The organism is Bacteroidota bacterium (assembly GCA_016713925.1).
In the GTDB taxonomy this organism is placed as follows: Bacteria; Bacteroidota; Bacteroidia; order AKYH767-A; family OLB10; genus JAJTFW01.
Genome location: JADJOH010000008.1, coordinates 1 through 57671 on the forward strand (window position 1 = coordinate 1; position 57671 = coordinate 57671).

A 57671-nucleotide genomic window follows, 5' to 3' on the forward strand; every position below is an offset into this window, starting at 1 on the left:
CGTTTTGAAAGTGAGGACTATTCTAGTGTACTCTAAGCTTCCGGTAGAGGGTTGTGGGGCAATGTTCAAAGTTCAGCCGCCTTGGTTTTATTGCCGTTGGTATAATTCAATACTTTTGAATGTGAATTTTTTTCGGCACTGGCTAAGTCGAAAGCTGAAAGTACTTACCATTCCCGGAAGAGGGACTACTTATTTTAAGTTCAAAGGGGCCCAGACTCTCGGTTTTAACTCTGCAACAACGGTTGTAACATTCCTCTGCGCTCACAATACACTTTTCAGTTCACGGATATTCCCTTTCAGGGATGATGTTTTAAGGCTTCAATAAATTTCCGGCGCAATACACGACACCTTTTTTTGTTTTAAGGGCAAAGTATGCATAAAGTGAATGGCCAGGGGTTCAATGTCCAACTATCCTATCACGCAGTGGTGGTAAATGAATTTGTGGAGATGCGGTAGAACAGATCTTTTTCTCTGGGAAGGTTGATCTGGAAATGTCTCGCTGACTCCATTTTCTTTTTGTAAATCTCTGTTGGTGCGCAATGATACGAACATTCACACGGGTAGATTACTATCTCCTACCCGAATAATTCACCTGTTTCAATAACACGTAATAATTTCCTTTTGTAGTCCGCAGCCATTTCTCCGATTTCATCAGGAAGATTGTTCCGTGGATGGCTTCTTCAAAGAGGCCTTTCTGGTCCCTGGTTGCCCCTGTAAATGCACTCCGGCTTTATCTCCGAACATTTCCCTCTCGAGTAATTCTTTGCTGAATGCAGAACAATTGATCGCCACAAAAATTATTTTTACTTCTCGTACTTTCCTGATGGAATAGCCTATGCGAAGACTCCTTTCCGGTACCGGTTTCTCCCCGTCAATAAAACAGTGGTAGCTGTTGGTGCTACCTCAGCCAGATCAATGGCTTTCTGTAAGTTTAGATTTAACTGTTATTTTATCAAAGGAGTGTTCCACCCAACTGCTTTTTCCGGGAATTGCTGCACCCGCCTTACAATTTACTTTTCCAATGGCGCGATGTAGGGAAAGGATGATTATTGTTATCATCTCCTTTTGTAATATAATCAAAAGTCCGTTCTTATGGCTTGACCCATCAGGATATTAACATAAGCATCGTAAAATAATTTCCAGCATTGGATAGGTTTCCTTCATCTTTTTGAGAGATGTCATTGCCATTGATTACCGGTATTCATCGCAAAAGGACCACATCAATGTTACCCTGTTCCAGTTTCTTCCAGAGCGTTTTGCGGTCAAAGCCTTGCACAACTGTATATCCTTCCAGACTAACAATTTTTACAGTAAGGTTCTTAATTTCCTCTTCGTCATCAATGATAAAATAGTTCTCACTTTTCGCTGGCTGTCCATTGGGGTACAACTTTGTATTATTAATGGGGAGAGATGGGGAGTACTTTAAGAGATGTGCGGAAGTCATGATCGGAAAGGCCCGAAACATTCCTATCCAGGACTATTCTGATCATTAAAAGGTAGAAAATTATGGCGAAGGGGACAGTAGGTTTAATTCATTTTTAATGAAAGAGTATTCTTACTTTCAAAGAAAACCATCTTCCCCTTTCACGGAGAAACTATTGAACAACTATCTTTTACAATGCTGTTCACCCCATTGCTAATTTTCACAAAAATACATTCCTTTCGGTTGTGAGGTGATATTATCGACTGTTAATGTACCAGGAGAAGAGCTTGTGAAAAAACAATTTTTGCCTTTTACATCCGTCACTCAATAAAGCTAAAGATGCCGCACTCATGTCGGTGGAGGAAACAGAATATTCCCAAAGAGGGATTGAAGAAATCGATGGTTTCTGCACTATTCTCTGCCATTCTGTTGGAGTAGAAATGGGTTGGTAGCGGGAACTTGAGGTTCCGGTTCCATCTACTGTGTAACCTGAAATAAGAAGCGGTTGTTGAATGGAATCTAAGCAATAGACATAATCATCTTCTATCAGATAATCGATAATGGGTATGCCGATCAGATAGACCTTAATATGAAAATTCTCTACTACACGCACACGCAATACATTTGTAAATTACCGGTGGGAAGGATTATTGGGTACCCTGCATATCCGCATTGATAGTAACGTTGCCCGATTCAATTTTTACGGAATCTTCACCCACATTAAGGGAGAATAGCGACCGGTAGCGGTAGAATTAAAAGTTTGTCCGGAGGTGATGGAAACTGAAACTCTTTAGCAACAGTGCCATTCTCATAAATCCCGAAATTAGTAGCACTGCTAAACAGCCCAAACGATTGACTTCAGTAGGCGTATTTTGATAATAAAAATAGCCGGGAGCACCACTTTCTCCACGCGATAGACGCAGCAGGGAATGAATCCTTTCCGGGGTTAGCCGGAATTGTTGCGGATCGACATAGCCAAAATCATAGGATGTTCCGGTGAGAATAACCCTCCGATTGATCCCATAGTTTATTCGTCACCGGACCGGTGCCGTTGGGATCAAAGCCAAAGAATTGCATTCCATAATGAACGGTATCACCGATTGCAGGCAGTTGGTTTCGTTTCAGGAAATTGTAATCAGCTGCGCGCTGGTAGTCGATGCCAAGAGAAGAGAGAGAAGCAGGGTAAACAATCGGTTCATAGAGGGGGGTTTTTGTTGGATAAGGATGTTCCATTGGAGCAGAGATTGTTATTGCAATATACACTAATTTCACATACAATATTAAAGATATTTTCAATGAAGAGATGAAATGGGTATAAATAAATGTTTTTAATTGATTAAATTCGTTGGTCCGTTATGGATACTGAAATCAGCTCCTCCTGCACTACAGGAAAAGTAACTACCGTTAGTGGTTAGAAGCAAAGGATAGGTCCATTCATTAACCAAAATAATAATTTCAATTACGTCTATGGGAAACAAAAAAGCAAATATCCCCTTCAACAAGAAACGAGCTTTTTTGAAAAATTGAAAGTTCGTTTTGAGAAAAACCTCATCGACATAAAGGAATAGAATGGGCTAAAAGTACAAACCGCGCTGGAAGCATCGGGCTCCAAACTTTGGTCATTGCAGGAGATGGAAAGAACAGGGGCGAGCCGGATGTAGTCGGCTTCGATAAGAAGACCGGGGAGTATCTCTTTTTGATTGCTCCTCTGAAAGTCCGGCAGGCCGCAGAAGTACTGCTTCGACCGGGAAGGGTTGGAGTCGAGGAGGGAGCATCCCCCACAAAACACGGCGATGGATATGGCTGCTGAAATGGGCATCGAACTATTATCAGAAGAACAATACCGGACCTTGCAACAACTTGGACCTTTTGATAGGAAAACGTCGAGCTGGATTCAAACACCTGCAGCTATCAGAAAACTCGGCGGAGCACTCTTCGCGGATTACCGTTATGGCCATGTCTTCGTGTATCACAATGGTGCACAATCTTATTATGCGGCGAGAGGGTTTAGGGGATTGGTGAGGGTGTGATTAATGATGAAGGGCCTGATGGCCTCTTGTGTAAATTTCTTAAATTTGAATTGAAAATATCATACCACTCAACCTTCAAGATACATCTTTGTTCATAGATTGTTATTGTAAAAAGCAATTACTAAAGATCCAAAACCATGAAAGAATACAAATTATGTCAAAGCTGTGGTTTTCCCTTAAAGAAGGATAAAAAAGGAGGTGGCACTGAAAAAGACGGATCAGTTAGTAAGAAGTATTGTTCCATGTGCTTTGAAAACGGAAAATTTCTGACTCCACCTGAAATAGACACTCCTGAAAAAATGCAGAAGTTTTGTATACAGGAAATGGAAAAAGTGGAATCAACGGTTTTCTTTGCTGGTTGGGAACGCGGCCTATTCCCAATCTTGAAAGATGGAAAAAATAGCCTTTACAAAAAAGTAATTTACGGAAATAAATGGTGCCAAATGCACCTTTAATGATGATATGAACACTGACCCCATCCTTGACTGGTTGCTCGAAGGTGACGTCTCTATTCAATATCAGGTCTGGAGGGATTTGCTGGGCTTTGATAATAAGAAACTACAGACCAAAATTGCGGTGGAAGGATGGGGAAAGGAGTTTTATCCCGACGAAATGCAAATAGTCATTGGGGCTATAGTTTTTATCAGCCCAAATGGATATCTACACATTATACATTGCTTGACCTTCGCAATTTGAATCTGCGTGCCGATAATAAAATAGTACATGAGACGATTGAATTGGTTTTAAAAACCAGTAGGGCCGGTGACGGCGGAATAAGATTGGGCCCATCCACTTCTTTCTACAGTGATGTGTGTGTAAACGGGATGTTTTTAAATTATGCTTCCTATTTCAAAACACATGAAAAGAAATTACATACCGTTGTGGATAGTATTTTAAATGAAAGAATGCCGGATGGAGGTTTCAACTGCAGATCAACGAGGAGTGGGCGTGCACAGCTCCCTGCATAGTTCACTGTCCGTACTGGAGGGATTTACGACATTTCAAAAAGCAGGGAACAGATATCAGTCAGTTCACATCCAACAAGCAATAAATAGTGCAATTGAATTTATCCTGCAGCACAGGCTGTTTTTGTCTGACCGCACGGGGAAAATTATTAGTAATGACTTTTTGAAGTTCACCTATCCCTGCAGGTGGAAGTACGATATTCTGCGGGCATTGGATTATTTTCAATTTGCAGGAGTTAAATGGGACAGCCGAATGGAACCCGCCATCAATGTGCTCTTAAGTAAGCGAAATAAACGGGGTACCTGGAATATGCAGGCGGCTCATGCGGGTCAGGTTCATTTCAAAATGGAAGAGGCAGGTAAACCAAGCAGATGGAATACTTTGAGAGCATTAAGAATACTCAGGCATTTTAAGATGGATTAATTTACGTCTGCCGTAGCTAATAAGAGAATGTGCGATTTGCACATGATCTAATTTTATTTTAGTTTTACTTCATCAAAACTAAATCATATGAAGTACAAACGATTTTTAACTATTTACTTCCTTTTACTATTCTCCTCCATCGCTCCTGCCCAAATCCCTGAACTCTGGGGCACATTGTCTGTGGGTGGAAGCTTTGGCATCGGTGGTATTATTAAAATTAATGGAGATGGCACCGGCTTTGCCAATGAGTACGTTTGCATGGGAGGTGCTGCAGGCGGGAGTATGCAAAGTAATTTATTGCCGGTAAGCAGTACCTTAATCTATGGCAATTCGGTTTCCGGTGGGCTGAATGCACTGGGAGATATTTTCAGTTATAATCCTGCAACCAATGTGTATACGATGTTATACAGCATGGATTCCTTATCCGGGTATTACCCGCGTGGAACGGTGATCAAGGCGACCAACAATAAGCTGTATGGATTAACCAATAACGGCGGGACATTTAACAAAGGTGTTCTCTATAGCTTTGATCTCTCCACAAGTCAATACACCAAGTTGCATGAGTTTGACGGTCCCACAGGCCAACTTCCAAATGGAACGGTCATGCAAGCCGCCAATGGTAAATTATACGGAATGACCACTACCGGCGGACAAGGAGGAGCCGGAGTGATTTTTAGCTATGATATTTCTACAAGTACTTATGCCATCGTTCACGATTTCAATTTTACCACCGGGTTTAGCCCTTTTGGAAATCTTATGCAGGGTGCGAATGGTTTGCTATACGGAATGGCTTTTGGAGGCGGCACTACGGGTAATGGAGTCCTGTTCAGTTTTAATACTGCTACTAATGGGCATAGTGTGCTCCATAATTTTGATGGAGTCAACGGTTCAGCACCCATGGGAACAGTGATGGAGAATGCGGGAGTTTTTTATGGAAATACTTCGCAGGGCGGAACAAATAACAAAGGAGTAATATTTAGTTTTAACCCATCGTCCGGTACTTTTATAAAGTTACATGATTTCGCAGTAGCAACAGGATGTACTCCCTTCGGTAATGTGATGATGGCCAGCGACGGTAAACTCTATGGCATGACCTTGAATGGCGGAGTAAATAATTTAGGAGCGATATTTTCTTATACCCTTTCCTCCGGTGTCTATACAAAAATTTACGATGGAAGTTTTCCTACAGGTGGTTTGCCCTATGGGGATCTGATAGAGTATTCAGGTCTGACAGCGATAAACAATCCGGAGGAAGAAAATAAAATGATCAATTTTACCCAAATCCTTCCAACGGAAATGTTACGATTGACATTGCTGACTTCAAAGAGAGTACTCTCCTAACAATTATAAATCCGATCGGTCAGAAATGTCTGGAAGTACAACTCACTGCCGCTTCAACAAAGTTACAGTTGGATTTACCTACGGGTGTTTATTTTTATGCGGTTACTAAAAGTAGTGGTTTGCTCACCGGGAAAATATTAATCGATTAAATTTTCCTTATATCGTTTTTATAAACTTAAAAGATAAAATTCATTGGAACAAGTATCTCTAAAAAATATACAGGATGAATCCTATTCTTAAAAATGTTCTGGCTGTCCTGGCCGGACTTATCGGTGGTAGTATTGTGAATATGTCTATCATTATGATCAGCGGCTCTGTCATTCCTCCGCCCGCTGGAGCGGATGTCACTACTGAAGAAGGATTAAAAGCTTCCATGCATTTATTTGAAGCGAAGCATTTCATTATGCCTTTTCTGGCGCATGCTCTTGGAACGCTAGCCGGGGCCTTTCTCGCAGCCCTCATCGCGGCAACGCATAAAGCGAAGTTTGCACTGGCGATAGGTTTTGTTTTTCTCGCGGGAGGTATTGCGAATGTAATGATGCTCCCGTCTCCGCTCTGGTTTACTGTTGTAGATCTCGGTTTTGCCTATCTGCCCATGGCATTTATAGGGGGAAGGTTGGGAATGCGGAAAATAAATTGTCCTTCCATTGGGAGGTGGAATTTCAAACAGCCGGTTGATATTTACAAGTTAATTATTAAGGAAATTTATTTTAATCAAATTGATATGAATAAAGAAATACTTAAAATCAATAAAAACGGAGAGACGCTAATCATCACAGGATCATCGATTGAATCTAAGGGCACAATTACTACTTTTGAAGGCATGGAGGAGCCGGGTATTGGTCCACCCATGCATGTTCATTTTAAGCAGGAAGAGATGGTGAAAGTCATCAAGGGAAAGATGCGTATTAAGACGTTGACGAAAGAGTTTTCACTTCTACCGGGTGAGGAATACATTTTTTTACCGGGTGAGGCACATCAGTTTTGGAATGAGGGTGATGACTTGCTTCATTATGCCGGACATGTAAAACCTTCTCATAATTATGAATATTTTATACGTCAACTCTACCGTTCATGCAATGAGGCTAATGATGATAAGCCCAATCCATTTGATGGAGCATTCTTATTAACGGTATAAAGCAGAAATGGATATGCTTACTATTCCCAAGCCGGTGAAGAAATTTGTTTTCCCACTATTGTTGGTTATTGGTAAGCTGATCGGTAAGTTTAAAAAATTTGCCGACGCTCCTCCTCCTGTGAAATAATAGCTCGTTGGGGAGACGGGTAATTTTAGGATGTGCTTGTGCGTTAGAGAATAATCATACGAATGTAGTATACTATTTTAAATGTAATCGCTTTCACAAAAGAGGAAGCCTATATTGCAATGTTGTTTCAATTGTATCTGTTGTGGCTTCATATAGTTTGGCAGCATTTTGTATTTTTCCTTAGTTGCAGGGCTTAAGTTGGAGCCGGATGGATAATACTGTAACTTTACAGCATGGATGATCAGGACCCAAAACGTGTTCGCCGCGAGCGTTACAAGGGCACGCACCCCAAATCCTTTAAGGAGAAGTACAAGGAGTTACAGCCGGAGCAGTATGCGGAAGATGTAGCGAAAGTCTTACAGCAAGGTCGTACACCTGCAGGAACTCACCGTTCAATTTGTGTAGACGAGATTTTGGAAGTACTGCAAATTACTCCCGGCCAAATTGGCCTCGATGCCACACTGGGTTATGGCGGGCATAGTTTAGAGATGTTGAAATGTCTCCTGCCCGGCGGACGTCTGTATGCGATGGATGTTGATCCGATAGAATTACCAAAGACACGTGACCGTTTGGCGGCATTGGGCTTTGGCCCCGATGTGATTGTAATTAAGAAAATGAATTTTTCAGGGATTGATCAGTTGACAGCGGAATCAGGTCTACTAAATTTTATATTGGCGGATTTGGGTGTCTCCTCTATGCAGATTGATAATCCGGACAGAGGTTTTTCATTCAAAGTAGATGGACCACTGGATCTGAGATTGAATCCGAAGAGTGGAAAATCAGCAGCAACACTTTTAAAAACTATTTCTGTAGATGAATTGGAAGCCATCTTTCAGGAAAATGCTGATGAACCCCATGCAACGCCAATCGCTCACGCTATCGTGACATTCCGCTCGAAAGGAGGAATCATCTCCACCACTTTTAAGTTAAAAGAAGTGATAGAGAAAGCACTTTCGTTTCTTCCCGAAGCAGATCGAAAAGAGGTAGTGAAGAAATCTTGTCAGCGCTGTTTTCAGGCATTACGCATTGCAGTGAATGATGAATTTGGCGTGTTGGAGAAATTCCTGGAAAAGATTCCTTTTGCCCTCGCTCCCGGTGGCAGAGTCGCCCTGCTTACCTTTCATTCAGGAGAAGACCGCCGCGTAAAGAAGTCCTTTCAGCATTTCCTCCGTGAAGGGATCTACAGTGAAATTACCGCGGAACCTATACGACCCTCTGCAGCCGAATGTCATAGCAATCCCAGAGCGAAATCGGCGAAATTGCGATGGGCAGTCAGGAGTGATCTTGGATAAACTTTGTATGTTTTGCAATCATAAGGTGTTTCCGATTTAAATTAATCCCGTACTTCTCAATGGAATTGAAGTGTTTAAACTTCTTTAGCTAAAGTTTGAATAGGTGTTTCAATTTTGTCTATCTTTCGCATTCAACCTATTCAAACAATACTAAACCTATGATGAAAATGAAATTTAATCTCACCACCCTCTTCGGAGCACTTGCCCTTCTCTTTACTTCTTGTTCACAGCCTGCAGAAGCACCAAAAGAGGCTGCATTGGACATGGATAAACTCAAAGTTGAAATCCAGGCCATGGAAGATGCGTACGCAGCCGCAGAGAAGGCGAAGGATGCCGATGGAGTTGTAGCCTACTACAGCGATGATGCCAACAGTTATGGTCGCAACAATGAACCGACGATGGGTAAAGCAGCTATCAGAGATAGTACAAAAGCACGCATGGAAAAAGACACCACCAATAGCGTGAATGTTTATAAAGTGGTTGACCTGTTTGCCGCGGGTAACATGGCTGTGGAAATTGGTTCATGGACAGAGCTCAATGCGGCAGGTGATGCCACTAGCAAAGGGTATTACATGTCTTATTTCGAAAAGCGCGATGGAAAGTATCTTTGTGTGAGAGATATGAATGTGACCACTAAGTCAAAGAAAGACGATAATTAATAGCATACGTTTCTCTTTTCAAGAGGAATTTAAAGTGGAGTCGGTGTAGATCGGCTCCACTTTTTATTTGATAAAAGATGAAGGAGATGAATCTCTATTTTCATTTCATTCTTATTATTTATATTGTTCGAGTCTGTATGTACGATATTCGTCTTTTGTTAAAATTGCATTTTACCATTTTGGTTTTTGTTTCGATCTACATTGTATTTTTCATTTTAATCAACTCAAAGCGGATTTTGTTCTAAATGGTGTGAATAATGTAACACATACTTTTAATTGTATAATGATTTTCATTTTGAATCCATCCACCTTTAGCTTCGCTTGAAGCGCATGAAATATACCCAATGGGTAACGATATCATGTCGTGTCAATTTTAGAGGCTTCTAATAGCTATAGAAGGCTATTGGGATTTTCAGCGAAATAATTTACCAATCCAAACCACAACAATCAAAACACATTAGCATGAAACACACATTTACCACAAGCTCATCGCGGACCAAATCACCCGATCGAGCCCATCTTGGAAATCGAAATATGAATTTCCCTTCCTTGTTATTATTTAGCTGCATATTTTTCCTGTCACTATCAGACTTCCGGGCTAATGCACAAACCTATCCTTCGGGATTTACAGAAGTACAAGTCGCTACAGGACTTTCAAATCCAACCGTGATGACCGCTGCACCTGATGGACGTATTTTTATTGCCAGACAAAACGGTACCTTACGCATATTTAAGAACGGAAGTATGCTAAGCCAATCCTTCGTTACATTAAGTGTAAATTCTTCGGGCGAGAGAGGTTTACTGGGCATTGCATTCGATCCTGCATTTGCCACCAATCAATACATCTATCTTTACTATACTGTTTCTTCGGGAGCCAATAATCGCATTAGTCGTTTTACGGCAAATGGAGATGTAGCCGTTGCCGGGAGTGAAGTAGTACTCTTAAATCTTGATCCGTTAACCAGTGCAACCAATCACAACGGAGGAACGATGCAGTTTGGTCCGGATGGAAAGTTGTATGTGGGAATTGGTGAGAATGCAAATTCTGCCAATGCACAGAATCTCGATACCTATCACGGAAAAATACTGCGATTGAATACAGATGGTACCCCTGCTGCAGGAAACCCTTACAGTACAGGTTCTGTTCAGCGTAGAAGTGTATGGTCTTATGGATTACGAAATCCTTACACCTTGACTTTTCAACCCGGAACAGGTAAATTATTTGTGAATGATGTCGGACAAAACACCTGGGAGGAAATTAACAATGCTACATCAGGAGGATTGAATTTCGGATGGCCTGCAGCAGAAGGTACGAGTTCAAATAGTGCGTATGCAAATCCGGTGTATAGTTATGCACATGGATCCGGAGGAGGTCAGGGTTGTGCGATTACAGGAGGTGCGTTCTTTAATCCTTCTGCTACCAATTATCCTGCTACGTATACCGGAAATTATTTTTATATTGATTATTGCAGCAATTGGATCGACAGGCTATCTATTTCAGGGAATACTGCCACACGTTCAAATTTTGCAAGCAATATCGGAGGAAATCCTGTAGGATTGATAACAGGTACGGACGGAAATCTGTATTTTCTATCACGGTCAAGTAGCAGTCTGAATAAGATTGTATATGCTTCCGGCACTTCTCCGGTCATCACGACTCAACCTCAATCCACTACTGTTGCTCAGGGCAATTCCGCTTCATTTTCGGTGGCTGTTTCCGGATCAAGTCCATTTACCTTTCAATGGAGGAAGAATGGAACAAGCATTAATGGCGCGACAGGGTCTACCTATACCATTGCTACTGCTTCTACCGCTGATGGCGGAACGTATACAGTAGTGATCACAAATAGTGCAGGAACAACTACCAGTAACGGAGCATCGTTAACAGTGTCGGCGGTCAATCAATTTCCGACAGCTACGATTCAAACACCCACCTCAGGCACTACCTACACTGCAGGAACATCTATCAGTTTCAGCGGGAGCGGGAATGATCCGGAAAATGGAGTGCTGGGAGCAAGTGCCTTTGAATGGTATGTGATCTTTCATCACGATATTCATACACATCCCGGACCTACGGCCACTGATGGAGTTACAAGCGGATCTTTTGCTATTCCTGATATCGGCGAAACAGCAGCGAACGTTTACTATAGATTGTATTTAGTGGTGACCGACCTGCAAGGTGCAAAAGATACCACCTACACCGACATCCTCCCCAACACCTCTACCATGACATTTAATACTACTCCCCAAGGTTTGGAAATTACATTGGATGGACAACCGTTCGTTACACCTTTTACAGTGACAGGCGTAGAGGGCGTCTTGAGAACCATCGGAACATCATCACCTCAGGTATTGAATTCGGTAAATTATGTTTTCAGCAACTGGTCGCAGGGAGGAGCTCAATCGCAATCTATAACCACACCTGTGAATAATACTTCTTATAAGGCTACATTTACTACTACTTTGCGTTCTCCTGAGAATCCTGCAGGAACAGTCAATGGATTGAACTATGCGTATTATCACGGGACATGGAGTACATTACCCGCATTTGCTGCATTGACTCCTGTTTCAACGGGTATTGTTTCGAATCTTGATTTAACTCCGCGCACACAGAATGATAATTTCGGATTTAGTTTTAATGGTTATATTGAAATTCCTGCTGATGGAATCTATACCTTTTATACTTCATCGGATGATGGCAGTAAAATGTATATTGGATCAACATTGGTAGTGAGCAATGATGGCTTGCATGCGAACACAGAAGCTTCCGGACAGATCGGTTTGTTAGCAGGTAAGCATGCCATTACTGTTGACTTTTTTGAACGCAGTGGACAGGAGATTCTTACTTTAAATTATGAGGGGCCCGGCATTTCCAAAAAACCTGTTCCATCTGCAGCTTTCTTTATACAACAGCCTTCAACCATGGTGAACCCGATTGCCGACAGTTATGTGCGTGGGGGTAGCTATTCGAATTCCAATTATGGAACATTACCACAACTTTACTCCAGAAAAGGAATGAACAACGGCTCCTTCGAATCCTATTTGCGATTTGATATTTCCGGTTTTGCGACTAATGTTTCATCAGCAACGGTCAGATTATACGGACGAGTGAACAATACAAATGTCGCTTCCATTCCTGTTGAGATCTACTTTGTAACAGATAATTCGTGGCTGGAAACTGCAATTACCTATACTAATAAACCTGTTGTATCGGGAAGCCCAATAGCTACAGTAACCATCACCGGTACTTCCAACCAGTATTATGAATGGGATATTACGCAACAACTGAATGCACTAAAAGCCTCCGGCATAACGGTAATTTCTTTGTTGGTACGAGAAGCAATTGTGACAAATAACAGCCGTTTTGTTTTCAGATCAAGAGAGTCCACCACAAATAAACCCGAGCTCACCATCAATGCTTCTGTAGCTAAACCAATGGTTATGGATGAAGCGGAAACACCCATTTCACTCCGCAAATTGGATGACATTGGGTTCAAAATTTATCCACAGCCTGCAAAGGATTTGATTACATTAGAACTGCCGGAGCAATTTATGAATGCTACATTGAATATCATCAGCATGAACGGACAAAATGTTTACTCAGCTAAACTCAATGGAAATACTATTCAAAGGATTCCCGTAAATCAATTGGAGACCGGACTGTATATCATCACTATTCATAACGGGGAAGAAATGATGAAGAAAAGATTGCTTATTCAGAAATAGCATTTCAATACCAAGAAGCCATCAGCAGGGAATAGAATTTTCACCTGTTGATGGCTTTTTTGCTTAAGAAATCACTTCACGTTTCTCCATTCTATTTGCAACCCGATAAAGCGAAATCACATTTTTCCTATCAAATTTCATTTTTAACCCCACCTACGCTAACTGTGTGCGCCAAAGCTTTAGCGACGGAGTAAGCTTCGGTCGGCAGGCACAGAGGCACACGGGGCACAGAGGTTCACAGAGGATTTTTCTGTAATCATTAAACCTTTACTCAAAATAGTTTTCATCATTTCGATTCAACTGTATTTTAATAAATCATAACAAATCTCTCCTTCGCTAACTGTGTGCGCCAAAGCTTAAGCGACGGCGTAAGCTACGGAGGACAAGTCTGCGGCCCATCAAATTATTATTGTGACTGATCATAAATTTGTGGTTTCATACAATAAATAGCAGGCTAAAATATTTTATGAGAATCAAATTTCATGGGTGTCGCGCGGAGTCGCTGAGGCGCAGAGAAAAAGAGATATGGAGTATGATATTTTCAGACTCCTAAATATATTTTAGTTCGAAAGAAAAATTATTTGATCTGCTATATGCATAGAATTGTTTTTTCTGACGTCGAAGCTTTAGCGAAGAAGTCTTTGCGTCTCCTCTGCGACTCCGCGACTCTGCGAGAACCCCCTTAAGTTGCTTTACGGTATAGATAATCAATGTATCCTAACAAATCCTAATAATCTTAATAGATCTGCGGCCTATCAAATTAGTATTGTGAGTATGGTTTAAATGCCCGGCAATCAGCAGGAACTATTAAGAGCGATTAAACTTATTCAGAATTTGTTTGTTTATTGTGATTGATCGTAAATTTGTAGCTTCATACAACAATTAGCAGACTAAAACATCTATGAAATTTAATAGCAAGTTGTTGAATATTCTTCCTTTGACGGTAATTTTATTTTATGCGATGCTATATTCCGTTTCAGCACAACCCTCCGGGCCGGGTACCTGGCTCATTTATTTTGGAAACCAGTCGCTCAGTAAAAAATGGAACTGGCACAATGAAGTGCAATACAGAAGTTATGATTTCAAAGGGGATCTCCAGCAATTGCTAATAAGAACCGGACTTGGATATAACCTTAGTGAAAGCAATAACAATCTTTTGGCGGGATATGGTTTTATACGTACCGAGAATTATATCCCCGGAACAGAGAGTAAAACCGGTATTGACGAGCATAGAATCTTTCAGCAATTTATCACCCGTCAGCAATTTGGTCGGGTATTTCTTCAGCACCGCTACAGGGTAGAAGAGCGTATTTTTAAAGATGATTTTCGCATGCGTTTCCGGTATTTTCTTGCCGTGAATATACCTCTCAATCGCAACACCATGTCAGCAGGTACTTTATATTTGTCGGGCTATAATGAAGGCTTTTTGAACGCGGAATCTCCCATCTTCGACAGAAATCGCTTGTACGGGGCATTGGGTTATGTGATCAATAAAAATATTAAGCTGGAAGCTGGTTTTATGAATCAATCACAGGAAAACGTATCGGTCAATCAATTTCAAATAGTATTATTTAATAATTTGCCGTTTTATAAAGATTGATTTTACGATAGGAAATTGTAAAAGCTACATTATTTTCAATGATCTGTTACTTGATTTTACAAAAAGGTATATGTGACAATTGGGCAGCTGTATGACGAATATCATCAGGGGGTTTCTGGACATATAGTATTTTTAGAAATAATTTCAGAACATTCCAATAAAAAGATTTAACATGAATATTAAACAAATGCACACCAATGATAAGGCGGTTTCAGCGGTCTCTATTTTAAAAAGTGAAACGGGTAATGCCACAGCTATCCAAATTTTAGCCAACGAAAAACTCAAAGAGCATGTGACCAAAGTTCCGGCACTATTGATTTGCATAGCGGGGAATGCTGTTTTCGAAAACGAGAAAGGCGTTCGGGAAACCCTGTTAAGCGGAGACTATGTATTGATAGAACCGGAAGTGAAGCATTGGGTAGAGGGAATCGTGGATAGTCAGTTGCTATTAGTTAAATAGTTTTTAGATCTCATTTAATTAATTCTTCTTAAGTTGCCTCCGGATCATTGCGCTATAAATTAAATATTCATTCCGATGAAGAACAAAAATATCCAAACTGAAATCGACGCTTCGTATCTCTATCAGAAATTGGCCGAAAAGGAATCTGATGAAACGATTGCCAACGTGTTTCGTCAAATGAGTGCCATTGAAAGGAGTCATGCGGAGGCATTTGCCCGAAAGGAGAAGCTGAGTTTAACGGACCTGATGATTCCTTCATGGAGAGCGAAAACGTTGAATACAATTGGAAAAATATTCGGGTATGATTATGTGTTAGGGGCATTGATGGATACCGAGAAAAGTATTTCCACTGCTATTATCAGTCAGAAGCAAAAGAGCAATCAATCTTTAACGGGTACTGAAACGACGCATGTGAAAATACTTCGGTCGATTCTGGAGAAAGAGAAGAAGGTAACCGGCATTCAACTATCAAAATTTGAGAGCAGGCATCGTTCTGTCGGAGGCAATGCGATCAGAGCTGCCGTATTGGGTGGCAATGATGGACTGGTTTCTAATTTTAGTTTGGTGATGGGTATTGCCGGAGCCACTGCGGCGCAAGAAGGCGTTTTACTAGCAGGCCTTGCCGGTTTGCTTGCGGGTTCTTTGTCCATGTCGCTCGGAGAGTGGATTTCTGTAAAGAGTTCACAGGAATTATACGAAAATCAAATGCAGATAGAAATGGAAGAGCTGGAAACGAATCCCGAAGGAGAAATGAAGGAACTGGCTTTGATTTATATCGCAAAAGGTATTCCTGAAGAACAGGCGAACCAAATGGCAAAAGATATCATGAGTGACAAGAGTCTCGCGCATGAAATTTTAGTAAAAGAAGAACTGGGAATAAATGCAGAGGAGTTGAAAGGCTCAGCCGTGGAAGCTGCTGTCTATTCTTTCATTTTATTTGCCATTGGCGCTGTAATACCTGTGCTTCCTTTCATGTTTACTGACGGAATGAAAGCCGTTTTGTTCAGTGTATCCCTCAGTGCAGTAGGCCTGTTCCTGATTGGTGCAGCCATTACGCTCTTTACGGGAAGAAATGTTTGGTTTTCCGGTTTCCGTCAAGTCCTGTTTGGATTGGCTGCTGCAGCCATCACTTTTGGAATTGGTAAGCTGATAGGTGTTTCTGTAAGTTAAAGTGGAATAGGAGCAATGAAAAAGGAGGTGGCCACTGTATAGCGACGACCTCTTTTTATTATTATCTATATAGCTTTGAAATGAAAACTATTCTTTCCTGTTCTCGTCGAAGGGACACCCGAAAATCATATATAAATATGGCATTTGTACCATAACCATAGTGCTGAAATAAATCATCAAGAAAAGTGTCGAAAACAGGAAAGATGTCTCACCGCTTATAAAATTCTTTAGTCAAATGAATTGATGTCCCGAAGCCTCGGGATAAAGAATGTATATAAGTTATATCTTTTCTTTTTTTATGAAAGGTCCTCCGTGATTCCTTAGTGATCTTTGTGCCGTGGTAAAAATTGACAATAATTTTGAAGACGAGATCTTTATTTACCCAAAATTTCAACAATATTTTTTCCATTAGCTGATTATTTCAAATAGAAAACCACATATAAAGTTTCTCGCAGCCTACTTCGCTAATGCTACTGAGCTCAATGGAAGGAGTCGCGGAGTCGCAGATTAGTTTTCGGAAAGCGCAGTAAATTGAATTTAATCTTTCAATTTTAAATCCTTTCCTGTTTTCGTTGCTGAGACACCCAATAATCATCTATAAATATTACATTTATTTCATAACCATGGTGTTGAAAAATATCATAAAGAAAAGTGTCGAAAACAGGAGGTCGTCACTATATAGCGACGACCTCTTTTTATTATTATCTATATAGCTTTGAAATGAAAACTATTCTTTCACCAATTGCTTTGTATCTGCCACTATTCCATCTACTTTTAAGCTGAGCGTATAAATACCCGCGGCCAGACCCGCAATCGGAATTTCGATTTTATGGGATTTCATATTTATAACTTGTGTAGAAAGAAGAATTTTTCCTTTCATATCAGTAATCGTAATTTCTGCCTGCGAAAACGCTCTTTCACCTTGTAACTCTACTACCGCCATATCGGAGGCAGGATTGGGATAAATCTGCGCAATGGTAAATTTATCCTGGTTCTGTGCGGGGCTCAAACTCTTTTGTCCGGATTGATGTTCCAGAGTACTGAGCCGCTGCTGTAGCGCATTATTTTCGCTCTTTAAATCTTCAATCATCTTTTGTTGCTCCTGCACCGCTTTGATGAGAGGCATCATCAACTCCGTATAACGGATAGCATAAGTTTCTTTATCATTGGCCGGAATATCAATTCCCGTGAACGCATAGCCACTCTCGTTCATCGCTTTCTCCACATCCTGAGCGATGAGTCCGGTGTAGCGTACCTGTTCCGTTTCGCTATGGTTGATGCGATTAACCAGAGAGTCCGGTGTGCCCCATATTTTATGAAGTTCCAGAGGGCGGACGTTGTATGAAACCGGTTTTAATCGCGTAATGAAATCCAGCCCTTTCACATCTTCTTTCACATTGGTCTTATATCGGGCATCGGAGTAAGCCGTTATCCCTGTTACCTGAGCGCGAATTTGTTGAAGTGAAGTATTTCCAAGAAGCAACTGATTGTTACCGGTTGCCTGCGCATTTACTATAGCCGATCCGATTAAAGTAACATTCGTTCTTGATGTGGTAAGGTAAGAGGTGGAACCAAGAAAATTGCATAACGAGAAATTGATACCGGTAGCTCCAAATCCGGCGTATCTTCCAAGAGCAACATTATCTGTGCCTGTCTGATTATGATAAAGACTATAGGGCCCCATGCCCACATTAAAAAAGCCGGTTGTATTACTATAAAGCGATCTATAGCCAACCGATGTGTTTTCATCGCCCAGTGTATTGGTATATTGGGCTTCATAACCAATTGCGGTATTTAATTGCGAATGAAAACTAGCGGATTGACCTGTTCCATTGTTTCGCAGCGCATTATATCCAATGGCTACATTCCCTAATTTGGTGGTATTAGCACTTAGTGCATAGGCCCCTATAGCAACAGTACCGGAATTAAGATTGGATCCTAATGCGGCAAAACCAATCGCTACATTTTCGTTACCGGTTACATTAGAAGTTAATGTTCCTGCACCAAGAGCTGTGTTTCCGGTACCATTGTCATTGGCAAGCAATGCCTGATCTCCTACTGCTATATTATACGCACCAAACGAATTACTGAAGCCGGCTCCCCGACCGATAAAGGTGTTAAATTTTCCCTCTGAAGTAAGTGTGGAAGCATTATTGGATTGGCCCGCTCCCGAGCCAAAGAAACTATTGGTAGGATGATCACTATGAATGGATAAATAGTTCGTGCCGTCATTACCGCGAAGTAAAATCAACGGATTGGCATTGGTTTGTCCTGCTGCAGCGTCAACGATCAATTGTGATTCATTGTTCTTCCCCTTGATGTGAAACCAACCGGAAGGTGTGGCAGAGCCGGTTCCAAAGCCGAGTTTACCCGAATTCGTAATGGATAACCGCACACTGTTATTGGTCCGAAAGCGCAAAGCCTTGGCATCGGTAGTTCCAATAAATTGTGTGGTGGGATTGGTACCCGCATTACCGGATAAATTCCAGGATTGCGAATGCGCAGTTACCGAAAGCAGCAACAGGCAAATGGTGGTGGTAATTTTGTTCTTCATTCTATAGTATTTGAATGTTTATTAAGAGTGATTTAATTGCTTAGGATAGGATTAAATTGCAGCAATAAATTTAGGGAATCTAAAAGTACCCCGCAAGAAAAAAGTGTTATAATCAGATTACATGCAGGAAGTTGCATTTATAGGGCAGCATTACCGTCTGGAAAGCAATAAATAGGCGGGTAAAATGCTTAAATTTGTGAATTCTATTCTACTACACGCTTTAAAATTATATCCATTGAAAATGTTGAATTGTACATATTTCTTTCTGCTCCTCTCCTTCCTTCCCATATCCGGCAAAGCGCAATGGATTCCCCAGGCAAGTGGTTCTTCAGCGATGTTGCAATCCGTATTTTTTACAGATCCTATGACAGGATATTGTTCGGGTAACGGTGGCGTGATTCTAAAAACTACCAACGGTGGGGCGAATTGGATTTCTCAAAATTCCGGGACTACTAACGATCTTTTCGAAGTGTATTTCCCTGCCCCGGATACCGGTTATGCGGTGGGTTATCTGGGCACAATCATCAAGACAACGAATGGAGGGCAAAACTGGGATACGCTTTCATCCGGAACCACACTCCAGTTCAATTGTTTGTTTTTTACTGATGTCAATACAGGTTATGCGGTGGGGGGGTCAGGGTCACAGAGTATAGAACTTATTCTGAAAACGACGGATGGCGGGCAAAACTGGTCACAACAAACCAATGGCAATTACAAGCAGTTGTCGGGGGTACATTTCCCGGCCATGGATACAGGGTATGCCGTAGGAAATACAGGTACTATTCTCAAGACGGTAGATGGTGGTAATGTATGGTCTCCTCAAACAAGCGGGACAACAAGCCTCCTTCGCTCTGTACAGTTTATTGATACAGACACCGGGTATACCGTAGGTGCTTCCGGAAAAATTTTGAAAACCATCAATGGCGGTCAGACATGGTCTTCACAAATCAGTGGAACCTTTAACACGCTTTTCTCTGTTTATTTCATCGATGCACAAAACGGAATTATCGTTGGGGACAATGGAACAATTCTTCAAACAACAAATGGTGGTGGCAATTGGATTCCTCAAACCAGTGGAACAGGAAACTTATTACTCTATGTCCATTTCATAGGGAATACCGGATTTGCTGTCGGGGAAAGTGGTACAATTTTAAAAACGATGCTTTCGGTAGATCTCCCCGAACTTTCTCAAACTACATTCTCGCTTTACCCTAATCCCACATCGAATGGATTCACCCTACAATCGGATCAGAAACTCATAAGTAACGCGGTGCTTTATATTTATAGCAGGGATGGTAAGCAAATACAGGAAGAACATTTTTCATCGGAAAGCCCATACACGGACATCCGCAACCTGGAGAATGGTCTCTATCTGGTGGAACTGAGGTGGGAGAATGGAAGTATACGTCAACGTTTAATTGTAAACAGATAAACAGAATCCGGTTGGGTTGAAATTAATGCTATATTTGTAATGAATGCTAAGAAAAGTACAACATCAACGACTATGACTGACGAAACTACCTCCAGACGAAATTTCCTGCAGAACTTAGGTTTAACAGCAGGCTCAGTGCTATTGGCTACATCAGGTCTGGCAAAATCTATAGATCCTGAAAGCATAAAAAAATTAAATCCCGAGCAGCAGGCTTTTATGAATCGCTACGGACTTTGGATGGATGACTTCATTGAAGTGATTCGCATCCAGAAGACGGATAGAAATAATGAAGAGAACAATAAGAAAATGATTATCCTGACCGAAGAAGCCGAGAAATTCAAACCAGAACTGGCTGTACACATGAAAGATGAAACATTTTCATTGATTTATATTGCCTCTGTACAACGAATGAGCAACGAGATTTGAAGAGTGTAATTCATCTTTTGTGTTTTTTAATCATTTTCTAAGGTTTGTCAATCTGATAAAATTGGTTGCTTAGTATAGTATTGTTTGTAACTTTACCGGGGAAGATCACGGACATTAGGGTGCAAATGTTTTTTTATTCATGCTAAGAAGCTATGAATGTTGTAACATTTTTCCAAAATTATGTAAGAAGAACTCCGTTTTTACTTGTCATTTTTGCAGGTCAATACTTTTGTTAAAACCATACCTGGAAAATGTATAAAAATCATAGCGATAGTAGCTACCGAAAAGTTGAAGATAAATCAGATCCGAAAACAAACGAAGATTTTAATAGAAAGAAACCACATCCGTCAGATCCTAATCAAAAGGATCAGGACCCGGAGGAGGGCGATGCGGAGATCAATAAAAAGGAGATAGATGAGCGAATTGCTGAAAGGGCTATACGAGAACCTCTCCTTGACACTGACCCCGGAATCTCCGGCAAAAAAACAGATAAGGAAGTTGATCCTGACGGTATCGAGGATACAGTAGCATTTTAAGTATTTGCGATTGATTGCATGGATCACCACTTTTTTACTTGCCACTTAAAGTCAGGGGAAATTTTCAAAACTCATTTTCATTGGATAGGCAGTAGTTTATTCGATTGACGAGGATTGAAGAAGATAAAATCAAATCATGAATTTATTTAAGGAGTTGAAAAAAGCATGAATTAGAAGTACGTTAAAAGTGAAAATTAAAAATATACTTAACCTGTTTAAACTCGCATTGAAGGAATGGTGGGCGAAAGATCCTTTTAAAGAAAGTGCCGTTATCGCCTATTATGCAATTTTTTCATTGCCGGGATTGTTGATGGTTATATTAACGATTGCCGGATATTTTTTTGGACAAGATGCAGTGAGTGGAAGAATTGCATCGCAAATCACATCCACGTTGGGTGCGGATACGGCGCACCAGGTGGAGGATATAATTGCCAACGGATTCAAATCCAGAAATTCGATGTTTGCAACAATCATCGGAATCCTTACGATTTTAATAGGTGCCACCGGTGTATTTGTAGAGTTTCAGAAATCCCTGAACAGCATTTGGGGAGTGAAGCACGATGTCACGAAGGCCGGTTTTCTACGTTTAGTGAAGGAGCGGGTTTTTTCTTTCGGACTCATCATTTCTGTAGCTTTTATTTTGATTGTTTCCCTTGTCATATCGGCCACCATCGCCGCATTGAGCAGCTGGGTGGTGAGTAATTTTTCAGAAACCGTGCTCACTATTTTACAATTTGTTAATGCCGTTTTATCCTTGTGTATTCTGGCCGGATTGTTTGCGCTCATGTTCAAAATAATTCCCGATGCCAAGATAAAATGGAGTCATGTAGGAATAGGGTCCATTGTTACGGCATTGTTATTCGAGCTGGGTAAGTTTACATTAGGTATATATTTCAGCAGTGCAGATCCCGGTTCCGGTTATGGCGCTGCAGGATCGGTCATCTTAATTTTGCTATGGGTTTCCTATTCATCTATGATCGTTTTTTATGGAGCAGAATTTACTTATGCTTATGCATTGTGGAAAGAAGGTAAAATAGTGCCGGCCGCATATGCTGAAAAGGTACCCGCTAAGTTGAACACTTAAGACCATTTTAATGCAACTTTCAAATCCATTTGCCCTTCGAAATTATGTGTGAATTGTATAAGTAATTTTTTGAATTGTGTAATGCATAATTAGGAGATGTTTCGACCTTTGTACTTCAATATTTAACAAAATAATTAAAACTATAAACACATGAGCACAGGAAAAATAGTATTAGGCATATTGGCCGGCGCTGCTGCAGGAGCAACAATCGCTATATTATTTGCACCCGATAAAGGTTCAAATACACGAAAGAAAATTGCATCAAAGACAACAGATCTGAAAGATGAATTGGTTGATAAGTTCAACGGTTATGTTCAGGGGATGACCAATCATGTAGAGTCCGCTGCAAATGGTGTTAATAAAATCGTGGAAAAAGGAAAAACTACGATGGAAGAAGCTGACAGAAAGTTTACGGGTTATACGAAGTAATTTCTGTATGGTAAACAGAGCGCCGGAGTGAGTCCAGCGTTCTGCTTTTTTTATTTAAAAAGAGCACTTGGAATTGGTTTTTTCAGAAAAAGTATAAATACATTTAGAATCATAAACTTTCAATGAACAACATATTTAAAGGACTCATTGCAGGATACGGAGCTACGAAGTTAGGGGGTGGTTGCTTGGGCACCATAGTGGTTTTCGTTATTATCTGGCTTTTGCTCGGACAGTGTAATTAATAATTATAATGTGAGTGAGCGGAAGAACAGATTTCTTTGTATAGGTTGATAACGGGTTCTTCTTCATATCATTTGAAGAAGGGCCTGTTTTTTGCTATTTAAAAGACATTGGGCGGAAGTAAGTTGTCCCGGGTTCATGCTTCTGAAATATCATCGTCTGAACGTATTATTACTTTTCAGACATCACGGATCGATTGCACCTTCCATTATTTTCAGAAAAACAGATAAATTTAACATCTGGTGTATATTATTTGCAAATGACCTGCTAATTTCGAAAAATAATGCTTATCTTTTCAAGATATCGGTAAGTACATTAGAAAAACGGAAGAAGTATTTAGCTTCGGCAGTGAAAACTTCAAAATTATCCTTATTTTTATACTAACTTATGATGAATGCAAAATCAAGCCTATTCAATGCGAAAAGGCATTGATTTAGCGAGGCGGTTTAAGATGAAATGGATCGTTCCATTTCTTTATGAGTTTTACTGAAATATTAAAACAGAAGAAATGCAGACCGGAATGGAAAAAAATTTTCACTTTTTAAAACTATGGGATTTTAAAGTGATCAGTATTAAAAATAGCTGAGTAACAGTAATTGTTAAAATGTGCAGGGTAAATAATGAAAGCTAAATCAACGAGTACTAAAAGAAAAACTCCTGCAAAAAATGAGAGCAACGGCTCTGTTTTTCCTGTTGTTGCGATAGGGGCCTCTGCCGGTGGACTCGAAGCAGTAACTGAACTCCTTAGGAATCTATCTTCTAAAACCGGAATGGCTTTCATCTATGTGCAACATCTGAGCCCGGACCATAAAAGTATGCTAACCTCATTGCTGGCGAAGGTAACGGCAATGAAAGTGCAGGAAGTGGTGAATAAAGTTGAAATGGAGCCCGATAATTTATATATTATTCCTCCGGATAAGGAAATCAATGTCACCAATGGCCATATTAAATTATCACCTCGTCCGGATAGCCCACGAATTAATCTGCCCATTAATATTTTATTTTCATCACTGGCAGAAACGCATAAAGCAAATACTATAGGCGTCATTTTAAGCGGTAGTGCAAATGATGGCACTATTGGAATGAAGTCCATCAAGCAGGAAGGAGGTATAACATTTGCTCAGGATGACTCTGCAAAATTTAAAAGTATGCCGCTTTCAGCCATTGCTGCAGGAGTGGTTGATTTTATTTTATCTCCAAAGGAAATTGCAAAGGAATTGACCCGGCTGAGTACTCACGCCAGTTCCGTGAAGACCGGATGGATTCAAAGACCGGAAGACAGTATCGATAATAACGATGCGGATCTGAAGAGTATTCTTGTCCATTTACAGCAAACAACAACTGTAGACTTTAGTGCCTATAAAATGAAGACGATTAAGCGACGTATCCTGCGCCGTATGCTGATGCATAAAATGAAGACACTGAAGAACTATGCTTTGTATTTAAATGAACATTCAGAGGAATTGGACATATTGCACCAGGATTTGTTGATCAATGTAACCTCATTTTTTAGAGATACTGAAGTGCATAAATATTTAAAAACTTCTTTATTGACTAAACTGCTTAAAGAGAAGAAAGCGGGTGAAGCCTTACGCATTTGGGTACCTGCCTGCTCTACCGGAGAAGAGGCCTATTCTATTGCCATGATGTTGTTGGAAATATCCGATACGCTTAATTCTCAAACCAAAATTCAGATTTTTGCAACCGACCTGAGTAATGCAGCTATTAAAAAGGCCCGTATTGGATCCTATTCCAAAGAGGAATTGGAAACAGTTACTCCAAAACGTATTCAACGTTTCTTTACGCGAAGTGAGGGTGGCTTTCGTATTGCTAAGATGGTGCGCGATATTTGCGTATTTGCTCAACATAATATCTTACAGGATCCTCCTTTTTCGCGACTTGATTTTATCAGTTGCCGTAATTTATTTATTTATCTAGATACTCCTGCTCAGAGGAGAGCTACAACCACTTTCCATTATGCCTTGAAGGAAAAGGGATATTTGATGCTTGGAAAATCAGAAGCCATTACATCGTCCACCCAATTATTTGCGCCCTACAATTCGAAGTTTAAAGTGTTCTTACGTAAAAATAGTGTTGGTGAATATTCACTACCTTTTATTTCAGGAAACCCGGCAACGGCGCTGTTGAAGGAAGAACCGGGTTCAAATGGGACCATAGGGGTGAAGGGTGCTTCCAAAAAAGGAATACAGGTTTCCAATCATGATTTGGATAAAGCAATAGATGAAGTGCTGGTTGCTGATTTTATGCCTGCCAGTGTGGTGATTAATCATCAAATGGAAATACTTCAATTTCGTGGTTCAACAGATTTATACCTTACACATGCGCCGGGAAAAGCTACTTTTAGTATTCTGAAGATGGCACGATTGGGGATTAATTTCGCTCTTCGTCATGCCATTGCAAAAGTGATTAAAACCAATCATAATGTAAAGGATAAAACAAGGGTAGTGAGTTTTGAAGTGGTTCCCCTCAAAATTACCTGGGAAGAGCCCTTGTTATTGATCATTTTTTCGGAGCAGGAACAAGTCGCTGCTGTGAGTATATCCGGAAATTCAAGTAAAAGAAGTGCTTTGTTAAAGGATAAAAGAATAAAGAAATTGGAAGAAGAACTTACTATAGCACACGCTGATGCCCTGGCCTTTTCACAGGAGCAGGAGGCTTTTATTGAGGAATTGCAAAGTGCAAATGAAGAAATTGTTTCCAGCAACGAAGAATTGCAAACAGTAAATGAAGAACTTGAAACCTCTAAGGAAGAGATTGAATCTACCAATGAAGAACTGACTACATCCAATCAGGAGCTGCAAACACGTAATGATCTTTTGAATGAGTCTTATGAATATTCTAAGGCCATCATTTCCACCTTGCACGAGCCGATGATTGTTATGGACAGGAACCTGCGGGTAAAAACTGCTAACAAATCTTTTTATAAGGCATTCGGCGTGAAGGAAGAGGAAACAGAGGGTATACTGTTGTATGATTTAGGAAACGGGCAATGGAATATTCCGCGCCTGAGAGAACTGATGGAAGATATTGTTCCAAAAAATAACTTCTTTTATGATTTTGAAGTCAGACATGTGTTTCCTGTGATCGGTGAAAAAGTATTGCAACTCAATGCAAATAAAGTATTTCAAAAAAGTATTGGTGAAGAATTGATTTTATTGTCAATTAATGATATTACAGATTTGGTGATGTTACAGGAAAAAGATAAGGAGGTATTAAAGAAAGATATTCAGGAAAGTAAAAAGAGTAATAGAGCTCTTGAGAAGGCAGTAAAGGAGCGAACAATGGAATTGAGGTTAGCAAATAGTGTGCTGGCCGAAAAAAACATAGAGCTGGAGAAAATGAATAATGAATTGCAGGCGTTTACTTTTGTATCAAGTCATGATTTGCAAGAGCCATTACGTAAAATTCAAACTTTCGCCGACAGAATACTTGAAACAGAGAATAAGAATTTGACCGACAGCGGGAAGAATTATTTTCGTTATTTGCAGACTTCAGCTGAGCGGATGCAAGCGCTTATTTTAGATTTACTCACCTTTTCCCGTATCAATTCCACTGATCGTAAATTTAAAAATACACAGTTGAGTAAACTAGTGGATGAAGTAGTTGCTGATCTGCAGGAGCAAATAGAAGAGCACAAGGCTGTAATAGAAGTAAATGAAAACTGCGAAGTGTATATTATTCCTTTTTTATTCCGTCAGGTTTTACATAACCTTTTAACTAACGCTTTGAAATTTTCAAAAGAAGAATGTACCTCAACATATCGTAATAAAATGCCAGAAGGTACACTCCGGTGAAGTGGTAGAATTGCATTCATTATCACAAGGCAATTATAGTCATATCAGTATTACAGATAATGGTATAGGCTTTAAAAATGAATTCAGGGAAAAGATATTTGAAGTGTTTCAGAAGCTTCATAGTAAGGACGAGTACGCGGGGACAGGCATTGGTCTCGCTATCGTAAAAAAGATTGTAGAAAATCACAATGGTGTTATTTTCGCCAGAGGTGAAATCAATAAAGGATCAACATTTGATATTTATATACCGGTAAAATGATGAGCAACGAACCCCTCCGTATTCTGTTAGCTGATGATGATGAAGCTGACCGCCTTCTCTTTAAGGAAGCCATTAGTGAATTAAAAATTAAAACGGTTGTGCATTCTGTCAATGATGGGGTAGACCTTATGGAAGCTCTGGCTGTGGAGAACCAGCCATTACCCCAGCTTCTCTTTCTTGACCTGAACATGCCCCGAAAGGATGGGATGGAATGTTTGAAGGAGATTAGGGCCAACGATAAGTACAATGACATTTCAATCGCTATCTTTTCCACCTCGGGAGCAGATGATGACATGGAAGAAACCTTCCTGAACGGGGCTAATGTGTATATTCATAAACCCAATGATTTTGGATCATTAAAGAAATTATTGGAAAGGGCGGTGCAGGTGACCTATATTTATCAGGAACCTCCATTTAGTAAGGAAAACTTTTTGATGAAAGTAGAATAGAATTTTTAGTGTAAGACTTGTACTAAGTACTTTATCCTTAAAATGAGATTATTTATCTCGTTATTGGGATGAATATAGTTTTTTGATGTTTTTTTAAATTCTTCAACTTTATCACCAAATACTGATTATTTATGGTGATTATCCGTGAATGATGTAACTTTTTCTACTAGTTGTGTAATCATTTTGGGAATTAAGTTATCCATCTTTGAAGGGTATGAATTTAATCAATCATAAAGTGAAAGAAGCCAAATCATTTGATCGCAATTACAATATAAGTAGAAAAGGGACCATGCATACTAGTGTGAAGGTCATAGATGAGTTGGTAGAAAAATCTATAGCTCATATCGTTGCCGAGATCATTGAGTATGTACCCCACTCCGTGGTGAGTAGAACAATTGTATCGAGAACCACAGGCAATATAACGCTTCTCGCTTTTGATCAGGGAGAGGAATCAGCGGAACGCATTTCTCCCTTTGATATTTATATTCAAATTATTGACGGCACCGCGGCTTTTCTGATTAATGGGGATCCTCATGAACTTCACACAGGGGCAGGAATCATTATCCCTGCACATGCACGTCATTGTTTTATTGCCCATGAGCCCTTTAAAATGATTTCCACGGTCATAAAAAGTGGTTATGAGGATTAACCGGTTTATCTGGCCCTATTTGATATCAAAATTTGCACTGTTATTAATAAGTACTCTTCTTCAACAGTTATTTTCTAAAGTATGTGAATTATATAAATCTTTCAGAAGTTATGTAATGTTTTTGAATGGGCTACTTCTAACCTTTGCAGCATAAAAGTTAACCATAATCAACGAGAAAGATGTTAAACGAGCAGAATGAATACCACGATCAAAAAACGACTCATGGTGAGAACGATGATAAGAATACATTGGAACTCGTTAATGAGGAATACTATTTAATAAATACTATCGGTGATGATAATACAAAACCCGATACATTGAGTATTTATCTCAAATCAAAGGATGATAGCATTCGTCCCGTAAGGTGGAATATGGAGGATGAATTCTTTCCTATAAATATTGACGCTATACCCGATTTGATTTCGGGACTGACACGAATAGCCAATCTCGATAAGAATTATTTGAATTATAAATAGTAGAGTCTTTTTTTCCTGATAGAAACTATACTTACTATTAATGGGAATAAACTGAATTATGGAAAAGACAATAATGACTATTGAAGCGCTGGCTAAAAAAGTCAGGGAGATGAGATATAAGGCAGAAATGGAAATGATTCTTCCCTTAGACCATGAGGAGGTTGAACCCGGAAAGGATCAGGGTTTGGTTTTGTCAAATTATTTTCAATAGGTGGGAATAGCGTCCTAGCTCCAACATTGGAAGGTGAAGTGTCTGATCTACTTACCATTTTTCTATAATTCTTATAATGGGATTATATTGCAGTAAAAACCGCAACCTATAAAGAGGACGTTATACTATGAAGGTTAAATCCAAAGTTACTTTCAGAGAATACGTAAATTTACTCTTCGGTTTAACTTACCAACGACCTATAATGAGGTTTCTTGCAGGAGTGGCCGCTCTTCTCTTGCTTTGGATATTTTTCTATTTTTTAAAAATATTCAGCCTGCCGGAACCAACTATTTATCAATATATCACTTTGGCTTTAATGGTTATAGTGCAACCTATAGTCATTTACACTACTATTCGAAGGGTGTATTATTCCGGTAACCATATATGCGAGGATTTAGAAATAGAAATATTGCCGGAAGAAATCAGGATTCAAGGTAAATCTTTTTACATGGAAGTTACATGGCAAAAAATGTTTAAGATCGTGGAAAAACCCGGGTGGTTTCTGATCTATCATAATAGTCTATCAGCTATAATTATTCCTAATGTGGATCTGCGTCCGGATGAAGTAAATTATTTCAGGAAAATTTTGAGGGACATAAGGAATGTACCGGTGAATTTGCAAGAATAGAACATTTTAAAATTGAAACGCTGTAGATAACTATTCAAATGAGTGAAAGTTGTAACTTTTTATAATAGTCATGTAATGTTTCGGCTCCACAAGCCTCCCATCTTTGTGCAGGATAGTATGTTGATTATCGTATAAGCACCAAACTTGAACTATCCACGTTATATGTTGTAGATGCATAGTAGTGGAGAGGGTTGAATAAATTAGAAAGTAGAAGATAATTATAAATAGAGTTTAATTTAAAAACAAAATCGTATGAAAAAGACAGTATTGATATTAATTGCCGTTATGAGTTCCCTGTTTGTACAAGCTCAAACAGATTCCTCAAGACGAACAACGAGTCCTTCGGACATCATTATCCATGCGGATAGTGTAAAAAGTGCTAATGATGAGTTTAACAAGTCACAGGAGCGAATGGAAAACTATCCGGATTCAACGCGGAAAAATAATCAATTAAATACTGCCTCAAGGGATGGTGTTTTTATGAAAGATGGTAAGTTGATGATGATTCATGACGGAAAAGTGGAGATGATGAATCATACCATGACGATGAGTAATGGAACAAAAGTCATGATAGATGGCTCTATGATCAGTAAGGCTGGATCAAAGTCAAAGATCACGGAAGGCCAGCATATTGATAGTGCCGGTAAGTTGACTACTTTGAAGAAATCGGATGAATTGATGTATGTAAAATGAGTTAGGCTATGCTCTAATAAAGACAGAGCGTATAAATAATTGCATAACATCATGACAACATTGGCGGGGAAACAGGGGATGTAAATCATTAAAGTATCTGGGCTGAACTAAAAATTCATGCATCAACGAAATTTGATTTATATCCCTTTCTCTCCATTTATAGAGGCAAGAGTGAAAGTTAAGTTTAACTTATAAAATTTATAACGGGTCACCCGTATAATCCGATCCTTAAACTTTAAAACTACAGAACAATTAATTAGCCCTGATACTAACAACCATGCAGGTAATGGAACTTATGAAAAGCAAAGCAACCAGAATTTCTTCGTTGTACAGCGTTCAGCAACAGGCAGCACAATTAGCGCTACACGCCAAATCGGATGCCGCACAAGGGTTGCACGATTTATTATTGGATGAATTGAAGGACATGTTTTGTGCGGAGAAAGCACTCATAAAAGCGCTGCCTAAAATGATTAAAAATGCTACGGCCGGTGAGTTGATTGAAGCATTAACACTTCACCTCCATATGTCGAAAGAGCATCTTACCCGGATCGAATATGCCTTTATTTTGATTGGTGAAAAGGCGGTAGCCGTCCGATGTGAAGCGATGGAAGGATTGATTCTGGATGCGGAAGAAATTGTTTCCCGAACCGAACAAGGTATGGTGAGAGATGCAGCCATCATTGCTGCCGCCAGAAAGGTGCTCAATTTTCAACTTGCAGGATACGACTCCCTTTGCTCATTTTCCAAAACACTGGGCGAACCGGAAGCTGCTAAGGTCTTTCAACATTCTATCAATGAAAAGGTGGAGCTGGAAATGAAGATGAAGATGGAGAGTATTGGAAAAGCTATTAATCTTGAAACCGTGATGTTAATCATGGAGCGATAACAGCTTTTTTCAAAAGCGTTACTTTAAAATAACCAATTTTTATTTGATGAGTATTTTTGTAAGGGAAGCCTGCTTTTCGTAGGAGGGATTCGTTTCATTTATTATTTTTGAACTTCCCATAATTCGTTAGTCAAAATTAGAAACGTATATGAAAATTTATCAGGTCATTAATTTTACCCTGTCAATTGTATTGATGGGAATTGTTTCATGCACAGAGCCCGCAACAACAGTACAGAAGGAGGACAATATTTATTTTTTGAATCCCGATACCGGTGTGCAGACAGGAGGCGTTCGAATGGTTTCTATTGAAACACCAAAAGGAAAATATAATATCTGGACCAGGAGAATAGGCAATCACCCCACTATCAAACTTCTCCTTTTAAATGGTGGCCCCGGAGCTACTCACGAGTATTTCGAGTGCATGGAAAGTTTTTGCCTGCTAACAATATCGAGTTTATCTATTATGATCAGTTGGGTTGTGGTAATTCTGACAATCCTAATGATACTTCGCTGTGGGATTTACCCCGTTATGTGGAGGAAGTAGAACAAGTTCGAATAGCATTAAATCTTTCAAAGGATAATTTCTTTTTACTTGGTCATTCCTGGGGTGGTATTCTTGCAATGGAATATGCACTAAAGTATCAGCAAAATTTGAAAGGATTAATTATTTCGAATATGATGAGCAGTGGTCCGGAGTATGGAAAATATGCTGCTGATGTCCTCGCCAAACAGATGAATCCCGATGTTCTGGCGGAAATACGAAATTTGGAAGCGAAGAAGGATTTTGCTAACCCGCGATACATGGAGTTGTTGTACGAGCATTTTTATACTGCACATATTCTCCGCTTTCCCCTGTCGCAATGGCCGGAGCCGGTAAACCGTTCTTTTTCGAAGATGAATCAGTCGTTGTATGTTACTATGCAAGGACCCAGTGAATTTGGAATCTCCGGTAAACTGGAAAAATGGGATGTAAAAAATCTTTTGAAGAACATTTCAGTGCCTACCTTGGTTATAGGAGCTAAATATGATACCATGGATCCTGAACATATGAAATGGATGTCGAAGGAAGTGCAAAACGGTTCCTTTTTGTTTTGTGCGAACGGGAGCCATATGTGTATGTACGATGATCAAAAAACATATATGGACGGATTGATCAGATTTTTGAAACGGTCATCATCGTAGTGACAGGTCGCGACCTGTCACCCATCCCCTCCGCCATCGTAATGACAGGTCGCGACCTGTCACCCATCCCCTCCGCCATCGTAATGACAGGTCGCGACCTGTCATTACACACCGACCTGTCACTACTGCTTTATTAGTTTTTTTGTAGCTAGATACTCTTTATTTCTTGCCTCAATCATGTACACTCCCGCAGGAATTTCGCTCAAATCCAGGCTGTGACTTTTTTGGAAGGAAGGAATATCCAATATTTTTTCGCCGAGTGCATTGTAGAGTTGAATAGATATCATTTCTTTATTACTGCTAATGGTCACCGCATCCTGCGCCGGATTTGGATAGACAAAAATCTCATTTTCCATCGCCGCATTTTCTTCAATGGATAGTGGTTGCTGACTAAGTTTTAGAACAAATACATCAGTGAAGCCTGCAGAAATTAAATTGTAGACTCCTGTCTCCGGATTAAAATCAGCAGTGTCGTTGAAGTTACCCGATAAATAAATGTTCCCGGACACATCCACAGCAAGACCCTTACAGCCGTCTGCTCCGGTTCCTCCAAATTGTTTTGCCCAAACAAAATTACCTGCCGGATCCATCTTGGCGATAAAGGCATCTGCATTTCCAAAAGAAGTCAGACTGATATTGCCGTAGGAAGATGTTCCTGCAAATCCACCGGCGATGTAAATAAATCCAAGATCATCTAACACAATCTCCGACGAAGTATCATTCCCTGTTCCGCCTGCCCGTCGAGCCCAGACAAAATTACCTCCTGCATCTAATTTTGAAACGAAAACATCTCTCGCTCCTGCAGAGGTAAGAAAGAAAGTATCGCTGGCTCCAAAACCCGGATTGAAATCAACGGTGCTATTGAAAAATCCGAATGTATACACATTCCCCGAGTCATCTACGGCAAGGCTGTTTCCAAAATCCTGATTAGGTCCTCCCATAGTTTTTGCCCAAAGCAAATTACCATCTGTGTCATATTTAATAATAAAAATATCGGTGTTCCCCTGATTGGGAAATAAATTTAATCCCCAATGGTATCCGGTTATATACACATTTCCTGCTGCATCGGTAGTAACTGCATAGCCGGGATTTATAAATTGAGTGGCAGCATATCTTCTTGTCCACAGGGTATCGCCCAGGTTATTGGTTTTATAAAGAAAGAGATCGTTGAACCATGTACCCACGGCATAGCAATTTCCCGCCTGATCTACTGTGGCATCATAACAACCCTGACTACCTCCATCACCCACTTGTTTGGCCCAAACAAAATTACCGGCAGCATCTGATTTTGTAAGAAAGAAATCAGCGCTTCCCGCAGAAGTAAGATTAAATGTGTTGCCCGGCGAAGGATCAAAATCTGCTGTAGCATGAAAATATCCTCCTGTATATACATTGTTTTGTGGATCAGTGGCGATGCCATAACCTATATCCTGAGCGCCCATTCCGCCGAACCAATACGCATTACCGAAGTTTCCCGCGGCCGTTATTTTGGCAACAAAACAATCACCATAGTTCGTGTCGGGTGAGATGACATTGTAAATTCCCGGACCCGGATCAAAATCGACGGTATCAATAAAGGATCCGGTAGTATAGACATCACCGTTAGTATTTACAGCCAGACTTGTACCGACCGATGATCCTGATCCTTTAAAAGATACTGCCCACTGCAAGTATAAAGCCTGTGCAGCGCAATTCGTTTTTGAAAGGATTGAAGCCATTAAAATTAAATAGATAAATTTTGTTTTCATGATCATATATGTTTGTGTAAATTTTTAATTGATAGGCATCGTTATCATTTCAAATGGCTGGGCCGGCTTATTAACGATCAGCGTCCTAATTGAAGTCCGTTGAATAGTTAAAATACAGTCCTGTGAAATCAGGAACAACTATTGATTTCAATAACAAATGTATATGAAATTTACTCAACAGGCAAAGGATGTTGCTGCGGATGGTTACCCAAAATGTAGTTTGGTAGAATTTAAAGCAGTTAAAAGCAGATCGAACTGATCGGACTTCTATGTAAATGTATTCATCAGCTGTGCTCTATAGCAGGGAGCTGTAGTTGAAATTCGTAAATGGTGTCTGTAATTGGTTTCCTCAGCGGGTGTATGTAGCCGCGTTACATGTAACGCGGCTACATACACCCGGTACAGTATCCGCATATACACTACACTCAATCATTATCAATATGCGTCCATATAACATCCTGCCAGATCCCGGAAATAGAGTAGAAATCTATCGGCTGAAGTTTATCTTCTGTCAGGAAATAGGGTTTATAGCCACAACCTGTCAGTAATGTAGCCATCTCCATGTTCATGTTTTTATGGGTATCGTAGAAACAAGTCTCCACCAGGATATAGTCAATCTTTTTCTTCGCCAACATGCCTGTAGCGCCTTTCAATGAAATCAGTTCAGCACCCTCTACATCCAATTTGAGATAACGAACTTTTTCAATGTTATTCTTTTTACACAACGTATCGACGGTAATCGTTTCGATCAGATATTCATTGTCTTCATCATTCTTCGTACCCACTTCTGAGAGGAAGGAATAGCCGCGGGAAATTACCCGGGGAGTATCAACAAAATAGGCGGTACCATCCTGACTCGAAAGCGCCATATTCATCAACACAATATTGGAACAATTCAGATACGATGTTATTTTATTGTAACAGGTCATAGAAGGTTCGAGGCCGTAGATCTTACCCGTATCACCCACCAGACCTTGCAATACTGCCGTCACATAACCTACATTCACACCGGGTTCGATGATGATATCACCTTCACGCACCACTTTTTTCAAGTGACTCACAAATCGTTCTTCATATACACCGTAATACATATAGCGGTAAAATTCCACCTGATGATCTACGGGAAAGTATACATCATTTAACTTTATAATTTCTACATCTTTCGGAGCAAGCATCAAACCGAGCTTATCGGATAAACGGTGTCTGCCTTTGAAGGTGTAATTGCTGAAGATATAACGTAATGAACTTCGTAATAATTTCATTGTTGGTTTTAGGGTTTACTGGTTTATAATAAAAAGTGGATAAGTCAGCAATTTATAAAAAAATCCCGGATATTAGACTTAAAATAATAAAATAGTTGATAAGTATTCATTTTTAGATGACATATTACCCGTTTTATTTTCTGTTAAATCATATAAAATCAATATTTTAGATGTATTCACGACATGTTCGTCCGGCTGAAAAGAATTCCCCGTCCTTGAATAAATTGTCGTCATATGCCCTTGAAAAAGCACCTTTCACCTACGATTTTTATACCTTCAGCGGATAGAAATTTCCAGAAAAGTGCAGTCCGGATGTATTCATTGTAGCCCTGTTTTTCATCTTTTTTGAAGATGAGAGTTGCCGTATAGACTATAAACACTATCGCTTATCTACATTGAGATTTTTAATCAAAGTGTAAGTACAAATTCATTTTTTCCGTTTCAAAACTCCTGTGTCCTTTATTCCAGTGCAGAATCTATCACCAATTCTGGTGAAAAACACATCCGTTTTCTTTAAACTTTTTTCCGGCACAGCCTTAAGTCTTTTCAATTTCTCACTCCCTATCTTGATAGCAACACCTCTAAAGATGGAGCTTTTTCATATTTTATTCTGCTGTATTTCGCACTTTCATACACCTATCGCCCCGTCCGGAATGCCAGTTTCGTACTTCCGTACCTGCTTGCCGGCAGTCAGGTTTCATACTCTTTTCGTAACTTTCGTAACTTTCGTATTTCGTACTTTCGCACCCTTTTCGTATTTCGTATTTCGTAATTTCGCACCCTTTTCGTATTTCGTATTTCGTACTTTCACACTTTTCGTAACTTTCGTATTTCGTACTTTCGCACCCTTTTCGTATTTCGTATTTCGTACTATAATACCACCCATCTTAAATTTTAGTTGGAAGTATGATACATTTTATTATTTTTGCTCATAGTCGGTACCGCTTAGGCTGTATTTAAATTGAACTATACTATGCAAATATTATCGTCGCAATTTCTTTCATTGAAAAATGTTTTCACAGTAATAGTGATGATTACCTTTTATTCGCCAGGAATATTTGCGCAGGAAAATGCTTCTTTAAATGAATTATTTTCAATATGTAAGAAGGCACAATCTCAAACAGAGGATAACGGAAAAACACTCATTATGTTTGTCCAGCAAAGTGATCCCCGCTATTTCGATGGAGTAAAATTGTACAATGAGGCCCGTTCCTCCTTTGAAGAATGGATCGAATACTATACATTGGAAATGGAGGATCTCATTAACCGCAGAGATAAAAAAGTAGATGAAGCGGGTTTAAAGAATAAAATTACGACCGCCCTGGAAGCAGTGCAATCATTTGATCGTTTTGCAGTTTCGCTAAAACCTATGAATACATCCAACCCTTCTGTTGCACGAAACTATACACCCGGCATTGGCGAAATAAATACTTGCTTTAATTCGGCCGTTGGTTTTATGAAGATAATAATGGATGCCAAAAGGGAGAAGCAGTTGACCATGAAGAAGGATCTCGTCGACCGCTTAAGTCGTTATCATATTATGCCATTTAGTTCTCTGAAATAATCACCCATAAAAAGTAATGAAATGAAAAAGTATTTACTATCTGCTGTTTTAGTTCTGGTTGGCGCCGGAATGCTTGGTTACCAGAATTTTTTCTCGGGAAGTATAGATGATCTGGAAATTAAAATCGAAAACACGCCGGTTATCATGCCCGCTTGCTATAAAGTATATGGCAATGAGGAAGCACTGGATGGCCGCTATTTTCTTTTTAAGATGATGCTTACCAATAACGGTTCACGTCCCATTAAAAACGTAAAGGCTTCGTATGAGATCCCAAAATTTGTAGACGAAACGGAGCTGGGAAAAATATCGGTGATTAATCCCGGTCAGTCTATTGTGATCGCTTGTTATCCTGCTTTCAAGGATAATATCATTGAGAAAACTACTTCTTCCAAAGAGAAAGCTAAGATTACTATTTCATCTTCCGGTGGTGATCAGGAGCAGGAATTCGGATTTGAAATGAAAGGAAGAAATGAATTTTTGTACACCTGTATCAATCCGGAGGAAATTCGTAGTTATAGTGATGTTTACGATAATAATGATTTATTGGCATGTTATGTTACACCTGAAGATCCCATCATCAAATATTATACACAACAGTTGAAGGAGAAAGTGCTGAAAGGTGAAACCGCTTCGGTTACCAATGATCCCAAGGAGGCTGTTCGGTTTCTGTTAGGTGTTTATCAGGGGACCTTTTTAAGTCATATGGTGTATAGCGGTACTTCCGGCGTTCCTTCCCGTTTTGATGATTTGCAGTCCATGGTACAAAGCCTTCGTCTCCCTCGTGAAGTGGTGACAGGAAATACAGGACTATGTATTGAACTTTCTTTGTTTTATGCATCGGTATTAATGGCAGCAGGTCTTGAACCCATCATTTATCTGATCCCCGGTCATGCGTATCCCGGCATTAAAGTGAATGGGCAGTATTTTGCGATTGAAGCAACGTGTATTGGAGGTGAAGGTATGGGAGGAAGAGAAGATGCGGAGACGGCTTTTAAGAAAGGAATGAAGTCGCTGGATGATTTTATCAAAGCGGCGCAGATGGGAGATGAACGTTACAGTATTGTAAATGTGCGTGAGTTGATTGCAAAACAAGTTACACCCATGGAGTTGAAAGATGATCAATTCCTGCGTCAGAAGGTGGAGAAAATTGCGGAAGGCTGGGCAGGTGGAGCATTGCCTTCCGGTGCCGGTGGAAATATGGTGGCAGTAAGTAATCAGGATGGTGGTAATACCGGTGGTGGGAATGATGGCGGCGGTGGTGGAGGAAATGGTGGCGGTGGCTCTTCTTCAGGGATGGCTACGTATACAGGGGCCGTTAGTTTTAATTATCCTTCGCATTGGAGTCGTGTAAATAGACCCTTTCCAAATTTACCACAAGTCATCACGGCCATGGTTCCTCCCGATCAGATGGCCACCATTCAGGTGTATCAGATTCCCGGTGCCAACAATGCCAATGAGGCTTTGCAGATTATTCAACAGCAGTTATATGCTTCCGGACAAGAAGTGCAATACCAGCAAGCGGGTAGCCGTGGCAGTTATCAGGTATTCAATGGTGTTACCAATAGTATGAACGGTTCATTGCAATGGCAGGCCTTTTTGAAGAGAGGCAGCGGCGGAGTGGTTGGAGTGATAATGGGCACAGCAGAAGGAGCGGAAAGTTACAACGGCGTGTTGAATCAGGTGAAATCTTCCATCAAATAATTAAATTTTATAAAAAGAAAGATCATGTTATATTCAAAAATAAAATCAATGATGAACCAAAGGAACAGATGTTCTGTTATGCGTTTAATGTGTTTGACAGTGCTGCTTTCGCTTAGCAGCCTTGTATTATTTGCGCAGGAAATTAAACCGTTCAAAGTGAGCATAGAGTTTAAGCTGGACGAGAAAGGGAATGCCCAGGTAACCTATGGATCGAAAATGAATGCCGGTCAATGGGATAATTTTAAACGGAGCATGGGGAATAATCAGTCCTTACTGAAGCGTCAGATCGAGCGTGGCCTCCCTGCTTATTTCCTTTCCGATTTTGAATATAAAGAAGATGCCATGGATCGCGCCTATACCCTTACCTTTAATGCCTATGGTGTTTGTAAAGTGAATTCCACCGGTAAATGGGTGATTGATCTGGATACAAAGAATCCGGATGTAACAAAGGTTTCAGATAATGTCTATATGATGATTTCAGAAGCTAGTGCCGGAGGACAATTGATTCAAACCAATCAGAAAATTATTTTCCCGGAATCCGCTTCTGATATCAAAGAGGAGAAGGATGCTTTTGGAAAAGCACATTTTACCTTTAGCATGGGCAACACTTCCATGTCAGGAAAGGTCATGCAGTATGGTGGAATTTTATTGATCATTTCAGGTCTGTTCCTGGGATGGAAAAAATCAAAACAAGCTTAATCGTTATGGTTAATCGAAAAATGGTTAACGGCTTTTCCATGAAAATAGTAGCTGCTTGTATTCTTCTCCATTTTTTCAGCCCAGTTGCTGTAGCTCAAACATCAAACCCCAATTATGATTCCACATTGGCAAACAAACTGAGTGCCGATGATTATGGAATGAAAAAATATGTGTTTGTAGTTTTGAAGACCGGTTCCAATACCACAACAGATAAATCATTTATCGATAGCTGCTTTTCCGGACATATGAGTAATATGACCCGAATGGTAGATATCGGAAAGCTCATCGTCGCCGGACCCTTTATGAAAAATGCTGATGCTTTCCGTGGCCTCTTTATCCTAAATGTTGAAACGATAGAAGAAGCCAATGAACTTTTAATTACCGATCCTGCAATCAATGCGAAATTGCTGGAGCCCGTTTTGTATAAATGGTATGGTTCAGCGGCATTACCGGAGTATCTGGAAGCGGCAGATAAAATCTGGAAGTCGAAACCTTAAACAGTTTTGATAGGATTTCATTTTACGGTTCAACCGAAGTGAACCAAATGAAAAATCCGGCAATGCACCCGAAAGAGTACATTGCCGGTGGAAAGTGATAAATGGAAATTAGTTTTTTACTATTTTAATGGCTTTGCCATCATTCAGACTTATGAAATAGATCCCGGGGGCCTGATTCCCTATCGATAATTGCAACGTGTAAGTGTCTTCAGTATTTACACCGGAAGAAATAGTTCTTCCTTGCAAATCAAACAAGCGATACTGCTGGATCAATTGATCGCTGCTGATGTTTACGAAATCATTTGTCGGATTGGGATAGGCAGAGACGGTGGCTGCTGCGGTTTCATCTCCAAGTCTGGTGATGATGGGGGAATAAATGCGGGTGAACATTTTATAGTCGGATAGTTGAAATGCATTACTGGTTTTATCCTGATAGCCGGTTATGGCAAAGAGATTTGAAGGAAGCAAGGTGATTCTGTTTCCGCAAGCATTGTTGTTTACAATGGAATCTCTGTAGAAGTTGGAACCACCTGTTAATGCATAGAATCCGGCAACAAACATATTTTTCTTTGAGCCATTGGTTTTGATGCCCGTTAAATAGGTCGTTCCGTAGGTATTGGAAACGGCATCAACGAGGACGGATGTGTATGGTAAGGAAGTTCCATAGTAGGAGGCAAGGTTAAGTAAGTCTGCAGAATATTTACCCACCTGGTAATTGTACACACTTGTTGTTGCATCTTTGGCATAACCTGCTACAAGGATATCGGTGGCAGTGGCAAGTGTTATTTTAACCGCTTCGGAGTAAAAAGTAGTTCCGGGATTAAAAGTTCTGGAGTTCACTGTTGCTCCATTTGATTTATTCAGACGACGAATAACCCAGCTATGTTTGTTGTTCGGATTGTTACGCATACTGCCGGCTACATAAACATGACTGCTGTTAAGCGCTACTGAATTGTAAATATTTTGACCAAAATCCAGTGTGCCGGCAATGGAATATACTGATGCCAGATTTGTTCCCAGACGAATAATGAGATGGGCAGTTTTGTTGGTAGTAGTATCGGTTATGCCACCGGCAACATATACCGCCTGATCCGTTTGACTGTACAAAATATCTTTGGGCGTTTCACGGAATTGATCAGAGGTGTTTAAATAGTTGTACAAATAGAAATATTGTATGTATAAAGAGTTGACCAACGAACTTTTTGTTAAGCGAACCACTGCCAGTGAACTCGCATTTCCGTTTGATTTGTTGCAGGCAATAAACAGAATTCCTGAGTTTCCGGATCCGGCAATCGTTGCATCAACAGGATTGTAATATCCGGTGAAAAAATTTGTACTTATAGGAGTAGTGAAATTGGTAGCACTGTATTTGAGAACAAGTAATGAAGAAACACCGGTCGTTACATGCACAGCATTGCAAACCACATAAAAGTAGGTTGAACCGTCATAAATTATTTTTTTCACATACTCCCTGTAGCTGGTATTGTTGTAAACGCCTTCTGTAGTAACTGAACCGCCGCTATTGTATTTGATGACTTTAACGCCTTGCGTCGACATCTCCTTCATCTGTTCACCGGCAACAAACATATTGCCGTTTGCATCGGCAACAATGTCTTCAGCTACATCGTTTGCATAAAGCAATTGGGGGTTGGAGAAGTAATCATAATAAACAGTGGAGTGGCCGATGCCTTGTGCATGCGTTGATCCGTTCATCAGAACGAGGGCTAATAGAATAGTAATTGTTTTCATGGTTTTCATTTTATTTTTTTGGTTTATATGTTAGAACGGTTCAAAAGTAGATGCAGGTGAAGGCCCGGACTGCCGTTGTTTTAGAAATGGCATTTATTAAAATGTAAATGGTCGGAATCAAAACATTTTCGGTAGAAGTATTTATTAGTAGAATGTCATTTGCTTTTATGGCATTCTATTTTAAAAGTCGAGTCGACTATTTTGCCAATTAAAAAATGAAGCGAATGACGTAAGCAGTATACGTCCCAAAATACTTATAAAGAAACTATACTCGAAATTGTACTTTGACTAATAAAAGGAGATGAAAACAAAAAACCCCTGAAGTAATCATGTAATGACCGATCGCGACCTGCCATTACATGATGACTTCAGAGGTAATAAAAAATTTAATGGAAGAAGAATTATTGTATAATCAACTTTTCAGTTTGGATCAATTCATTTTGAAGGAGCAATTGAACAAGATAGGTGCCTTTATTTAAAGAAGCAGTATTCATATCATAAACAGAATTGCCATTTGCTGAGATAGAGTGAACTGTTTTACCGGCCACATCTATCACATGAATCGTATACGCTTGCTTTTTATCGGTGTCCCCCATCGTAATTTTTACAATACTACTTGCAGGATTTGGTGATAGACTGAATAAAGGAGCCTGGTTGATACCCGTTGAGCCTTGCATTTTCATCTGATTTTCGCAAACCGTCTGGAGACATTCCTGCATTTGCTTTAATGTGGCTCTTAATTCGGCATTTTCTTTTTCCAGTTTTGACAACCGATCGGTTGTTTGTGCATTCGCTGCAGAAAGTTCCTGTACCGCTTTTACCAGAGGAACTGTAAATTCAGCATAACGTAAGCCATACAAGCTGCCATCATTCTGTGGCTTATCTACTCCGCTGAAGTCATAGCCGCTTTCCTGTGCCGCACGTTCTACGTCCTGAGCAATGAATCCGGAGTAAAGTACTTTTTCTTTTTCAGTAATGCCTTTCTCCACTCTTTCCTTATGGGCAGCATCAGTCGCAGCAGATCCTTCGCTTCCGTTTTTATCTTCATTTAAAAATGAACGCAGACCTCTGACATCTAAATGATAAGTTACCGGTTTCAGCTTATTGATGAAATCCAGGCCGGGAACATTCTCTTTTACTTCTTTTTTATAACGTCCGTCACTTACATTGGTGTAGTTAACAAAACCACCTATTGAACCAACAGATGAATTTCCAAGTCGCACTTGTGCATTTCCGGTTGTACGGGAGAAAGCACCAATTGCGGTGGCATTGATATAAGAAGTCGTACCGGTTTGGTTAGCATCATATCCAAAGAAAGAACATTCGGAACTGAAAGTTACGAAATCACCGGATTCTGCGCCTACTGCAGTATTAAAGCTGCTCTTATTCGCGAAAAGAGAAGAGGTCCCGACAGCAGTACAAAAGTTAGCAAATTCATTGGAATACGCTGCATTATATCCTACTGATACATTATCATTTCCTGTATTACTTCTATAGGAACTGTATGACCCCACACTGGCATTTCTTGCACCGGTAGTATTGAAACGCAAAGATTTTGTTCCAATGGATGTATTGTAATAAGCTTGATTACCGATAGAACCCACACCGGTTAAAAATTGAGATGAATCTCCAATGGCAATATTTTCTATGCGATCCACATTACTATATAGAGTTGCACGTCCAAACCCGATATTTCCGGAACTGGTAGGATTTGAGAAACCCGCCGTTGCTCCAATGAAAATATTATTGCTCAGCCCCGATATGGCATTACTGGAAACAGCCTTCCAGGTAGTTCCATTGTAATAATAGAATCCTTTTACCCCATTGGTTTGGTAAATCAATAAGCCGCTCGCGGGGGATACAATGGCGTTTCTTTGTGCTTGCGTCATTCTTGGCATAAGGAAACCCTTATTGGTGGAGTTGATGTCCAGCAGACTGGAGGCATTCGGCGTTGTTGGTCCGTTACCTGGTGCTCCGGAAGCGGGAAAGGTGTTTTGCCCTATCGCTTGTTGAGTGAGTGCAATAAGCATTACTCCCATAATGGCTTTGTTAAATGTGATGTTCATTTTAAATATTATTTTTAGGTTACAAAACAAACCTACAATTATATAAGTTATAAAGCAATACCTTTTTAATCCAGTTTATAAATGGCAGGTTTTCTTTGTAAATGGTCATCTATCTCCATGATTTTAGGAAAATGAAGAGGTGTTATATAAATCTGCTCCTGTTGAAAATGACGAATTGAAAAATGATGGAATTTAAGGGATTGATGGTATATGGTAATGTATTGTTATTGATGTATCAGAAAATTTTCTCTGAAAACACAGAAGCACTAACCTTACAATAGAGAAATAGAATGGAGGGTTTAAAAGTTTAGATATGAGGAGTAGGGTATGCTTACCATATGGTACTCCCGTACTATTAATAATCTATTTCCTGCACTCAATAGCCACCGCATTTTCAAAGCGCTCTGCATTTTCTACATGCTTAAACATCGCATCTTCGCTGTCGTTGAACTTGCAGGCTCTTATTGCTGTAAATCCCGCTTTGCGAAGTTCTTCCGCCAGAGATTTGGTGTCCCACATCCACATATGATGGGCATTGCCTAAAAATGTATTGATGAGCCCTTTCACACCGCGTTGTCGCTCTGTGATGCCCATGAGGGTGTTGTTGATGAACTTCACGCTGGCCTGATTGTCTCCGCTATCCAGATCTTTGATGTACTGTCTGCTGATATGCTCAAGGTCGGGTACTATACATCTAAAGATGCCGCCCTTCTTTAGTATTTTATATGAATTTTTCAGCGCCTCTCTGAAATCCAAAAGTGAAAGGTGTTCTAAAGTATGTGAACAATACAATCCATCGCAGGAGTTGTCCGCTATCGGTAATCCCTTGGTAATATCACCGTATTTTACATTGGAAGGAAATGATGTATTTAACTGGCTCTTTAAAAGGGAACCAATCAACGGAGTTTTTTGCACTCTTAATGTTGGGGATACATCAAAGTTGATCCATTCCTGAGGAGCTGATAATCCACATCCGTATTGTACATAAAGTTTTTCCATAGTCATTGAAGCGTATTAAATATGCAAATCGAAGTTTTTCGTTTAAACCAATTATACAGCAATTCTGATATTTTGTTCAGTTTAAATTACTCTACGAATATATTTAAGTTTTTGTTCTTATTTGTTCACCGGGTGACTGAAGTAACTGTAGGCATACGTTAAAAATTTTTAGAGGTTTCAGTCTACGGTGGAATGCAACAAAGGGCAAGTATATATAAAAGCGGAATAATCGTAGGCAAAGTTGGTCTATAAGTTTAACTATCAAATATATAACACACTGTTTTATGAGAATAGTTTAGCTTTTCGGATGGAAGAATAGCCGGTATTTTCATTCATAAATTCCGACAAGATAGCTACGGGTATGATTTTCTTTTAAATAATATGTACTAACCTGCATTCATTTGGAGGGTTTGTATGAAGAATAATTATCACCGCGATTATTTATTCAACTACATTTACAGGATTATCGTAACATCGAAGTGGATCGTGCTACTATTGCCGGATTTCTTTTTTCGATAAATGCAAACAGAACAGAGTTTAAAAAAGGAGGACGTCTATGTGTTTTTCATCTACGGCCAGCTTCATTGCCGGGTCAGTGCTGGCGGTAGCAGGAGCCGCATCGCTTCGTGTAATACATCACACTGATCAGCGTCCATTGGCAATGATTCCGTTTATTTTTTCTATCCAACAATTTTTAGAAGGTTTTTTATGGATGGCACATACAAATCACTCCTATTCCGATTGGGAGATGCCTTTTACCTATTCTTTTTTGTTTTTTGCACAAGTGATTTGGCCTTTCTGGGTGCCCTTCGCTTTTTATAAAGAAGAGCAAAATAGCAATCATAAGAAAATTTTGAAAGGGTTGCTCTATGCAGGATGTTTATCCTCACTTTATTTGTTGTTTTGCCTGCTTCGTTTTCCCGTTCACTCAAATGTGATTTCAGGTCATATGCAGTATACGCTGTCTTTTCCGGAATACCCATCATTATTTATCCAATTCGTTTATTTTATTGCTACAGTGATGCCGCCTTTTATTGCAAGTAAAAAGAAGAGAAGTGCGATCGGTTCATTATTGTTTATTTCTTTTGCTGTTACCTTCCTGTTCTTCCCTGATTATTTAATTTCAGTATGGTGTTATTTTGCCGCATTGATTAGCATTACTGTTTATTTAGTCTTGCAGGATGAGTTCAAAAATGTATTGTATAAGAAAGTGGTCCCTGAATAATTTATTGGGAGTTTTGGTCAGACATATGCTATCGAGAGTTTTTTAACAGACAATGGTGTGTATGTATTTCTAAATTATATTTGCTTCTATGAAAACAAAAATAACGGTCGATACTCTGGTGAATGCCCCCATGGAAAAAGTTTGGCAGATGTGGACAGCACCGGAGCATATCGTCAACTGGTATCATGCTTCTGATGACTGGCATGCCCCTGCGGCGGAGAATGATCTGAGAACTGACGGTAACTTTAAAACGACTATGGCAGCCGTGGATGGCTCCGTGAGTTTCGATTTTGAAGGGCAGTATACAATGGTCGCTCCATTTGAAAAGATCAGCTATATTCTCGGAGATGAAAGAACGGTTGACATCGACTTCCTGAAGCAAGGGGATGCTATCAAAATCACGGAGACGTTTGTAGCAGAAGACATAAATTCCATCGAATTGCAGCGAAGCGGATGGCAGGCGATTCTGGATAATTTCAAGAAGTATGTGGAAGGAAATTCATAAAATGCAAATTGTTTTACCACTATGATCGCGTTTTGAATTGGAGTGATCCCGTGGAGTGAAAATTATATGTAATAGCAATCTGTTGATGGAAAAGGAACTTGATTTATTGTTACCACCCGAGATGGCCCAAAAGGCCGAAGAAGTGGGTGTTGCAAAAGCAGGTATGAGTACAACCAAAACGCTGATGCTAGCTATTCTTGCCGGAGCCTTCATCGCCCTGGGTGCTATGTTTTCTACAGTAGTGACTGCAGGTACAGGTTTGCCTTATGGTGTTGCGAAGTTATTAGGAGGACTGGTCTTTAGTTTGGGTTTGATATTGGTGATTCTGGGGGGTGCGGAATTGTTTACCGGGAATAGTTTGATCATCATGGCCTGGGCGAACAGAAAGGTGAGTTCAAAGCAAGTGTTACGGAATTGGTTGTTGGTGTATTTCGGAAATTTATTTGGTGCATTGTCCATGGTAGTATTGATACTTTTATCCGGTCATTTTTTGGCCGGAGATGGGGCTGTAGGCTTGAATATGCTTAAAATTGCTAAGGCGAAATGCGAGCTTCATTTTATCAATGCGATTGCGCTGGGAATACTTTGTAATATTCTTGTTTGCCTGGCCGTTTGGCTCTGCTTCAGCGCAAAGGATGTGACCGGAAAGATTATGGCGATCTTGTTTCCGGTAACCGCGTTTGTTGCTGCCGGCTTTGAACACAGTATCGCGAATATGTACTTTGTCCCGCTGGGAATACTACTCAAAAATTTTGGCGAGCCGGGCTTTTGGTCACTGGTGAATTCATCGCCGGAATTGTTCGAGTCCCTTACCCTGCACAATTTTCTACTCCACAATCTCCTTCCGGTTACCATTGGGAATATTATCGGCGGCGCAGGACTGGTGGGTGGGGTGTACTGGTTTGTGTTTTTGAAGAAGGAGGATGGAGAGGGGTAACCGTATTGAAGGTGAAAGCATTTAAAAATTTTATGGCGGATTGACTTTCCGGAGGGGTTTATCCCTTCTTATTTGAATTTTGAAGGTAGACCTGATAATTAGTATATTTGATTAAAATTGGATGGTAATCGAATTGTTTGAATAAGTCAGGATGAAATACAAGAAATCAGCAGTTCCCGGTATTTTATTCTTATATCAATTAATTGGCGGCAAAATGAAGGGTATGAATAGAAATCTTGTGAAAAAGAGAAGTTTCAAAGAGCCATTTATTTTTATCATTATTTTTATTTTTAGTTCAAAAAGTATTTTAGCGCAGTCCACATCAAAAGTCGACTCCTTAAAATACGAACTATCTTTTTTACAAGATGATTCCATAAAGGTAAATAAGTATAATAGTCTTGGGCAACTATTTTATAAAATTAATGACTATAGTGAATCAAAGAAGACTGCTCAACAATCCCTCGTACTTTCCAAAAAACTGAATTATCAAAGAGGAATGGCAACGGCGTATGATATTCTTGGCCAGGCAGAAGAAAAGCTTGGCAACTACCCTGAATCTGAACAAAGCTATATGGCCGCAATAGAGATTAAGAAAGGGCTGGATAATAAATTATTATTAGCCTCTACTTATAATAATCTCGGTAATTTGTATAATCTTCAGGGAGAGTATTCGGAGGCACTAAAGTATCATTATAAAGCACTCAATATAAAAATGGAATTAAACGATTCCACTACTTTACCTGCTTCCTATAACAACATTGGATTGATTAGCACAGATCTCAATTATTTTGATGATGCCATTGAAAATTATAAAAAATCAATTAGTATTTGCAACCTCACAGGGAATAAAGAAGTAAGGCCGTTGCACTAAATAATTTAGGAAGTGTTTATAGAAATATTGGAAAATATGACATCGCGCTGGAGTGTTTCAAGAAAGCAGTGCAAATTAATCTGGAGATCGGGAATGAGGATTTTCTTGCCAGAAATTATGATAATATGGGAATGACGTATCTAACCATTGCCGATTCATTGTTGAATGAGAATAAGGATGCAGAAGCAAATCAGTATTTTAAAGATGCAAAATCAATTCTAATTTCCGCCATTGGATTACAAGAGAAAAAGGGGGCCAAAACAAGTTTGGCAAAAGCAAGTACCACTATGGGACGGGTGTGTACGAAATTGAAGGAATATGCAGATGCTGAAACTTATTTAACTAACAGTATAGCAACTTTAATAGAGGTGGGTGTTCCCAAGTATTTGAAAGATGCTTACATGTATTTGGCAGAGCTGTACTTCAAGATGGCTTCTGAAAGAGGTATTTCAGATTCAATAAGGGTAGTGCACATGGAGAAAGGCCTTGCTAACTTAAAATTGCAACATCTTTTAAAGGACTCATTGTCAAATGCAATTAAAGCTAAAGAAATCGATCAGTTAAAAGTGAAATATGAGACGGGAAAGAAGAACGATGAAATTGTTTTGTTGAGCAGGGAGCGAAGCCTTCAACAACTCCAAATGAAAGAGCAACTATCTGCATTGCTGGTGGCTAAACTTCGGGAGGAACGAAATGAGAAGGAATTGGAATTATTGTCTAAGTCAAATGCAATCGGCGAATTACAGTTAGCCGGCTCACGTCACGATCTGGAAGCGGAAATGCTTAAAGCCAAAGCAAAATCGGATGAGTTGGAACTTGCTAAAAAAACGCAGGAATTAAAGGATAGAAATCATGCAGAGGAGAAAAAAATGCGGGATGTAACTATTGCAGGATCGTTTGCATTACTGTTGGTAGGTGCATTAATGTTTAATCGGTTTAAATTGAGAAAACAACTGGAACATCAACAAACATTAATCAATCAACGTAAAAACATCAGTGCCGATTTACACGATGATGTGGGCAGTACCCTTAGCAGTATTAGTATCTATAGCGAAGCCATTAAAAATAAATTGATCCACAATGAACCTGAACGTGTAATGGAATTGGTTCATAAAATCGGTGATAATGCCAGGGAAACCATCACGAACCTGAGCGATATTGTCTGGAGTATCAATCCTGCAAACGACCGGGGAGAAGTGGTATTTAGCCGAATGGAGTCATTTGCCTCTTTTCTTTTATCCTCTAAAAACATTCAATTGAACTTCACCTGTGATGACACGTTAAGAGAAATGGATTTCAACATGGAAACGCGTCAGCACCTCTTCCTCATTTTTAAAGAAGCCATTAACAATGCGGCGAAGTATTCGAATGCAAATCAAGTGAACGTTTCGGTGAATTTGATGAATGGAAAAATAAAGATGAGTATTGCCGATAACGGCGTCGGATTTTCGGTTCCCGGGATGAGTGAAAATGGAAAAAGTAACGGTTCAATACACAACGGAGGAAATGGTTTAAATAATATTAGGTTACGTACTGACCAACTCAAGGGAAAGCTCGACATCCGGAGTTCCAAGGAAGGCACTACCCTCGAATTTGTCCTGCCCTTGACTTAATTCTACATTCCGGTACTTATCCTCCTCCCCGAATTAGGGGATGTAACCAATAGTTGAACGGTGTAGTTTTGTATTGAATTAATAATGGAATAAGGGTATTTCCCCAAAAACACATAACTATGGCTATCCGCGTCTCTATATTTGATGATAATAAGAAATTACTGGATTCTCTGTCCGTTTTGATTGATGGAAGCCCCGGCTTTCAGATTGGGGGTACTTTTCTGGACTGCACCGATCTTGAAAGTAAAATTGAGAAAAGCCAACCCGATGTTATTCTCATGGATATTGAGATGCCGGGAATCAATGGAATCGAAGCCGTAAAAATAGTGAAACAGCTTTTTCCACGAATAAATGTGCTGATGCAAACAGCATTTGAAAGCGATGAAAATGTTTTTGAAGCCATCTGCGCCGGAGCTTCCGGATATATCTTAAAAAATACCCCACCGGCAAGAATTCTGGAGTTTATTGTGGATGTTTACCAGGGAGGAAGTCCGATGAGTCCCAGCGTCGCCCGACGCGTATTAGGGTTTTTACAGAAAGAGAAGGATGTTGAAAAAAAGGCTGCTGTTGCGATCGATTATAATCTTACAGCCCGGGAGAAGGAAGTTCTGGGATGTCTGGTGAATGGAATGAGTTATAAAATGATCGCCGATAACTGCAATATTACCTATGAAACAGTGCGTTCGCATATGAAGAATATCTATGAAAAATTGCATGTGGCCAGCATGACTGAAGCGGTGGCCATAGCGATTAATCAGAAACTTGTTCCCTAGAATAAATCCGGTTTTCTGTAAGAACTTGACCGTGAATCATTCGTTTTACTTGAAATTATTTTCCTCGTTTTATAGATAGGATTAAGTTTTTCATCTGTTCTTTTGATAAATAGTTTTTGCTTCTCCCCGAATTTGGGTAGATCGTCCATTATTCACCGTAATACATTTGCAGCATCTCAAATAAGAAAATGAAATACCTTCTTCAAATTGTCGTCTTCGCATTATTTGTGAATGGACAAGTCTCAGCAGCTATCGAGGAAATTATCATCGATGAAGTAAATGGTAACACGAATTATCCCCGGCCGCTTTATGGAGCTACCGGTGATGTTACCTTTAAGGCTACGAATGGCAACTGGAACAATAACAATTTTGGCAATAAATTACCGGTGCAGGCCGGCAATAATTATAAGATCATTGTGATAGGTGACTGGATGGATACCTGGGATAGAATGGAACTGAAGCAATCCGATGGTGTCACGGATGCTAAAAATGTTTCTATTTCCAATAAGGTCAAAAGCGTGGTTGGAGGAAAAGGCCGGACAACTTTTACCCTCACTTTAGACAATCAATTTAAGGAGGGAAATACGTTCGTGATTCGTTTCCGATATCTGGTAGAGGTAAATTCCGGATTTATGTCAGGGGAGAACATAGCATTTGAAGCAGTGGCAAAACCGGTCATTACGAATGTATCTATTGATCCTCAGCCTGTGCGCGAAGGGTCGACACTCTATCTGAGAAAAAATGTAACCTATACACTCACTTTTACAGTTGCTAATATTCAAGGATGCATGATTTATTATACCGGAGGGGATTTTATAAGTACACTAACCGGTGGTGGAATAATGAAAATGAAATATTTAACAAGTAACTCGTTTGCTAACCCTTTTATTTCTGCTTGCAATGGTTTCTTTTTATCGCCGGGTAACACATTCAAAATGCAGATAAAGGCCTACGAAAATGACTCGCGCAATGAATGTAATTTACTGGATCTGCACAATCTGTTGTTTAAGTTTATTGATGGAAATGTGGATGAACCATTCAGAAAATTTCAAAGTCTTCATGTGTCTGCCAAAATTGGTAATTTGAGTAATGTTGCCCCGAACACAAATTTAAGTTCTGTCTTTGCGGGTGAGAAGTTGCCGGATATTGTTCCTGCAAAACTTGAAAATGTTACAAGAGGAACCACCTTTAAATTTGAAAATGTTACCGTAACCGATGCGCTTGGAAATATTTATAAGGCATTGGCTGTGGATCAAAATAATACCAATGACCTGGGCCACCAGCTCACGAACCTTAATTTAGGTTCTAACTCATCTCGCCTGGTAACAAAAAGTATGGGTAGTGATCCAACATTAGGCCAAATTGAATTGATGGAAATTTCAATGGGAACGTATGTGTTGCCGATAGCAAATATTGGAACTGCCGATGCTAAGATTCCTTTCACCAATCGATTTACTGGAAATATGGTGACTGGAAGTATTAAATTACCCACAAAGGAAGACCTAAAACAAAAAATAGCTTTTCCTTTCACCTCAACCTTTGATTATGTCCTGCCCAGCCTGGCTACAGGTATAACCAATAATTGTGTGGTGAACAAAGCGAACATTCAGGTTTTCACTTTTTCAAATCGTCCCTTTAAATTTTATTGCGACAATCGTTGGCCTGTTGAATCACAGGTGGAGTTGAATGTGGACTTTTATAATACTATTGATGAACTGGAAGATGGAATTAATTTTAATTATAGAAAATATTGAATACTGAAGTTCCGGATTGACCGAGACTACTTACAAATTTTTAATCAGGGCATGCTTACATAAGGGTATGCCTTTCTTTTTGTCCCCCAAGCAGGGTATAGCCCTGACCGAATTAAAGGATGGTGTGTCGAAAAATAAAGAAACGTTCAATCCGCCAAAATAATGGTATAGTCGCTGTCTAATGGAGTGCCCTACCGAAAAGAATCTCCCAAAAGTTTAAATTAAGGAGAAGTACGGAATAAGCAATAATGGGCAATAACAGGAGCATCATGAAATGCAAAATAAAGCACTCCTGAAGGGGAATGAAGAGGAAAAGAGCCGTAACAGCATTGTACGGCTCTTTTTCAATTTGATATAGAATGTATGATAATTATCAATAAATACGATAATATTTTTATTTAAATTTACATATGCGAAATGCCTCGTATTAAACTATTGAAGGCTTTTCTACTCCTAAAGCTATAAATTCCCTCCATGACTACACGAAATATTAAATTCATTGTATTACTGTTCATTGCTTTTTTTTCGGCTTTTTCAGGCAATGCTCAAACAGATGATGCTACTGAAAAACTCAATCTCCCCGGTGATAATCTGAATCTCGCCGCTGTATTGGACGTCTTTCAACGTTCACCTACTTTGGAAGATTTTGAGGCTGTACTTAATGCGGACACCAGTAAAATTAATAATCTCGATCTGAATAACGATAATCAGATCGACTACATTAAAGTATTGGATAAGCAGGAAGGTACTTTACATTCGATCATTTTACAGGTGGATATCAATGAAACGGAGTCGCAGGATGTGGCAGTGATATTTGTAGAGAAGAAAGGTGAGGATGTGCAGATTCAGCTTGTAGGCGATGAAGATCTCTATGGCAAGGATTATATCCTGGAGCCCGCCGCAGATCAACGCAGCAGGGCTACAGGCAATCCGGGATACACGGGAGACGGCACTACTATCAATACTACCAATAATTACTATTACAATACTGAGAATTATGGTTACGCAAGTCGTCCTGACTATTGTCCTCCGCCCTCTTCATGGGTAATAATTGGTTTTATCTACGGTCCCGTGTATGTGCAATGGAATTCTCCATGGCATTGGGGCTATTATCCCGGATATTGGAGGCCATGGCGCCCCTATTATTGGGATGTCTATTATGGTCACTGGTATTATCATCATCATTGGCATGGCTGGTGGTATTGGCGTGCCCCTCATCATCATTTTGATCGTTACTACGCAGGTTACAGGACCAGCAGAAGGCATTCGGGTGTGGTGATGAATTACAAATCTCAGGGCGTTTACCGGAAAACGTATGAGAATCCAAAGCCTTCACCAAGACCTGACAGCAAGCCGAATTTTCCAAGTCATGCCATTGCTGTTGATAAGAATCCGGCTATCGTGAAGCCCACAGGTATCGCGAAGCCCGGGGTTGCTCCAGCGAAAGAGGATAGGCAAAAGCCAACCGTGAAACCTGCACCACCTGCAAAAGGAACCGTGAAGCCGTCTACGCCGTCAAAAGTACAACCGGGAGTGAAGCCGGCTACTCCATCAAAAGTACAACCGGATAATAAATCAAAGACACCCGTAAAAGTGCAGCCAAAAGTTGTTCCTGTGAAACCTTCAAAGAAGCCTTCCGGTACCGGAACCGTTGCTCCTCCTAAATCTACAACTCCTCCAAATGAAAGGGAGAAGAAGTAGAATAGAGAGGATCATGAGGTTATAATTCTCTTGATTATTTACGGCAAAACTAAATTAAGTCCTGTTTGAGCATTTTTCTCATGATATATCGGGATTTATTACATTTATTCTTAAAAGCTGTCGATATTCTTTAAAACTTAGATATTTTTTGTCTATCTTTAGAACATATTGCAAATTTGTGATAGGTTTGTTCCTGTACATTAGTTCTTATATGAACAGTTGTCCATCTTGTTTATTGCTGAAAAATGGAATGAACGCTCAAATAAGATAAGTGTAACGAATATCTAAAAAGAAAACTTGAAGTTATATATTAAATACATGGTGAGTATCCGTTGCAAGATGATTGTAAAGGACGAGCTACAGAAACTTGGTTTCCGTAATGTGAATGTTAAATTGGGAGAAGCCGATATTTTAGAAGATGTTTCACATGAAAAGCTGGAGCAAATCAAAATTGCCTTGCATAGATCAGGCCTTGAACTGATGGAAGATAAGAAGGCGATGTTGATTGAAAAAATCAAGAATGTAATCGTGGAGATGGTCCATTATTCCGATGAATTCCCCAAAGTTAATTTTTCAGATTATCTGAGCGAAAAATTAGGATATGACTATACCTATCTTGCTAATCTGTTCTCAGAAACGGAGGGTGTTACCATCGAGCAATATATCATGAATCATAAGATTGAGCGGGTGAAAGAATTGATCATTTACGATGAATTGAATCTGACAGAAATCGCTTTTAAACTTCATTATAGCAGTGTGGCTCACCTTTCTAATCAATTTAAAAAAATTACCGGATTAACACCTTCTTTTTTCAAAGCTTTAAAAAACAAGAAGCGTACTGCTAAAGAAAATGTGGGAATATTATAAATTATTTTTACAATTGTGTAATTAAAATTTATTGTTTTCATCCCACCTTTGCATAGTAAAATTGATCTTAATCAGATATCTTATTATGAAAAAGCTTACTACTGGAATTCTATCCGTATTGATGCTCCTATCGAGCACTACGATGCAGTTAACTGCCGGAACAAAAGCAGAAAACGCGCCTGTTACTACTACTAAGAACGTGGAAGCTGCACGTCTCGCTGCATCCGTTGCCAGAGTAAATGAAATCAAGGCAATGGATAAATCAAAGTTGAGTTCCGATGAAAGGAAATCACTGAGAAAGGAATTGAGAGTTATTAAAAAAGATATTAAGGATAACGACAATAAAGGGATTTATCTTTCTGTAGGAGCTATCATTATCATTATTCTTTTGTTGATTTTATTGCTCTAGTTCTTAATTCAAAATATGAATCTTCGTTCAAATTCGGAAATCATTTAAAACTTAAAAATAAAAATCATGGGAAACTTACTTTATATTATTGCAGTATTGCTGGTTATCGGTTGGTTAATTGGTGTGATCGGTTATAGTGCCGGCGGACTTATTCACATTTTATTGGTCATTGCAGCTGTTGTGATTTTGCTGAGAATTATTTCAGGAAAGAAACCTGTTTAATTAAAGAATACCATCTTTAGTTGTAATCATTAGCGATTGATTGTGCCAAAAGAATTTATCGCCTAACGGATACGTTGTAAATAATTTAAATAATTTAAAATAGAAATCAAGATGAAAGCAGGAAAAGTTCTTTTAGGAGTGCTCACAGGAGTGGCAGCCGGAGCATTATTGGGTATTTTATTTGCACCGGACAAAGGTTCAAGAACACGGAGAAAAATTCTCGATAAAGGAGAAGATTTTACGGATGCTTTGAGGGAAGATTATGATGAATTTATTGATAATGTTACCCGTAAGTATGAAAACGTTAAGCACAATGCTGAAGATATGGTTTCCAAAGGGAAGTCAAAATTCAATGAAGTGAAAAAAGACGTTTATAATGCCAATAGCTGATTTGCCGGATGGCAGAAAAGTATTTATTAAAGCTATTGATAAATAATCATCATGAATAACAATGACACTCCTATAGAATTGCTGTTTGAAAGAGCAGAAGACTATACCAAAACGACCCTGGAGCTATTTAAATTAAGGGCCATAAGTAAATCAGCAGATGCGACATCCTACATGGTGGCCGCAGTGGTGATTTCCGTTTTTGTTGTCTTGTTTTCAATAATGCTCAGTTGTGGAGTGGCGATATGGTTGGGTCAACTGATGGGTGATTTGTTCCTGGGATTTTTTATTGTGGCCGGAGTGTATGCCATCATTATTACATTATTATTTCTCTTTCGGAAGCAGTGGATTGGTTTGCCGGTTGCTAATGCTGTTATTAATAGTTTTTTAAAATAAAGATCATGTCAGTTAAAATTGAGAAGGAGGATTTGGATCAGTTGATCAGTTTGGTTGAAGAACGCCAGACTGCTGAATTATTAGCGTTGAGGCAACAATTTCATTTGACCTACGATAGTCTGAAGCCACTTTCCATAATAAAAAGTACGATCGCTGAAGTAGTTTCCTCACCGGATATAAAGGAAAATTTATTGGATAATGTTATTGGATTTGCCAGTGGAATGGTTTCAAAGAAATTATTCATAGGAGGATCACATAATCCCATTAAGAAGGTTCTGGGGATCCTTTTACAACTTGCTGTGTCAAATATGGTAGCAAAAAATCCTGTAACGATCAAAAACGGAACGAAGAGTTTCTTTAAACAGTTGTTTACTAAAAAGTCTGACTCCAATGATGCAATGACAGTGAATACCACTTTGAATGGTGCAGGTTAAGTTTTGTCAGGTTACCGTTGAGGGGAATGGAATTTTGTAGACACGTACTTATCTTTTAGTTGTTATAACGTTAACCTTATAACGCAATAATTTTATTCCGTGATGGATAGTGTATAAACTATTTTAATATTAATTCTTAATTATCATTTAAATTGTTCAAAATATTATGGGTAAGTTAGACGGAAAGACGGTGTTTATAACAGGTGGTTTGTCGGGTATTGGAAAAGCCTGTGCGCTCCATGCTGCAGAGGAAGGAGCTAATGTTGTTATTGCTGATTTGAAGGGCGGAGAAATGGAGTCAACAATGGAAGTTTTGAAAAAAATAAATTCAAAAGCCATTTTTGTGGAATGTGATGTTGCTGTTTTTAAACAAGTCCATGAAGCCGTACAAAAAACAATTTCCATATTTGGAACGCTCGATATAGCTTTGAATAATGCCGGTATTGGGGGCGAAGCAGGTAGAGTAGGGGAGTTGTCGGAAGAAGCCTGGTTAAAAGTAATTGGAGTGAATCTGAATGGTGTTTTTAATTGTATTAAACACGAATTGGAAATAATGGTAAGGCATAAGAAAGGTGTAATCATTAATATGTCTTCCATTTTAGGTAAAGTCGGCTTTGCCGGATCGTCTCATTATACCGCTGCCAAGCACGCCGTCCTCGGACTTACCCAAACTGCAGCGCTAGAGTATGCAACAGAAGGTATTCGAGTCAATGCGATTTGTCCGGGATTTATTGAAACTCCACTTTTGACAAAGGCCGGTATTGATAGTGATGCCACCATTAAACAAATGATCGTGGATAAGCACCCGATGAAACGTTTAGGAAAGTCAGAGGAAATTGCTAAGGGCTTTCTATTTCTGGCTTCTGATGATAGCTCGTTTATGACAGGTACGGCACTGGAAATTGATGGTGGCTATCTGGCTGTTTAATTAGCACTGCTATTCCATATAAGTTCAATTAGTACTCCACATTTATTTTTATTTACCGGT

General features: G+C 39.6%; 53 protein-coding genes and 4 pseudogenes (1 of these 57 running past the window's edge). 46 read left to right on the plus strand and 11 right to left on the minus strand.

Annotated elements, in window-relative coordinates; genetic code table 11:
• Positions 1–397: 397 nt before the first annotated feature.
• The 4 genes and pseudogenes from IPJ86_14425 to IPJ86_14440 all read right to left on the minus strand — a co-directional run bounded on the left by IPJ86_14425 (position 398) and on the right by IPJ86_14440 (position 2656).
• Positions 398–917: pseudogene (locus IPJ86_14425) on the minus strand (sigma 54-interacting transcriptional regulator).
• Positions 918–1201: 284 nt separating this feature from the next.
• Entirely contained in the window at positions 1202–1465 is a 264-nt protein-coding gene (locus IPJ86_14430) for a hypothetical protein (GenBank protein MBK7888421.1), read from the minus strand.
• 214 nt (positions 1466–1679) lie between these two features.
• Positions 1680–2036, minus strand: a complete 357-nt coding sequence (locus IPJ86_14435; GenBank protein ID MBK7888422.1) for a hypothetical protein — start codon at positions 2034–2036, stop codon at positions 1680–1682.
• 368 nt (positions 2037–2404) lie between these two features.
• A complete protein-coding gene (locus IPJ86_14440) occupies positions 2405–2656 on the minus strand; it encodes a hypothetical protein (GenBank protein MBK7888423.1) in 252 nt (83 codons plus the stop codon).
• Positions 2657–2946: 290 nt separating this feature from the next.
• On the opposite strand from IPJ86_14440, the pseudogene IPJ86_14445 reads away from it, so the two are divergent.
• The 12 genes and pseudogenes from IPJ86_14445 to IPJ86_14500 all read left to right on the plus strand — a co-directional run bounded on the left by IPJ86_14445 (position 2947) and on the right by IPJ86_14500 (position 16355).
• A pseudogene (locus tag IPJ86_14445) lies at positions 2947–3453 on the plus strand (DUF4256 domain-containing protein).
• Between the two features lie 137 nt (positions 3454–3590).
• Entirely contained in the window at positions 3591–3908 is a 318-nt protein-coding gene (locus IPJ86_14450) for a zinc ribbon domain-containing protein (protein ID MBK7888424.1), read from the plus strand.
• A 7-nt stretch (positions 3909–3915) separates the two neighbouring features.
• A pseudogene (locus IPJ86_14455) lies at positions 3916–4842 on the plus strand (hypothetical protein).
• 87 nt (positions 4843–4929) lie between these two features.
• Positions 4930–6183, plus strand: a complete 1254-nt coding sequence (locus IPJ86_14460; protein MBK7888425.1) for a hypothetical protein — start codon at positions 4930–4932, stop codon at positions 6181–6183.
• Positions 6147–6332 carry a T9SS type A sorting domain-containing protein gene (locus IPJ86_14465; GenBank protein MBK7888426.1) on the plus strand — a complete coding sequence of 62 codons (186 nt, stop codon included), beginning with the start codon at positions 6147–6149 and terminating at the stop codon, positions 6330–6332. The genes IPJ86_14460 and IPJ86_14465 overlap by 37 nt, the downstream gene beginning before the upstream one ends.
• 74 nt (positions 6333–6406) lie before the next feature.
• The gene (locus IPJ86_14470; protein ID MBK7888427.1) at positions 6407–7321 is read left to right on the plus strand and encodes a cupin domain-containing protein; all 915 of its coding nucleotides are present in this window, start codon (positions 6407–6409) and stop codon (positions 7319–7321) included.
• Positions 7322–7681: 360 nt separating this feature from the next.
• Positions 7682–8740 carry a 16S rRNA (cytosine(1402)-N(4))-methyltransferase RsmH gene (rsmH, locus tag IPJ86_14475; protein MBK7888428.1) on the plus strand — a complete coding sequence of 353 codons (1059 nt, stop codon included), beginning with the start codon at positions 7682–7684 and terminating at the stop codon, positions 8738–8740.
• 158 nt (positions 8741–8898) lie between these two features.
• Complete coding sequence (locus IPJ86_14480; GenBank protein ID MBK7888429.1) at positions 8899–9399, plus strand: nuclear transport factor 2 family protein; 501 nt, start codon at positions 8899–8901, stop codon at positions 9397–9399.
• A 462-nt stretch (positions 9400–9861) separates the two neighbouring features.
• The gene (locus tag IPJ86_14485; GenBank protein ID MBK7888430.1) at positions 9862–13125 is read left to right on the plus strand and encodes a PQQ-dependent sugar dehydrogenase; all 3264 of its coding nucleotides are present in this window, start codon (positions 9862–9864) and stop codon (positions 13123–13125) included.
• Positions 13126–14026: 901 nt separating this feature from the next.
• A complete protein-coding gene (locus IPJ86_14490; protein MBK7888431.1) occupies positions 14027–14725 on the plus strand; it encodes a DUF2490 domain-containing protein in 699 nt (232 codons plus the stop codon).
• 172 nt (positions 14726–14897) lie between these two features.
• Positions 14898–15185 carry a hypothetical protein gene (locus IPJ86_14495; protein ID MBK7888432.1) on the plus strand — a complete coding sequence of 96 codons (288 nt, stop codon included), beginning with the start codon at positions 14898–14900 and terminating at the stop codon, positions 15183–15185.
• Between the two features lie 75 nt (positions 15186–15260).
• Entirely contained in the window at positions 15261–16355 is a 1095-nt protein-coding gene (locus IPJ86_14500; GenBank protein MBK7888433.1) for a VIT1/CCC1 transporter family protein, read from the plus strand.
• Between the two features lie 727 nt (positions 16356–17082).
• Here the strand turns inward: IPJ86_14500 and IPJ86_14505 are convergent.
• Positions 17083–18909: a tail fiber domain-containing protein gene (locus tag IPJ86_14505; GenBank protein MBK7888434.1), complete on the minus strand. Its 1827-nt coding sequence runs from the start codon at positions 18907–18909 to the stop codon at positions 17083–17085.
• Between the two features lie 241 nt (positions 18910–19150).
• Between IPJ86_14505 and IPJ86_14510 the strand changes: the two genes are divergently transcribed.
• The 15 genes and pseudogenes from IPJ86_14510 (at position 19151) to IPJ86_14580 (ending at position 32304) form a co-directional block, all read left to right on the plus strand.
• Positions 19151–20341 (plus strand): T9SS type A sorting domain-containing protein, encoded by a 1191-nt coding sequence (locus IPJ86_14510; GenBank protein ID MBK7888435.1) that lies wholly within the window; start codon positions 19151–19153, stop codon positions 20339–20341.
• Positions 20342–20380: 39 nt separating this feature from the next.
• The gene (locus IPJ86_14515) at positions 20381–20767 is read left to right on the plus strand and encodes a twin-arginine translocation signal domain-containing protein (GenBank protein ID MBK7888436.1); all 387 of its coding nucleotides are present in this window, start codon (positions 20381–20383) and stop codon (positions 20765–20767) included.
• 251 nt (positions 20768–21018) lie between these two features.
• A complete protein-coding gene (locus tag IPJ86_14520; protein MBK7888437.1) occupies positions 21019–21303 on the plus strand; it encodes a hypothetical protein in 285 nt (94 codons plus the stop codon).
• Between the two features lie 187 nt (positions 21304–21490).
• Positions 21491–22387 carry a YihY/virulence factor BrkB family protein gene (locus IPJ86_14525; GenBank protein MBK7888438.1) on the plus strand — a complete coding sequence of 299 codons (897 nt, stop codon included), beginning with the start codon at positions 21491–21493 and terminating at the stop codon, positions 22385–22387.
• A gap of 150 nt (positions 22388–22537) precedes the next feature.
• Entirely contained in the window at positions 22538–22816 is a 279-nt protein-coding gene (locus IPJ86_14530) for a YtxH domain-containing protein (protein MBK7888439.1), read from the plus strand.
• A gap of 860 nt (positions 22817–23676) precedes the next feature.
• Positions 23677–26871: a PAS domain S-box protein gene (locus tag IPJ86_14535; protein ID MBK7888440.1), complete on the plus strand. Its 3195-nt coding sequence runs from the start codon at positions 23677–23679 to the stop codon at positions 26869–26871.
• 1 nt (position 26872) lies between these two features.
• Entirely contained in the window at positions 26873–27130 is a 258-nt protein-coding gene (locus tag IPJ86_14540) for a hypothetical protein (GenBank protein ID MBK7888441.1), read from the plus strand.
• The gene (locus tag IPJ86_14545) at positions 27130–27579 is read left to right on the plus strand and encodes a response regulator (protein MBK7888442.1); all 450 of its coding nucleotides are present in this window, start codon (positions 27130–27132) and stop codon (positions 27577–27579) included. Before IPJ86_14540 ends, IPJ86_14545 begins: the two co-directional genes overlap by 1 nt.
• Positions 27580–27868: 289 nt before the next feature.
• Positions 27869–28228: a cupin domain-containing protein gene (locus tag IPJ86_14550; protein ID MBK7888443.1), complete on the plus strand. Its 360-nt coding sequence runs from the start codon at positions 27869–27871 to the stop codon at positions 28226–28228.
• 179 nt (positions 28229–28407) lie between these two features.
• On the plus strand, positions 28408–28704 hold the full coding sequence (locus IPJ86_14555; GenBank protein MBK7888444.1) for a hypothetical protein: 297 nt from the start codon (positions 28408–28410) through the stop codon (positions 28702–28704).
• 58 nt (positions 28705–28762) lie between these two features.
• Positions 28763–28915, plus strand: coding sequence for a hypothetical protein (locus IPJ86_14560; protein MBK7888445.1), 153 nt, complete (start codon positions 28763–28765; stop codon positions 28913–28915).
• Positions 28916–29042: 127 nt separating this feature from the next.
• The gene (locus IPJ86_14565) at positions 29043–29543 is read left to right on the plus strand and encodes a YcxB family protein (GenBank protein MBK7888446.1); all 501 of its coding nucleotides are present in this window, start codon (positions 29043–29045) and stop codon (positions 29541–29543) included.
• A gap of 252 nt (positions 29544–29795) precedes the next feature.
• On the plus strand, positions 29796–30236 hold the full coding sequence (locus tag IPJ86_14570) for a hypothetical protein (protein ID MBK7888447.1): 441 nt from the start codon (positions 29796–29798) through the stop codon (positions 30234–30236).
• 295 nt (positions 30237–30531) lie between these two features.
• Entirely contained in the window at positions 30532–31122 is a 591-nt protein-coding gene (locus IPJ86_14575; protein ID MBK7888448.1) for a DUF892 family protein, read from the plus strand.
• A 148-nt stretch (positions 31123–31270) separates the two neighbouring features.
• Positions 31271–32304: pseudogene (locus tag IPJ86_14580) on the plus strand (proline iminopeptidase-family hydrolase).
• Between the two features lie 122 nt (positions 32305–32426).
• Here IPJ86_14580 and IPJ86_14585 read toward each other — a convergent pair.
• On the minus strand, positions 32427–34052 hold the full coding sequence (locus IPJ86_14585; GenBank protein MBK7888449.1) for an SBBP repeat-containing protein: 1626 nt from the start codon (positions 34050–34052) through the stop codon (positions 32427–32429).
• A 425-nt stretch (positions 34053–34477) separates the two neighbouring features.
• Complete coding sequence (locus IPJ86_14590; GenBank protein ID MBK7888450.1) at positions 34478–35314, minus strand: FkbM family methyltransferase; 837 nt, start codon at positions 35312–35314, stop codon at positions 34478–34480.
• A 973-nt stretch (positions 35315–36287) separates the two neighbouring features.
• Between IPJ86_14590 and IPJ86_14595 the strand changes: the two genes are divergently transcribed.
• From IPJ86_14595 to IPJ86_14610, 4 genes are read left to right on the plus strand one after another with little or no spacing between them, the layout of a single operon-like run.
• Positions 36288–36878, plus strand: coding sequence for a hypothetical protein (locus IPJ86_14595; protein ID MBK7888451.1), 591 nt, complete (start codon positions 36288–36290; stop codon positions 36876–36878).
• Positions 36879–36899: 21 nt separating this feature from the next.
• Entirely contained in the window at positions 36900–38579 is a 1680-nt protein-coding gene (locus tag IPJ86_14600; protein ID MBK7888452.1) for a hypothetical protein, read from the plus strand.
• Positions 38580–38627: 48 nt separating this feature from the next.
• Positions 38628–39278: a hypothetical protein gene (locus tag IPJ86_14605; protein MBK7888453.1), complete on the plus strand. Its 651-nt coding sequence runs from the start codon at positions 38628–38630 to the stop codon at positions 39276–39278.
• Positions 39279–39316: 38 nt separating this feature from the next.
• Positions 39317–39775 carry a hypothetical protein gene (locus tag IPJ86_14610; GenBank protein MBK7888454.1) on the plus strand — a complete coding sequence of 153 codons (459 nt, stop codon included), beginning with the start codon at positions 39317–39319 and terminating at the stop codon, positions 39773–39775.
• A gap of 108 nt (positions 39776–39883) precedes the next feature.
• Here IPJ86_14610 and IPJ86_14615 read toward each other — a convergent pair whose 3' ends face one another.
• The 3 genes from IPJ86_14615 to IPJ86_14625 all read right to left on the minus strand — a co-directional run bounded on the left by IPJ86_14615 (position 39884) and on the right by IPJ86_14625 (position 44589).
• Positions 39884–41524: a T9SS type A sorting domain-containing protein gene (locus tag IPJ86_14615; protein ID MBK7888455.1), complete on the minus strand. Its 1641-nt coding sequence runs from the start codon at positions 41522–41524 to the stop codon at positions 39884–39886.
• Between the two features lie 401 nt (positions 41525–41925).
• Positions 41926–43590 carry a tail fiber domain-containing protein gene (locus IPJ86_14620; protein MBK7888456.1) on the minus strand — a complete coding sequence of 555 codons (1665 nt, stop codon included), beginning with the start codon at positions 43588–43590 and terminating at the stop codon, positions 41926–41928.
• Between the two features lie 363 nt (positions 43591–43953).
• On the minus strand, positions 43954–44589 hold the full coding sequence (locus tag IPJ86_14625; GenBank protein ID MBK7888457.1) for a methyltransferase domain-containing protein: 636 nt from the start codon (positions 44587–44589) through the stop codon (positions 43954–43956).
• 556 nt (positions 44590–45145) lie between these two features.
• Here IPJ86_14625 and IPJ86_14630 point away from each other — a divergent pair.
• From IPJ86_14630 to IPJ86_14700, 15 genes are all read left to right on the plus strand, one after another.
• Positions 45146–45814 (plus strand): hypothetical protein, encoded by a 669-nt coding sequence (locus tag IPJ86_14630; protein ID MBK7888458.1) that lies wholly within the window; start codon positions 45146–45148, stop codon positions 45812–45814.
• A gap of 88 nt (positions 45815–45902) precedes the next feature.
• Positions 45903–46319: an SRPBCC domain-containing protein gene (locus IPJ86_14635; protein ID MBK7888459.1), complete on the plus strand. Its 417-nt coding sequence runs from the start codon at positions 45903–45905 to the stop codon at positions 46317–46319.
• An 85-nt stretch (positions 46320–46404) separates the two neighbouring features.
• Complete coding sequence (gene focA / locus IPJ86_14640; protein MBK7888460.1) at positions 46405–47256, plus strand: formate transporter FocA; 852 nt, start codon at positions 46405–46407, stop codon at positions 47254–47256.
• 151 nt (positions 47257–47407) lie between these two features.
• Positions 47408–48127 carry a tetratricopeptide repeat protein gene (locus IPJ86_14645; protein ID MBK7888461.1) on the plus strand — a complete coding sequence of 240 codons (720 nt, stop codon included), beginning with the start codon at positions 47408–47410 and terminating at the stop codon, positions 48125–48127.
• A gap of 68 nt (positions 48128–48195) precedes the next feature.
• Positions 48196–49740: a hypothetical protein gene (locus IPJ86_14650; protein ID MBK7888462.1), complete on the plus strand. Its 1545-nt coding sequence runs from the start codon at positions 48196–48198 to the stop codon at positions 49738–49740.
• Positions 49741–49859: 119 nt separating this feature from the next.
• Positions 49860–50513 carry a response regulator transcription factor gene (locus IPJ86_14655; GenBank protein MBK7888463.1) on the plus strand — a complete coding sequence of 218 codons (654 nt, stop codon included), beginning with the start codon at positions 49860–49862 and terminating at the stop codon, positions 50511–50513.
• A gap of 188 nt (positions 50514–50701) precedes the next feature.
• The gene (locus IPJ86_14660; protein MBK7888464.1) at positions 50702–52267 is read left to right on the plus strand and encodes a hypothetical protein; all 1566 of its coding nucleotides are present in this window, start codon (positions 50702–50704) and stop codon (positions 52265–52267) included.
• Between the two features lie 474 nt (positions 52268–52741).
• Entirely contained in the window at positions 52742–53968 is a 1227-nt protein-coding gene (locus IPJ86_14665) for a hypothetical protein (GenBank protein ID MBK7888465.1), read from the plus strand.
• A 297-nt stretch (positions 53969–54265) separates the two neighbouring features.
• A complete protein-coding gene (locus IPJ86_14670; protein MBK7888466.1) occupies positions 54266–54835 on the plus strand; it encodes a helix-turn-helix transcriptional regulator in 570 nt (189 codons plus the stop codon).
• Positions 54836–54920: 85 nt separating this feature from the next.
• Positions 54921–55244, plus strand: coding sequence for a hypothetical protein (locus IPJ86_14675; GenBank protein ID MBK7888467.1), 324 nt, complete (start codon positions 54921–54923; stop codon positions 55242–55244).
• A gap of 66 nt (positions 55245–55310) precedes the next feature.
• On the plus strand, positions 55311–55466 hold the full coding sequence (locus IPJ86_14680) for a lmo0937 family membrane protein (protein ID MBK7888468.1): 156 nt from the start codon (positions 55311–55313) through the stop codon (positions 55464–55466).
• Between the two features lie 111 nt (positions 55467–55577).
• On the plus strand, positions 55578–55856 hold the full coding sequence (locus IPJ86_14685) for a YtxH domain-containing protein (protein ID MBK7888469.1): 279 nt from the start codon (positions 55578–55580) through the stop codon (positions 55854–55856).
• A gap of 51 nt (positions 55857–55907) precedes the next feature.
• Complete coding sequence (locus IPJ86_14690) at positions 55908–56249, plus strand: hypothetical protein (GenBank protein MBK7888470.1); 342 nt, start codon at positions 55908–55910, stop codon at positions 56247–56249.
• Between the two features lie 5 nt (positions 56250–56254).
• Positions 56255–56683: a hypothetical protein gene (locus IPJ86_14695; protein MBK7888471.1), complete on the plus strand. Its 429-nt coding sequence runs from the start codon at positions 56255–56257 to the stop codon at positions 56681–56683.
• Positions 56684–56849: 166 nt separating this feature from the next.
• Positions 56850–57611, plus strand: coding sequence for an SDR family oxidoreductase (locus tag IPJ86_14700; GenBank protein MBK7888472.1), 762 nt, complete (start codon positions 56850–56852; stop codon positions 57609–57611).
• 52 nt (positions 57612–57663) lie between these two features.
• Here the strand turns inward: IPJ86_14700 and IPJ86_14705 are convergent, their stop codons facing one another.
• A protein-coding gene (locus tag IPJ86_14705) for a hypothetical protein (protein ID MBK7888473.1) crosses the window boundary here: on the minus strand, positions 57664–57671 show its final stretch. It continues 1771 nt past the right edge of the window; the window shows 8 of its 1779 coding nt (coding positions 1772–1779); its start codon lies beyond the right edge, outside the window; it ends in the stop codon at positions 57664–57666.

Coding starts and splice junctions, on each gene's coding strand:
- IPJ86_14430 (MBK7888421.1), bottom strand. CDS start 1,465: ATGTTTCGGGCCTTTCCGATCATGACTTCCGCACATCTCTTAAAGTAC.
- IPJ86_14440 (MBK7888423.1), bottom strand. CDS start 2,656: ATGGAACATCCTTATCCAACAAAAACCCCCCTCTATGAACCGATTGTT.
- IPJ86_14450 (MBK7888424.1), top strand. CDS start 3,591: ATGAAAGAATACAAATTATGTCAAAGCTGTGGTTTTCCCTTAAAGAAG.
- IPJ86_14460 (MBK7888425.1), top strand. CDS start 4,930: ATGAAGTACAAACGATTTTTAACTATTTACTTCCTTTTACTATTCTCC.
- IPJ86_14470 (MBK7888427.1), top strand. CDS start 6,407: ATGAATCCTATTCTTAAAAATGTTCTGGCTGTCCTGGCCGGACTTATC.
- rsmH (MBK7888428.1), top strand. CDS start 7,682: ATGGATGATCAGGACCCAAAACGTGTTCGCCGCGAGCGTTACAAGGGC.
- IPJ86_14480 (MBK7888429.1), top strand. CDS start 8,899: ATGATGAAAATGAAATTTAATCTCACCACCCTCTTCGGAGCACTTGCC.
- IPJ86_14485 (MBK7888430.1), top strand. CDS start 9,862: ATGAAACACACATTTACCACAAGCTCATCGCGGACCAAATCACCCGAT.
- IPJ86_14490 (MBK7888431.1), top strand. CDS start 14,027: ATGAAATTTAATAGCAAGTTGTTGAATATTCTTCCTTTGACGGTAATT.
- IPJ86_14495 (MBK7888432.1), top strand. CDS start 14,898: ATGAATATTAAACAAATGCACACCAATGATAAGGCGGTTTCAGCGGTC.
- IPJ86_14500 (MBK7888433.1), top strand. CDS start 15,261: ATGAAGAACAAAAATATCCAAACTGAAATCGACGCTTCGTATCTCTAT.
- IPJ86_14505 (MBK7888434.1), bottom strand. CDS start 18,909: ATGAAGAACAAAATTACCACCACCATTTGCCTGTTGCTGCTTTCGGTA.
- IPJ86_14510 (MBK7888435.1), top strand. CDS start 19,151: ATGTTGAATTGTACATATTTCTTTCTGCTCCTCTCCTTCCTTCCCATA.
- IPJ86_14515 (MBK7888436.1), top strand. CDS start 20,381: ATGAATGCTAAGAAAAGTACAACATCAACGACTATGACTGACGAAACT.
- IPJ86_14520 (MBK7888437.1), top strand. CDS start 21,019: ATGTATAAAAATCATAGCGATAGTAGCTACCGAAAAGTTGAAGATAAA.
- IPJ86_14530 (MBK7888439.1), top strand. CDS start 22,538: ATGAGCACAGGAAAAATAGTATTAGGCATATTGGCCGGCGCTGCTGCA.
- IPJ86_14535 (MBK7888440.1), top strand. CDS start 23,677: ATGAAAGCTAAATCAACGAGTACTAAAAGAAAAACTCCTGCAAAAAAT.
- IPJ86_14545 (MBK7888442.1), top strand. CDS start 27,130: ATGAGCAACGAACCCCTCCGTATTCTGTTAGCTGATGATGATGAAGCT.
- IPJ86_14550 (MBK7888443.1), top strand. CDS start 27,869: ATGCATACTAGTGTGAAGGTCATAGATGAGTTGGTAGAAAAATCTATA.
- IPJ86_14555 (MBK7888444.1), top strand. CDS start 28,408: ATGTTAAACGAGCAGAATGAATACCACGATCAAAAAACGACTCATGGT.
- IPJ86_14560 (MBK7888445.1), top strand. CDS start 28,763: ATGGAAAAGACAATAATGACTATTGAAGCGCTGGCTAAAAAAGTCAGG.
- IPJ86_14565 (MBK7888446.1), top strand. CDS start 29,043: ATGAAGGTTAAATCCAAAGTTACTTTCAGAGAATACGTAAATTTACTC.
- IPJ86_14570 (MBK7888447.1), top strand. CDS start 29,796: ATGAAAAAGACAGTATTGATATTAATTGCCGTTATGAGTTCCCTGTTT.
- IPJ86_14575 (MBK7888448.1), top strand. CDS start 30,532: ATGAAAAGCAAAGCAACCAGAATTTCTTCGTTGTACAGCGTTCAGCAA.
- IPJ86_14585 (MBK7888449.1), bottom strand. CDS start 34,052: ATGAAAACAAAATTTATCTATTTAATTTTAATGGCTTCAATCCTTTCA.
- IPJ86_14590 (MBK7888450.1), bottom strand. CDS start 35,314: ATGAAATTATTACGAAGTTCATTACGTTATATCTTCAGCAATTACACC.
- IPJ86_14595 (MBK7888451.1), top strand. CDS start 36,288: ATGCAAATATTATCGTCGCAATTTCTTTCATTGAAAAATGTTTTCACA.
- IPJ86_14600 (MBK7888452.1), top strand. CDS start 36,900: ATGAAAAAGTATTTACTATCTGCTGTTTTAGTTCTGGTTGGCGCCGGA.
- IPJ86_14605 (MBK7888453.1), top strand. CDS start 38,628: ATGATGAACCAAAGGAACAGATGTTCTGTTATGCGTTTAATGTGTTTG.
- IPJ86_14610 (MBK7888454.1), top strand. CDS start 39,317: ATGAAAATAGTAGCTGCTTGTATTCTTCTCCATTTTTTCAGCCCAGTT.
- IPJ86_14615 (MBK7888455.1), bottom strand. CDS start 41,524: ATGAAAACAATTACTATTCTATTAGCCCTCGTTCTGATGAACGGATCA.
- IPJ86_14620 (MBK7888456.1), bottom strand. CDS start 43,590: ATGAACATCACATTTAACAAAGCCATTATGGGAGTAATGCTTATTGCA.
- IPJ86_14625 (MBK7888457.1), bottom strand. CDS start 44,589: ATGGAAAAACTTTATGTACAATACGGATGTGGATTATCAGCTCCTCAG.
- IPJ86_14630 (MBK7888458.1), top strand. CDS start 45,146: ATGTGTTTTTCATCTACGGCCAGCTTCATTGCCGGGTCAGTGCTGGCG.
- IPJ86_14635 (MBK7888459.1), top strand. CDS start 45,903: ATGAAAACAAAAATAACGGTCGATACTCTGGTGAATGCCCCCATGGAA.
- focA (MBK7888460.1), top strand. CDS start 46,405: ATGGAAAAGGAACTTGATTTATTGTTACCACCCGAGATGGCCCAAAAG.
- IPJ86_14645 (MBK7888461.1), top strand. CDS start 47,408: ATGAAATACAAGAAATCAGCAGTTCCCGGTATTTTATTCTTATATCAA.
- IPJ86_14655 (MBK7888463.1), top strand. CDS start 49,860: ATGGCTATCCGCGTCTCTATATTTGATGATAATAAGAAATTACTGGAT.
- IPJ86_14660 (MBK7888464.1), top strand. CDS start 50,702: ATGAAATACCTTCTTCAAATTGTCGTCTTCGCATTATTTGTGAATGGA.
- IPJ86_14665 (MBK7888465.1), top strand. CDS start 52,742: ATGACTACACGAAATATTAAATTCATTGTATTACTGTTCATTGCTTTT.
- IPJ86_14675 (MBK7888467.1), top strand. CDS start 54,921: ATGAAAAAGCTTACTACTGGAATTCTATCCGTATTGATGCTCCTATCG.
- IPJ86_14680 (MBK7888468.1), top strand. CDS start 55,311: ATGGGAAACTTACTTTATATTATTGCAGTATTGCTGGTTATCGGTTGG.
- IPJ86_14685 (MBK7888469.1), top strand. CDS start 55,578: ATGAAAGCAGGAAAAGTTCTTTTAGGAGTGCTCACAGGAGTGGCAGCC.
- IPJ86_14690 (MBK7888470.1), top strand. CDS start 55,908: ATGAATAACAATGACACTCCTATAGAATTGCTGTTTGAAAGAGCAGAA.
- IPJ86_14695 (MBK7888471.1), top strand. CDS start 56,255: ATGTCAGTTAAAATTGAGAAGGAGGATTTGGATCAGTTGATCAGTTTG.
- IPJ86_14700 (MBK7888472.1), top strand. CDS start 56,850: ATGGGTAAGTTAGACGGAAAGACGGTGTTTATAACAGGTGGTTTGTCG.